We start from the raw sequence: 57,671 nt of genomic DNA, 5'->3' as shown, positions 1-57,671 counted from the left end.
CAATAAAATGTACAATATTTAATGACTGACACAGCTTGAGAAGGTTGCGATAATCCTCTTGATTTCCCGGTCGGCGCCCACGTTCTATATCACTCACGTTTGGGGCAGATGCTACAGATCCAAAAGAAATATGCCCGGGCGATAAACTTAAATTATGTGCTGGATTACGGGCGTGTAAAATCACATCCGAGGGTGCATGTGACATCGCCTCTTTAATCAAATCACGGTCGATACAGACCCTGTCGCTTCCGACCTCTGTCTTCGCACCTGCCTTGCGTAGGATTTCTTTTGCTTCTGTGTGTAGAATATCAATACCGACTTCTTCGAGAATACGATAAGCCGTATCACAAATGGCATCAATTTGCCCTTCACTTAGTATCTCAACAGGTTGATAAGGTGTCCGCACTTTGGACCAAGGTAATTGCTGAAACGCAGATGCAGCAACATGCGGCCTTTTATTCCTTTTACGCCCAGATCTTTGCATCATGACCGCGTCTCCCAATATAGTACAAAACACCTAATACAAAACAAAGGTAATCGCTCTTAAATTTCGTACCCCATGCCAAAGGTACGTCTCACAATATTCAATCGTGTTTCTATCACGTCATAATCCCGCTCTTTTAATGGAGAAAAACCGATGAGAAGTAAGGCTTCTCGTGTTTCTTCATCAAGGGAAATCATGGCATCAACCACTGCCATATGAAGCCGATCAATCTCTTTTCGAGAACGTCGAGCTGTAATAAAGGGAAGCGTTGGTGTCGGTTCGCTTGTTGCTATAACTCTGAGTTTTTGTGCAGCGGGCTCATGACGTAAAGCCAACTCCCAACTAAGGGCATCAATAGCCGCAAAATCGGCCTGCCCCATAGCAACAGCTTGAATAGATGCGCGATGGCTACCGCTCTCGAAAGAGGAGTTAAAGGATTTTACGAGACTTTTTTCATCATTATCAAGTGCGCTGAGAGTGTACAGAAGTGCCGCATAACCAGATTGAGATCCTTTATCGTTATAAGCAAAGGTCAATCCCTGTAAGTCATCCAATGTATCAATCGATGCATCTTGATGAACAACGATAACACTGTAATAGGAACCTGCCCCACAGTTGATGCCATAAGAGGGTGTCCCCACTAAAGACACCTTATCTTTCAATAGTGTTTTAAAGGGCAGGCCACAGGTTTGAGACAAAAGTAAATTACTGTCCAACCATTGCTCAACAGGCGCAGTTGTCCTATCCAAATCCGGGGGAGCTATAAAGCCCTGATCGGCAAGGCTTGTACGAAGTTCTTTATAAAATTGATCGTTATAAGTCTGAACTTCTGGCCAATCATACATGGGAAGAGAGACAATCACTTCACTCATCTCATCAACCTTAATTTACGTTATCTGTTATAGACACTGTTTTAGCCGCCGCCTTAGTAGCGGTATCGATACGTGATGGAGCTTTTTTAGCTTTAGGCCTTTTGGGTGTGAAAGGATACGGCACAGGTTCTTTTTGCGAAAAAGTGAAACGTTTGAATATTTCAGCGTAATTTTTAAAGCTGTAACCTCGGTTCATTTCTAAAAATCGCTGGCGATTTTTCTGGAAAATACCAGGTAACTTATACCAGGCCACGGTCGGATAGGCATGATGAACAACGTGTAAGTTATTATTTAAAAACAGAAGACTGAAAAAACCTTTATCTTCAACAATAACCGTTCTCGCGCGCATCGACTCATGGGCTTGATGTTCTAAAAATGTACGTACCATCAATAAAGAATAGGCAAAATAACTGCAGACCAGATAAGCCCAGACAGGCATATCACTTACGACATAAATAAAAGTAACAACTAATGCGCTCATCACAAAGTGTGTCAGCCAGATAAAAATAGCCTTCTGATCACCATTTTTAAGCTCATAAAAAGAAAAACCAACAACACTTAGGGTTGGGCCAATTAACATCCGGCCAAACAACGTATTATTAAAATCGAAAATAGTTCGTATCCACTCAGGGCGCGTTTTCCAGATCTCCAAATCCTGATAGCCACTTTCCGGGTCTTCGTAAGGATCACTGATGCTCGCATTTTGGTGGTGTTTGATATGCGTTTCCTTAAACCGAAGATAAGGAACCAATAACCCAACCGGAATTATAGCAATGGCATCGTTCAATTTTTCTGACACAAAGGGATGTCCATGAATACATTCATGCTGGAGTGATGAATGCAAAGTAATCAAAGGAATGATTATAAGTATCTGCATGATTAGGGGAATGCCAAAGGGATTGAGAATCATTAACCCCAAAAAGAAATAGCAAAATACAATTAGTAATACCGTCCGCCACTCAGCACTATCACGCAACCACACTTTTAAACCTCCGTTATTTAACTTAATAACGATGCGACAGAAAAAGACTATCGACAATAATACAATTCAACCATTATAATAATAATTAGATGCTAATCGTTCATTTTGTAACTAAAAGCGGATAATGATGTGAATTCACAACAATCTAATTTAAATAGTTCAGATAAACGGGATGTAGCCCATATTTTTCGTGAACGAATGGCACTGCTTATTTCGCAGAGCGGCAACAATCTAAGTCAGTTCTCCAAATCAATAGGTATAGACCGTTCCGCCTTGAGCCAGTTTCTGGCGCCGGATTCAACCAGGCTTCCAAGAGCAGAAACTTTATGTGCTATTTCAAGAGCCTGTGGAGTTTCTTTGGACTGGCTTATGGGCTTGATTGCAAATGATGGACACAGTGACGATATCGTCCCTTCCATCGAAATCATGCAAATGAACGAAGAAGAAGCAACACGTAAGCTGGAAGAATGGCACAGGGAAGCCATTGGCTACAAAATCAGGTACGTGCCCAATACACTACCAGATACCATGAGGATCGACGAAGTCAGCGAATTCGAATTTAAATATAACCACCTCTTTATTCGCAAGGCCCAGGATCAACAAGCAAAGCAACATCTGCTTAAAACTACGAAGCCAGACACTGATATGGAAGTCTGTATGCCATTACAAACGCTTGAACTATTCGCGAAAGGAGAAGGTGTTTGGAATGAACTGTCCGTGGATGTGCGTAGAAAACAGTTGGAACACATGTTGAAACTTGTTGGTGAATTTTACCCAACATTCCGCTTGTTTTTCTTTGATCAGCAAGCCGTTTATTCCGCCCCCTACACTCTATTCGGTCCTCTGCGTGCGGCAGTTTATCTGGGGAATATGTATCTGCTGGTAAACTCGGTGGATCACATTAAGGCCCTTACACAACACTTCGATAGATTAATCCGACTAGCAACAGTTGGCCCCGACAAAGCCGAAGAGCAAATTAAAAAATTTATTGATGAAATAAAATAACGTTATCTCTTTATTCAAATAGCGACACTTGATAGAGTCGCTATCAAGCAACAGAATGTCGCTCAAAGTCACGACATTGAGTGCCATACGGTTATGAAAAATAGTAGGGAGATAAATGCGTTCAAAAAAGATAATCTACAGCAGGACGAATAACGAGCAGAATAACAAGAAAGTTGCTCCATCCCTGCTTGGGCATAATTTAAACGTGCACATACATAATTTAAACGTGCACATAATAGCGGAATTCTACAAATCCGCACTATTGTTGTTTATGCACAAAAACACCGAGATTTATATATTTTTTGATCGCAACGGTTTGACAAAAAAAACGATACAATAAACACTTAAAAATATAATAACGAAAACAAACAGATAAAAAACACGCAACCGGGAGGCACTATAAATGAAATTCTTCAAACGTAATGGCAAGCCAATGCCATCTCACACAGTCAAAATGGCTGAAGAGGCAAAATCTGGCAATATGGATCGTCGTGAATTCCTTGCAGTTGCAAGTGTTTTCGGTGCCACAGCAGCCACGGCATACGGTATGCTTGGTATGGTCGCACCATCCGAAGCGATCGCTGCTGAAGGTAAAAAAGGTGGCATTCTGAAAGTATCAACCAGTGTACGTGAACTCAAAGATCCGCGTACATTTGACTGGTCTGAAATGGGTAACCTCGCGCGCCAATTCCTAGAACCGCTTGTCCGTTACAACCGCGACTTTACTTTCGAAGGGCGTCTTCTCGAAGGATGGGAAATCAACGATGACGCCACTGTTTACACTCTTAAAGTCCGCAAAGACGTTAAGTGGAATAATGGTGATGATTTCAATGCCGATGATGTAGTTTTTAATATGACACGCTGGTGTGACAAGGCTGTAGAAGGTAATTCTATGGCTGGTCGGATGGCCACACTTATCGACGAAAAAACAGGAAAAGCCATTGAAGGTGCTATTGAAAAAATCGATAGCCATACCGTACGGCTAAACTTGCCTAAATCCGACATTACCATCATCCCGGGCATGAGCGATTATCCAGCCCTTATTGTACATCGTGATTACGAAAAAATGGGCAGCGATCTGCCGTCTAACCCAATCGGTACAGGCCCGTTCGAGCTGGAATCATACGAAGTCGGCACTTCTGCATCCGTTAAACGCCGGACAAATGGAAAATGGTGGGATGGTGACGTTTATCTGGATGGAGTTGAATTCATTGACTACGGTACAGATCCTTCTGCAGAAGTTGCAGCCTTTGAATCTGGTGAGATCCATACAAACTATCAAACAACGGCTGACTTCATCGAAATTATGGATAGTCTTGGCCTAAACAGATCAGAAGTTGTTACATCAGCAACCGTTGTTCTAAGAACCAATGCAACCCATAAGCCATATGACGACCAGCGTGTTCGGAAAGCCTTGCAAATGGCCGTGGACAATGAAACTGTCCTTCAGCTTGGGTATGGCGGTGCTGGTACTGTTGCTGAAAACCATCATGTGGCCCCTCTTCACCCTGAATATTACGAACTTCCCATTCAAAAACGTGATATTGAGGGTGCCCAGAAGCTAATGGCAGAAGCAGGCCAAAGCGATTATGAGCACGAACTCATCTCTATTGATGATGATTATCGTAAAAATACTGCAGATGCAGTAGCGGCTCAAATTCGCGAAGCAGGCTTTAAGGTAAAACGTACAGTATTACCGGGATCAACGTTCTGGAATGATTGGACCAAGTATCCTTTCTCTATCACCAACTGGAATATGCGTCCTTTGGGTGTTCAAATCATGGCGCTTGCCTACAGATCTGGAGAAGCGTGGAATGAAACCGCGCACAGCAACCCGGAATTTGATGCAAAAATGGAACAAGCTCTTGCGATTGCAGATGCAGACAAACGTCGGGATATAATGAAAGATCTTGAACAGATCTTGCAAGATTCCGGACACATTATTCAGCCTTACTGGCGTTATCTGTTTAACCATTCAACGCATAATGTTCGTGATCATGGTATGCATCCGCTTTTCGAATTCCATTTCGAAAAGGTTTGGCTCGAAGACGCATAGTTGTTTTGTTGGAACAATCACAGGAGTTTCGGACCCGAAACTCCTGTGATTTACCCTAAAGCACTAAAAATTTAGCGTCAGACCAACGGGGCCGATATGTTCACATTTTTCTTAAAACGCTTGGGCGTCATGGCTTTGACCATGTTATGCCTGACGATTGTTGTCTTTTCACTGGTCAACCTGGATCCAAACCTTCGAAAGCTTTCTATTTCCCAGACAAATATGAGAGCAACAGACGTCGAGATTGAATCCTGGCTGGTTAACAACGGTTACAGAGATCCCTTTATTGAACGTTACGGATCTTGGCTAGGGGTATGGCCCAGACAACCTAATATCGATGAAAAGACAGGCGAAGCCGTTTCGCGTTTTAAGTATTGTGATGATCCCACAGTGCCAACCTTTTCCGGTGTTCTCCAAGGGGACTTTGGATGTTCCACCAAGTTTAAGAAAAAAGTTGCAGACAAACTCATTCCTGCCCTGCAATCAACAGGTTGGCTGATGTTTTGGGTTATGGCTGTCATGATCCCCTCTGCCCTGCTGATAGGTATTCTTGCCGGCATGCGCGAAGGGTCGCGAACAGACCGAAGCTTGTCCATTATCTCTATTACATCCACTGCAACGCCAGAATATGTATCAGGCATATTTTTCACCGTCATATTTGCTTCCTGGCTTGGATGGTTGAACGGTTCAGCGGCAACAGCAACGTCAAAGGGGATTACTTTTTACAACTTCGCCCTCCCCGTTATGACAATGGCTATTTACGGCATGGGTTATATCGCCCGGATGACACGGGCATCGATGGTAGAGGTTATGACAGCACAGTATATTCGTACTGCCCGACTTAAGGGCATGGGCTTTTACGCCGTCATAATCAAACACGCCCTTCGCAATGCACTTATAGCTCCCTTTACCGTGATAATGCTTCAATTTCCATGGCTTCTTACTGGCGTTGTGATTGTTGAAATCATGTTCAGGTATCAGGGCTTTGGTTTTACCCTTGTTCAGGCAGCGGGAAATAATGATATAGATCTCCTGTTGGCCTGCTCACTTGTTTCAGTGGTTGTTGTGCTGGTAACCCAGCTCATATCAGATGTAGGCTATGCCTATCTCAACCCTCGAATTCGTGTGAAATAAGGGGGCTACTATGGAATTTTTATCAACATTCGACATTATCACAACGACACTTGTCCAGTTATGGCCAACATGGCTTGCACTTGTCATATTGGTCGCTGCAAGCTTTGCCTTTCAAAATCAACTCGGTCTTTATGGCAGACTGTTTGATAGTGGTGTTGGCATCGTTGGCGTTCTCATCGTCGCATTCTGGATCTTTACGGCAATTTTTGCAGATATCATTGCCCCCTTTGATCCGCTTGATCAAATCGTTGTCATGAAGAACAAGCTCCCCGGTGCGATAGAACCGGGAAGTGGAGAAGCCTTTTTATTTGGTGGAGACAAGCTTGCACGAGACGTGTTTAGCCGTGTTGTTTACGGCAGCCAGATCGTTCTGATCATTGCCCCCGCCGCAACAATCTTTGCACTGATGGTTGGAATTTCCCTTGGATTACCAGCCGGCTATTACGGTGGAAAAACAGATACAATTCTTTCATTCCTTGCCAACCTCGTTCTGGCTTTCCCGGTTATTTTACTTTTCTATCTTTTGGTTACACCGGGAATTACAGAAACACCAATCCCCTATGCTATGGCGGGGCTCTTCTTTCTTTTCCCAATCGTCTTTTTTGTGACCCTGTTCTACTCCCGGTACAAAAAAAGAGCTGAAGTTCTGTGGATACAGCTGGCAATTACCCTAACCCTCGGGGGCTGGATTTATGCCGGACTTGTTTTTGATGCTGACCCACTTGGGATTATTTCTATTGATCCCAACGAGCTTAATATTTTTGTCGCCGTCGTTTTCGCAACCAGTCCGGCTGTGTTTCGAATTGTGCGTGGCCTGGTCATGGATATTAAAACCCGTGACTATATCGCAGCGGCTCAGACAAGGGGCGAGACACCTTGGTACATTATGCTTTGGGAAATCCTTCCCAATGCCCGAGGTCCTTTGATTGTTGATGCTTGCCTACGTATTGGTTACACGACCATTCTCCTCGGCACGCTTGGCTATTTCGGATTGGGTATGGCCCCTGAAAGTCCCGATTGGGGCACAGCGATCAAGGAAGGATCACGCCTGCTTCGCCTATACGTACACCCCGCACTCTTTCCTGCTGCGGCTCTGATGTCATTTGTTCTTGGCTTGAACTTATTGGCTGATTCACTTCGTGAAGAGTCCATGAAAGATTAGAGGAAGGATTAAGGGAGATGACTATGACTGAAGACACACCAATTCTTGAGATTAACAACCTTTCTATATCCTTCTTTGTCCGCACAGGTGAAATTCCGGCGGTTATGGACTTCTCTTGCAAGGTAATGCCTGGCGAAGCCATGGGACTTGTGGGTGAATCAGGTTGTGGGAAATCCACTGTCGCTCTGGGTATCATGCGGGATCTATCCAATATCGGGAAGATAACCGAGGGTACGATTAAATTCATGGGCAAGGACATGGGAGAGATGTCCGAGGCTGAATTACAGGACATTCGTGGATCAAAGATCTCGATGGTTTATCAGGAACCAATGGCCAGCTTGAACCCCGCCATGAAAATCGGAAAACAACTTATGGAAGTTCCGATTATTCATGAAAAGGTTACCAAGGATGCAGCCTATGCCCGATCCTTGGAAATGCTAGAGGCTGTTAAGCTGCCAGATCCGGAACGTATGATGCGATCTTACCCACATCAGTTATCTGGTGGGCAACAACAACGCATCGTCATTGCCATGGCTTTGCTTTCAAAACCGAAGTTACTTCTGCTTGATGAACCAACAACAGCTTTGGATGTTACGGTAGAGGCTGGCATCATTGATCTGGTTAAAGATCTGGGGAAACGTTTTGGGACGTCCATTCTCTTTATCTCTCACAATCTGGGACTGATTTTAGAGACCTGTGATCGCATCACAATTATGTATTCAGGTGAAGCCGTTGAAAGCGGCACCGTCAACGATGTCTTTGACCGCATGCAACACCCCTATACTCAGGGCCTGTTTAGATCCATTCCATTACCCGGTGCAGATAAAAACACTCATCCTCTTGTTGCTATTCCCGGGCAATTACCACTGCCCAACCAACGCCCCCGTGGCTGTAACTTTGGACCACGCTGTCACCACTATGTCGAAGAAGTTTGTAACGCAGGTCATATTAATATGATGCCCGTAGCAAATGAAGAAGGGCATACAAGCCGCTGTTTACGGTTTGAGGAAATCGATTGGAAGGCGCTACCCGAAAACCTACAACAGCATGAAGCTATTCAACCCGGCCGGGAAGTGCTCAAAGTTGAAAACCTGAAAAAACACTATCATGTCGCAGCAAATGCCATATTTGGTGGATCAGATACACGTACTGTCAAAGCCAACGAGACCCTGTCCTTTACGGCCAGAGAGTCTGAAACAACGGCCATTGTCGGGGAATCTGGTTGTGGTAAATCAACTCTCGCCAAAGTCCTGCTCGGTTTGGAAACAGCCACTGATGGTACAGTGACAATGGATGGCCTGAATATAGAAGCCGTTGAAGTTGATAATCGCACACCAGAAACCATTGCGTCCCTGCAGATGGTATTCCAAAATCCTTTCGATACCCTCAACCCAAGCCATTCTGTCGGGTCACAAATTATCCGAACTCTGGAAAAATTTAATATTGGGGCGAACCAGAAAGAACGTGAGAGCCGCATGCTCGAACTACTTGATCTGGTTAAACTTCCCAGGGCTTTTGCATCGCGTATGCCACGACAACTTTCTGGCGGTCAAAAACAGCGTATCGGCGTCGCACGCTGTTTTGCCGGACATCCAAAAATTGTAGTTGCGGATGAACCTGTTTCTGCACTTGATGTTTCGGTTCAAGCCGCTGTTACAGAGCTTCTAATGGATATCCAACGTGAAGCCAAAACAACAATGTTGTTTATTTCGCATGATCTCTCAGTGGTACGATACATCGCAGATCGTGTGATTGTTATGTATTTGGGTCATATTGTCGAACAAGGAACAACAGATCAGATCTTTGCACCACCTTATCACCCCTATACAGAGGCCTTGCTCTCGGCTATTCCCATTGCAGACACATCGGTTGAGAAAAAGCATATTGTGCTTGATGGAGATATTCCATCGGCTATGAGTCCCCCTTCTGGTTGCCCGTTTCACACCCGTTGCCCGCATGTTTCCGAAGTCCCCGGAGATCTCTGTGCCAAAGAAGTGCCGGAAATCAAAAGCCTGAGCGGCGGACATCAAATAAAATGTCACCTCGCCAATGATATTCTTGAGCGCATGGAGCCTGTCATTAGTTTTGACAAAAAGGAAAAAGACCATACGGCTGCCTGATGCCCTTAAGAAAAATGAAGGGCAGACTAACAATGGCAGGGAATTGCCTACCAAGGGGGTGTTTGTATTCCTTTTGCTTCCGAACTATTCCCTGCTTGCCCTTAGTTCGGCCGTAGAGGTTTTACGCGCAGCAAACAGGCTATCCAGATCAGAAATCTATTCATGGCAACTAGTTTCAGCTGATGGCGGCTCATATCCCTCATCAGGAGGGCTTGCCCTTTCAACAGAAACGCTGGATAGACCTATTACTGATATAACACACCTGGTTATTTGCGGTGGCGATGGATCGGATAGCCTTAGAGATACAAAAACCCTCTCTTTCGTTAGAGAACATGCAAGGCGCGCCAAGTTATCCGGTGCCATATCTGATGGATCTTACCTTGCTGCTCGAACAGGGATTTTTGACGGTTATAAATCAACAATCCACTGGCAGTGTTATGATGGTTATGTGGAACAAAATCCGGATCTGGAAATAACCCGTCAAATTTACGAAATAGATCGAGATCGTTTTTCCTGCGCAGGTGGAAATGCCGCCTTTGATTTATTTCTTCAACTGGTTGAACGGGACTATGGTCGTCATTTAAGTCTGGAAATTGCCGAAAACTTTGTTCATAGCGATATCAGACCACAGGTAAGCCCGCAGCGTCTTAATCCATCGTTCAAATTTGCAGCTTCAAGCCCACGACTAAGTGGTATAATTGAACATATGGAACAAAATCTTGAGACCCCTTTATCCTTGCCAGAACTTGCAAAACTTGTTGACATTACGGCCCGACAAATGGATCGTATTTTCCAACAATATGTTGGCGAGAGCCCCAGCAAGTTTTATATAGACCTTCGGGTCAGACGCGCAGCTCATCTCTTGCGACAAACCAATCTAGCAATCAGTGAAATCGCTGTTGCTTGTGGATTTGCATCATCATCTCACCTGGCAAAGCACTTCCAGAGAATATGGAGAATGTCTCCGCGGGAATATCGGATACTTTAGATTTTTTCCCAAGCTTGTATATGTTAATTTATACTCTTAAATGTCTCAAACGTTGTTTTCTGATTATCCATACCACCTAAACTGAGAGAGAATTTTATGTAAATATTCTCTCTAACAAAGGTCTGGGATCAATGGCTTTTCCAATAAAGGCAAAATACATCATTATCGGGGCTGGCATTCATGGCCTGTCGACGGCATGGCATCTGGCAGAAAAGCTAAAAGCTAAAGGACAAGGCTCCGGGCAAGATATCCTTGTCATCGATAAAGAAGGTATCGCATCCGGGGCTAGTGGTATTGCATGTGGTGTTGTCAGAAATAACTATTTCCAACCAGCCATGCGTGAATTAATGGCACATTCAGTTGATGTATGGGAAAGCGATCAGGAAGCTTTCAGCTATAACCCCGTTGGCTATTTACAAATAAGCCCAGATTCAATGCATGAGGATTGCGCGAATATCCATCGCCAGCAAACAGAGATCGGTTATTCATCTGACTTCATAGAAGGCAGCGACAAGTGTATGTCTTATATGAAAAATATTTTTAATGACTGGCAAGCAAAAGGGATCACAAATATCCTTCATGAAAAACGTGGGGGATATGCTAACAATACCAAAGCGATCTATGGACTGGCAAAAAAAGCAGAAGATAACGGCGTTCGTATTTTGTCTGGCGTTGAAGTCAAAGGCTTCAGCTTTGCAAATGGATCATCCGCTGTGACAGCCGTAGAAACCAACAAGGGTAACATTGAATGCGATCAAGTCATTGTTGGTGTTGGCCCCTGGGTAAAAACCATATGGGATATGCTCGATCTACCTAAATCAGTCGACATCAAAGGCCGAAACGGCCAAATCCACGAAGACATTCCCATGTGGAGGTACTGGGCACTGGAGGAAGGCGTTCTTGGAGTAGAACCTGGCTTTTTGATGGATAACAACGGCAATATGCCCCCTGTTATTCATGTCGATACCGACGAACCTCTCTATTCAGATGTTGATGGCTCGTTAATTACTGATGAAATGTGGGGGATTTACTATAAACCTGATTTTCATTTCAACGGCGTACAAGGCGGTGCCATGCCTTACAAGATCGATAAAGCCGCCGATGATGTGAACATTGATCCCTATGGACCAAAATCACCAGAGTTTATCGTCAATGACCACTTTGCCCACATGTGGACATCTGCCCTCGCTTTTTGCCAGAAACGTTTCGAAGGACAAATCGTTAAATATAGAAATGAACCTTCTGGCGGCCTTGGTTGTTTTACACCAGACAGTTTCCCTGTTTTTGACCATTTCAGAGAGAACGTAACAATTATAGCAGATTCAAACCACGGCTATAAAATGATCGGCGTTGGCGCCCTGATTGCTCAAGAAGTTCTGGGAGAGAAATCCGCACTTCTGGAACCTTTCCGCTTCAATCGTTACGCTGAGGGTAAATTGCACCCGGTTAGCAACAGCCCCTTCCCCTGGAGCTGATATTTTCTTATCCAACAATGTCATTATATGAACAATACGAAAGAGAGCCTTTATCCTTGGCTCTCTTTTCATTTATTTATATTTCGCATGGATAGCATCATAGGTTCCATCTGCGAGTATCTCTGCTAATCCTATATCAAACTTATCTCGTAGCATCTTGGAATTAGGCCATTTTTTACTAAAACAGAGATGAAAGAAAACCTGTTTCCCTGTATCAAAATATTGAAATTTATCAGCTATTCCTTGACCACGTGCAGTATATTCGACGAATTCACGTGAAGAATAAAAAAAATCGTAATTACGATTTAACAAAATGCGTAATGCTGTCATGTCATGAGTAACAGATTCATATTTTAAGTTTGCTTTTTTTAACTCATCTTCAGCAGCATAACCACTTATGACCAGAATTTTGGCCCCGCGTGCACCTTCCATTGAATACGGTGTTTTCCCACTGTATTCTGCGGCTGCAACATATGTTCTTGTCGCTTTACTAATCGGGTTAGAATAATAGATAAATTCTTTACGGCTGTCTGTCTTTTCGCAGGACAGCATAGCCAATGTCGTACCAGCACGAGCCATTGCAACAATACGTTTCCACGGTAAAAAATCGACTTCGACCTCTACATTAACGCGGTCAAAAGCCTCAATGACGACTTCAACATCAAATCCCCGTAAATTATCAAGGCCGGGATTCTGAATTTCATAAGGCGGAAAATCGACAGAATGAATGACGAGCTCAGGCTGTTCAGCCCGTAAAGACGTCGCCATTAAGATTAAAACCATCGTAGAAAATAAAAGAGAATTAACAATCAACCTCATAGACGACTTTGCCTCGTCATTATCTCATCTACTCTCAGTATAAAATGATTTTATTAAAATAGTCTGGAGATTTGTTTTTACAAAACAAAGTGATTTCTACTCACCTATAAACGACAAGAACGTATTTTTTAAAGGCTCATACGCTTCTATACATTATCATTTGCTTTGTTCGGGCATCCATTTTGTGAAACCCGGTGTTTTAATAGATCCAACAATTCGGTCATAGCATTAGGATCTTGTGTTAAGCCATCAACAGATTTTACAATTCCCTCTATTGTAGCTTTATGTAACGACCCTTGGCACAGACTATGAAATTTATGCAGAATGTGATCATCTGTTAACGGGTTTTCGGGATCTCCGTTCGGGCAAGTTGCAGGTGTTTTCAGAACCTCACCACTATTAAATGTTATCGTTACATCAGCCCAACGTTCCCCCGGAAATTTTGCATTATACTCGTCTCTTTCCCTCAAGGATATTTTCTGACTTAAGGCCAAGATCAGGGGGTCACGCAAGGAATCTGGTGATATCTCATTTGCCCCTAAGGTGCCGCGCACAATTAACGCAGCAACCGGAAATGCAATTGCATACTGTGCTTCTTCTGTTGTCGTCGGGGCATGCCCTCCAAGACAAACGCCTTCATGAAATGTTCGGATTTCTATTGCTTGAATTTCATGGTGGTGAAGTGATTTCTGCTCCATTAAATCAGACACCGCCTGTATGGCTGGTTGCGCCCATCGACAAACGGGATATGGCTTGAAATATTGTGCCAAAATTTCCCATCTTTCATAAAGATCGTCCCAATAGGGGATAACATCTCCATTCTCAAGGGTAATTGCTGGAGCACCGGTAAAACCTGATCTGGCAAGATATGCTGCGCTTACCCCCGCCATTGCCCCCCATCCGGATCCATCCTTGAGCATCGTCGGATGATCTATACATCGCATCATCTGGCTTCTGGGACCGTGATATTCCGCAATGCCCAATGCATGCCGGGTTTGTTCTTTATTCAACTTTAGAAGACGTGCCCCCATAGCGGCTGCCCCTATGGCATTCCATGCACCAGACGTGTGATAATCGCAAGCCGTGGCATGTAACGCTATACCTGCACGCAAACTGACTTCATACCCGATGACCAAGGTCGTAATAAACTCTTTGCCATCTATCATGCCTTGCGTCTCTGACTGGCTATAAACAAAAGCCAATAAGGCGGGTAAAATAGCTGCTCCGGCATGTCCTTTTGTTAAACGATGACCATCATGCGCGTCAAAAGCATCAATCGTCATTCCCATCGCAAGAGCACTTCCCGCAGGGCTTGCTATTTGCCCTGTAAAGGGAATAGTTACTGCTTCTTTACCTGCCCCGAAAAGAGAAATCGCATGTTCGGTAATGATTTGAGCAAGCTCCGTTTGCCTGCCAGCCACAGCTACACCCAGTAGATCAAGACAGCAACGTTCTGCCATCTTGACGACATCAGAGGATAAATCGTCAAACACTGTGTCATGGATAAACGATAAAATTGAGCCTTGAGAAGACATGAAACTTCGCCCTGTTGTTTTATTGTTTGCGGATGCGAGTAAATTCACGAACAAAGTGATGTGGATTAAGATCCCGTAATGTTGGTAAAAGGTATCGCGCGTTTTTCGCCTGCTCATAATCAGCCTCGGCAGAAATTAAACATTCTCCCTCTTCGGCTTGAGAAATAACAATACCCTGGGGAGAGACAATCGAGCTCCCACCCCAAAAATTCACACCATTTTGAGGTCCTATCCAGTTACTCATCAGGATATAACTGCCAAAGGTAAGTGCTGTGTTCCCAAGATTTTGTTTCCAGCCTTCTGGATTAGAAAAATTTCCGCCTACCGCCTCTGAAGCCGAGGCAATAGGTGCGATAAGAATATTCGAACCACGTAGAGCGGAAAGACTGAGAAGCAAAGGGTTCCAGTGATCAGCACAAATTAATGTACCAGCACACCAGGGATCTTTTTCATCGGCAGGGACAAAACTATTTACCTCTTCCCCTGCAGTAAAATGTTTTCCCTCTTCCAATAGTCCATAAGTTGCTAGATTAATCTTCCTGTGTACATTCAGGATTTTCCCGTCCCGAACCGTCATTGCCGAATTATAGAAAAGCGTACCATCCCCTTCTTCAACAAACCCGAAAGTGACCGTTATACCAGCGGCCTTATCAGCAATTTGAGAAACGAGATCATCGTTAATCCGAAGAGCAATTTCCGGAATTGGCTGAGTAAATGAATATCCTGTTAGTGAGAGTTCTGGAAAGACAAGGATATCCGTATCAAGTTCTCTTGCCTGATTGATAAACTTGATATGCCGCAACAGACCATCCTGAAGCGAAGTAGGTCCTGCAGTTAGCTGCGCCGCAGCAAGGATCAACCTGTTTGTCATCTACCGACCTTCTTACATCACAACCCTTACATTCTTATAGAACTTATAATGTGCAGATGCCTTAAAACGACCAAGATATGATCTCAAGCGGCCTCTTAAAATATATATGGAATAAAGTCAGTTTTTCTTTGCTGTCGCGTTTTATTACGTCACTATTACATTATTGAAGTATGATATTGTTGAATAATTATACAAGCAATCAGGATCAAAGAATTCATTCCATAGGCCACGAATGACAGAGTATCATAATCAAATTCGTTTTGAAGAAGATGAAGAGCAGGAAATGACAATTGCATTTCTGCTTGTTCCTGATTTTTCCATGATGTGTTTTTCCAGTCTGGTCGAACCCTTACGCGCCCTGAACAGACTTGTAGGGCATGAATACTTTAAATGGGTATTTCTCTCACAAGATGGCGGGCCGGTTTTGGCTAGTAATGGCGCGTCACTCAATGTCCATTACCCGATGGACCAACTAACAAGCTGCGATGCGATTTGTGTTTGCACCGGTATCGATGTCAGTCACCACGCCAATGATGCCATCCTTGGGTGGTTAAGGCAGGAAGCACGTAAAGGTCGGATAATGGGGGCCATATCAACAGGCACCTATTTTCTGGCAAAAGCCGGGTTGTTGGAAGGAATAAAGTGCACCCTGCACTGGGAAAATCAGGACAGTTTCCGCGAGCTTTTTCCCACGCTAGAAGTCACCAATCGCCTGTACGAAGTCAGTGAAAGACATTTTAGTTGCGCCGGCGGCACTGCTGCTTTTGATCTCGCTCTATCTTGGATCACAAGTAAATTTGGCAATAGCGCAAAGACAGCCGTAGCAGATCAGTTCCTGCATGGAACCGGCAGATCCCCAGAAGAACCACAGAGAAACGATTGGGTTGAACGCTATGGTATCCACAATCCAAAGCTTCTCGATGTTATACGCCTGATGGAGGACAACCTAGAGGAACCAATGTCCCGTCAGGAGCTTGCAGATACAGCGAATGTATCTGTACGCCAGCTGGAAAGACTCTTCGGAAAATATCTACAGAGCTCTCCGTCCTTGTTTTACCTGCAACTTCGATTGGAGCGTGCGAGCTATTTTCTACGGCAAACGGCAATGCCTGTTTCAGAAATAGCCGTCGCCTGTGGGTTTATTTCCTTTTCACATTTTTCACGCAGTTATCGAAAACAATTTGGGCGTTCTCCGAGCGAAGAAAGAATGCCGGAACATGAACGTATTGAAGTAAAAACAATCGATACTTTGTAAAAAAATTCTTTCACGAAACCTGACGCCACAAGACAAATACACGTCGCCTCAGGAATTTTTGCCCTTATCACTTCACCTAGGCTCAAGGTAAATCAGCGTCAATGTTGACCAACTGAGATGTGCAGGAGAGCAAAGTGGCAAGAAGACCCGGACGTCGAAACCGTGAAAGTCAGAGGACAGCAGAAAACAAACCATCCGTCGCACCAGCAGGAGCAATGGGAGGTCGATACAAACCACTTCTTGATCAAGAAGTTGACCGTATTTTGGAAGCAGCACTGGTCGTCCTGGAACGCACAGGTATTGAAGTTACCGAAAGTCCTTGTCGCGAAACCTTCCGCAAAGCAGGTTGTCGGATTGATAGCAGTATCAATCGCGTATTTATTCCGCCAGATCTTGTCGAAAAAGCCATGAGTACCATGGCCAACGAAGTTTTATTGGCGGGAAGAACACCAGAACACGACCTAAATCTCGGCAGTGCACGTGTATACATGGGAACCGGTGGTCAGGCCGTTAAGATGCTGGACCTCAATGGCAACGTTCGGGAAACCATTACCAGTGATAATTATCATATTGGTCGCCTCGTGGATAAACTTGATAACATCCATTTTTACATGCGCCCAGTGGTCTGTCGTGATCTTGAAAATGAAGACATTGATGTAAACCAGTTTTATGCCTGCCTAGCCGCCACAAATAAACATGTCATGGCAAATTCCTACCTTCCCGATCGGGTCAAAGATTTGCGAACAATGGCCAACATGATTTCTGGAGGCGCTGAGGCTTTTAATAAGCGACCGATCATTTCTTTTACCGCTTGCTGGACTGTTAGTCCTCTGCGCTATGCGATGGAAACAGTTGAAGTGCTTGATCAGGCAATTGAACATGATATCCCCGTCGTTATATCTTCTGCTCCACAGGCTGGCGCAACTTCCCCAGCGGCCCTTGCCGGAACATTGGTTCAGTTACTCGCCGAACAACTTTCCGGTATTGTCTATGTCAACTTGATCAAACCGGGCTTCCCCTTGATTATGGGCTGTGTTCCGGCGCAGGCAGATTTACGTACTGGCGCTTTTACAGGTGGATCAGGGGAATTTTCACTCTTGAATGCCGCCTGCGCCCAGATATCACAACACCTGCGTATTCCTATTTATAATTCATCCGGTATTTCTGATTCAAAAATTCCCGATGCACAAGCCGGTGCAGAAAAAAGCCTGACTGGCCTCGCCGCTGCACTGGCTGGCTCGAACTATATCCACCACTCAGCTGGTTTTCTCGAAAGCCTTTTGACGGTTGCTTACGAACAATACGTAATAGACAACGATATTAACGGCGCCATTATGCGTATGGTACGTGGTATAGAAGTAACTGATCAAACCCTTTCAGTGGATGTCATACATGATGTTTGTACCGAAGGCCCCAATCACTTCCTTGGGCATGCACAGACACTTGATCTGATGAACACAGAATACCTCTATCCCAAATTGATGGACAGAGCGACAAGAGACGATTGGGAAGCGTCTGGTGAGTTCGACTTACGACAAACAGCAATCGTTCAGGCCAAAGAATTCCTGGGTAATCATTGGCCCCAAACCTTCACCGATGAGTTAGACAACGATTTACGGAAGCAGTTCAATATTTTGCTGCCAAAATCTGAAATGCAACCAGATGGTTTCTGGGATCGCTTTCTATCCTGATTTACGAATAAAGATAACTTACCCCATAATAAAAGAGGGCAGAAACGCCCTCTTCTTATCATAAATTTTTCCACTGAAAGAAACGATCCGTTCAACCTCAATAAGCTAAGGCAGCTACCAGATGGACACGGTGATGTTCACCGCCATTTAACGCAGTATGATATCCACGGGTGTCCGTAAAATACACGGATCCATCAGCGGGTAGGTGCGTAACGTGATGATTAACGATAAAAAGTGCGCCCGGGTTCGTAACCAAGGGAATATGTAATCTTGGTTCCGGATCACGGTGCCACGAATTACAATTATACAAACCCTTGGAAAGAATACGCATTCGCCCTATGGGAAAACGGCGCGTTAGTTCCCTATGGACGGTTTCGAAATAGGTTCCTTTAAATTGGGGATTGAATTCAGAAAAAGCCCCCTCATCCACAAGATCTTCACGGGGTTCTTCTACATAACGATCATCCGCCCGAAGCCAATAGCGGCCAGATAAATCATTTGCAGTGGTCGTCGTTTCACCGGGGCGACGATTTAGAGGAATAGCAGCAAAACCCTGATCCTGCATATCCCCTTCAAAAGAGGTAATTTTCAACACCTCATCCAAAGCAACGCGCAATTTCTTGATATCAAAACTGAGGGATAGTTTTTCTATACCTGGCCCAGAAACAAAATGTGCAACAGAATCAGTAATCCGATCTTTAGCCATCCAGGCTTTCATTTGTAGAACATCAGGATCATTGGCCAACTTATCTCTAGGGTCCTGTAACTCAATAGTCATGATTAACATCCCGTGGGTTAAATTAGCTTATAAGCTCGCATAATATGCAAAAGAGAGCATAACGCCTTTTTTTCATTAGTTGATGCAAAAAACTGATCAATATACACTAGATATATTCTTGAGAGACAGAGTATCGATTAGCTTGGGGGATTAGTCTTAAAAATGCGCCGTACCATTCCGTCAACCATGGCACTTATATGTTTTGAATCAGCAGCCCGATACCAAAATTTCACTCAGGCGGCACAAGACATCAACCTGACCCAAAGCGCTGTAAGTCGACAAATCAACCTCTTGGAAGACTTACTGGGACAAAGGTTATTCGAGCGCGTACGACGACGTGTAAAGTTGACTGCTGCTGGCCAACACTATCTGCTGCAAATTCAACCCCTTTTAGAAAGTCTGGAAATTGCGACGATAAGAATGCCGGAATTCCAGACCATCAGTGGAGGCATAAATATTGGGACTTATCCAACCATGGGCTCGAGGTGGTTACTTAAGCATTTAATGAATTTTTCTACTGAATTTCCGGACATTAATACAAATACCATTACCTATCTCGACAACAAGCAGTTCGACCATAATATGATCGACATAGGTATTGTTCAGGGAGATCCGCCTTGGCCGGGATGTCAACACGATTACTTAATGCCCGAAGAATTAGCCGTTATTATCAGCCCCAAACTACTAGGTAATCAAAAAATAGAAGAAAATATTTTTTTATCCCATCGGTTACTTCAACATACAACGCGTCCTCAGAGCTGGGATATCTGGTGTCAAAGTGCTGATGTTAAAAAGCCCACCCCACAAAACACGTTATATTTTTCCCAGTTCGAAATGATCATTGAAGCAACGGTATCTGGTCATGGCATAGCAATCTTACCCCTTGTCCTTATTGAACATGAACTGGCAGACAAACAATTGATTCTAGCGCATCCACACATCGCAAAGCCTAAAAGTGCCTATTACCTCATTTCTCCAAGTACAAAAGCCAATACGAAGAAGGTTCAAGCCTTTCGTGATTGGTTATTATCACAGACGCAATCACTTTAACTATTCTCTTGGAACTATTCCCTTGGAACTGTCCTCGTAACTATGGCTGCGACTTCGCCTTAGCCACAGGCGGCGTTTTGTAGTGTTGTAGATAATTATCATTTGATACTTCTGGCGTTAAATCAAACAAGCGTCTTACTTCCGCTAATTCCATAATACCACCGGGGTTAAAGGCAACCTTTGCATCAGCTCTCATTTTCATAGCACCAAAATTAAAGTTGCCCTGGTGATTTTCCCGCACCAACTGGCGAATTTCATTTAAAACCATTTCACGCGCCCCCGGAAAATCTTGCCAGACTTCAAGCTGCTCAGCAGTTGGGCGGTTAATTAAACGCTGAACATTACGAGCATTATCATAACGTTGACGTGCCGTTCTGCCATGCATGGCAACAATACCGCCTGGGTCAAGGACAACAACACGCCAGCGATCTGTTCCCTTTAGTTTCTCAAAGGAATAATTATCAGGCTTCACATCCAGCCAAGCCAGACCACGGCGGTTCAACTCCCTCAACGCCTGATCCAAAGCAAGAGATTGTCCTTTTGTCATTTCGCCCCCCTGCTCTCTCATGATTTGTTCGGCTGTACCACGTTCCATTCGTTCATTGATTTCTACTGATTGGGTGTCTCTTACTTCAAAATATTCAGTACTCGTCTTCGTAACATCGAACCGGGCAAATCTTTGAACAATCCGGATAAACCGCGTATCAACAAGCTTTTCCAAAGCAAATCGGCCAAATTCATCAAGAACTCTTGCATCCCATTTTTCAGCAACAGTCACTCGAACGACACGAGCTTTATTTCCTGCGTGTTGGTATACATGACTGGTAGAGCCACTTCCCAGGTGTTTCCCGAGGGGCAGGAAGTGTTCGGCCCCACTCGGGTCCGTGAAATTAAACTCGGTTTGCGCCTTTGCCGTTAGGTCCGGGCGCGAAACATCGACCTTGATAACTTCACTACCCATTACCTCACTACCGGGGGCCTTTGGTACTTCTGCAGCAGGAGCTTCTACGGCAACCTTCTCAACCTTAACGGGCTTATTGGTTTGAGGCGCTGTGGCTTTATCTGGGTCAACATTATCATTGGCAAATTCCAGCTCCCCGCGCTCGCCTTTAGGATTGTTAGACGCAACTTCCCGCAACCCGGAAGTTTGGTTATAGAGGGCAGCCGTTAAAATATTCGCAGCTTGCTGAATATCTGACAAATAACGTTGCCCAGCCTCATTATAAATGGCTTCTTTTTCTGCGTCAGTCAGCTCCCGATTAAGCTCTTTTGCCCGCGCATCAATTGCTTCTTGTGCCAATATCTCTTTGACCTTATCGATATCAGCACGATTGTCATTCAACTCGACAGTTTCCCTGACAATCCTTCCCAATGACCCCAGCTTTAATCCGGCAATCTGTGCAGCATCCAACGCCCTGACAAAATACTTCGCGCCTTTCGAAGCCAGTTTGGACGGATCACCGGAATGCGTAATTTCATGGAGCATATGAGCAATTTGCTCAAAATAGGATTGACGTCCTTGTTCTGGCGTTAGTTTGATTTTTAATTCAGGCGCTGTATCAGCAAGCAAACTTTCTGCTGTAATAGATCGTTTGGCAGCTTGTATCGTAAAGACCACATGTTCAATGGCGGCTTGAGTATAGTATGCCTCTTGCGCAAAATAGAGTGCCTTTGATTGCGCATTCCGTAACTTCTGTCGCAAGCTTTCTTTCTCAGCACCCGACGCTTTTTCAAAAGCCGTTCTCAATTCCAGAATATCTTTGAGAGCACTTTCATATAATCTGTTTTCTGCAGTAATCTGCAAATCGACTTCCTGTATCGGATTTTCCTTATCATTTCGAAGTCGCTCTTTCTGAGCCTCAATAGCATCACGATATTCAGTATTATATTTCTCTGCCAACCTCAGAGCTTCGACAACTTCGGCCCTTTTACTTTCCGAAGTGTTTTCAAGTATCCATTTCTTATGCGTGTCCCAGGCTTCTTTTGGTAATGCTTTCCTTGCTGAGAGATGAGCAAAAGCATCCTGGAAAAGAACATCCCCCTTTCCGGCCTCAATCAGGCTCTGGATAGTTTCAGTATAAGCGTTGGTATCAAGTACCAAACCAGTTTCTCGTCCGCCGATTTCACTGGCAAGTTTCCAACGGTTGGCAAAACGGGCATTAAACAGAATAACCCCTAAAGCGGCTTTCGGACCAACAAAGCTGATATCATAATCGCTTGTCAGATTTTCAGAACCAAAGGCTTGAACTTCGCCGCCGATTTCCTGAACAATTTCATTGGCGAGATTATCAACAATCTGACGACGAAGGTTGACCAGCTTACGCATGTCATGGGCTGACAGATTACCATTCTGATAATCTTTACGGGCAGCGTCCCAATTCCCGTTATAGGTCTCCATCAGGATCTTTGTCGGTTTATCAACAAAGAGAAGCCAATCAACATATTCTATATGGCGTATCTGTGCTTCCCGAAGTTGACTAACTTTTGTTGTCGGTCCTGTCCCCGGCACAGGTGGTTTGCCAATTGTCTCTAACCAGCGATTAATTCTCGCTTCATTCAGTCGTTGTAACGGAGATTTATTTTTCCCTTCAAGAACTTTACCCGTTCCCTTTAACAAGACGATTGTCAAAAGATTCCCCAGGTAATCATCCTGACTAATCTGATTACCTTCTAACAAGCCGTTCAAAGCGGTTAGTACAGCAGCCTCACCGAAAATGGCCGTCTGTTTCAGTATGCCCGCCAGTTGCTTTCTGCCAATGTGTTGCGCGGCTTTGGCTACGCCTTCAGATCCCGCCCCAAATCCTTTTAAGGCACCTATAATCAAAAGGTTATGAGCATATTCTTTCAACAGAGTTTCACTGGACCAATATCCCTCTTTCATTAAAAGAGCTGGATCCAGAGCAACCTGTGCAGTTCGGTTCAAAAATGTAAAGGCCCCGGCCTCCAAGGCCAGTCCTGTGCCATAGGCAAGGGCTTTCCCGCCAAGAGAACGTACAGCACCTGCAGCCAGTACTTCAGCCGTTGCCCAACGTCCAAACTTTCCGGCCACACCACCGGGTATCGCAATTGTCGCAAAAAGTTCACCAGCTTGCTTGGCATTCAGGAAACGATCAATTGTAGCAGCTGTTCCCGTTGTTGTTGTTTTGACAAATTCACTACCAACTTTCGTCGGGTCCAATACTATTTGTTTAGGAATGGTATAAACCCCGTCTTTGAGGAAACCATGTGTCCTCAGGACTTCTTTATCTTTCTCACTTAGCTGACTTGGAAGGTTATGCCCTGCACGGATCAGTGCAATATTGAGTTTCTGGCTTTCTGCGATCACTTCTTCCAGCTCGGCCTGAGTATCACTCATCCCACCAAGAAGATTTGCTGCCCTTGCAGGTCCAGCTTCGTACCATTCAATATGCAGATAGCTCACAAAGCTATCGAGCTCTCCGGCCAAGGAAGCTTCCCGTAGAGGAATCATGGCACGGAATAGGCGTTGTGCATCCTCATCAATCAAAGCGGCCTGATACTCTTCAACCAGTAATCTTTGTTGATTTAAAACAATCCGGCCTTCCAGCTCATTTGCGGCCCCCTTCATCAAGCGGCCTGTTTGCCCCAGTTGCTCAAACATCTCCAGCAGTGGATTGGAAGTCCCGACCAAAGCCTTGAGGTATTTAGCTTCTGCAGTTATCAACTTCTCATAAAGCTGTCCGCGTTCTGACCTGCTCCGCTCCGGGTCTTCGTTAATCAGATCGGCACGACGTTGATCAAGATATTTAAGCTCGGCATCATCCATTGCCATCACAAGCCAATGATTAAGGTATTTCTTTTCATTCGCTTTATACTCCCGATCTCTCGGTGTGTTCTTATGGTTAGCGAGCGTCTTTTCCCGTAATCCACGCCCCACGGTAAAGTTGCCCAGGTTTTTACGTTCTTCCCATATTTTATCAGCTGATTTTCCATTGGCATACACACCGGCAAGAGTGCGCTGTATGGTGGTAATTTGCCATTCACGGTGATTTTCAGGCAGGAAAGAACCATAGTTCATGCCGTACATTCGATAGTCAGGCGGCGTGAAATTGCCGGCATTTTCAATATAATAATCCTGCATCCCATCCCGAAGAGATCGTAAACTATTTAGTTGGGTAATCTGTTCTTCCAGATTGATCTTGGTTGTTTCGTTGTCCCTGAGAACATTCCCCAAACCATCAAAGGCTTTTAAAATTTGAGCTTCTTTTTTATTGATATTATTTGTCGCGGCGGAAACCAGTTCCGTCATCTTTTTAACACGCTCCTCAGGTGGTACAGATAATAGATCTAGCCTGATTTTAAGTTGAGCGAGGGTACGAATTTCCAGGTTTATTTGACTTAGACTCCGAAGGTGCGATGCTTTCTTTTCTTTTACGCGGGCTTGCTTGGAAGCAGTTGCAATCCTTTCCTTAAAGTATTCGTCGAGTTTCGTATTAACCGCTTCGCCTGTTGCCTTAAGAAATTGTGCAAAAGTTTTACGTTGCTCTTCTGTTAACTCCGGATCTTGGGATCGCATGCGAACACCATCCAAAAGACGCGTTATTTGTCGAAACCCTTGCCCTATTTCTTGGGGACCATGTTCATTCAATAGTTTTGTGATTTGCTTTTTGAGTGCATCTTCGGCGATATCATATCTTCCTGAGCGAATAGCACTGCGGGCTATATTTCCCAATTCACTGGCATAGGTCGTGTTTTTATCAAGGCTTGCTTGCCAGGCAATGGCTTTATCAACTTCCTGTATCAAGCGATTACCAGAGGACATGAGAGCTTTTTTATACCTGTCCCCAAGCCCTTCGGTCGCCATAAGGCGTTTTTGAAACTCTTGTATTTTCTTTTTCAGATCATTGTCATCCTGACCACTGCCAAGTCCGCTGGCCAAAACTGAAATTTCTGCAAAATCCAATTGTACTAAAAGACGCTTTTTTGTTGCTTCGTCAAAATCCTCTGCCTGTCTGAGTACGGAAATAAGCGTTTTAGCCTTTGCATACTCACCCTGCTCTACATATCCGTTCAACATGATGCTGCCAACTTCAGCACCAATAGTTACCGGAATATTGCCAAGTACTGATTTAATATCCTCGCCTGTTACCTCGGCCCCTTTCTTTGCCAATGTAACTCTTGCCTGAAGCGCTAGAAGCGATGGATCCAAAGGCTTTTTTTCTAATGCTTTAGAGAGGACAGATGCTGCCTCGGTGAGATTACCTTCCCGGAGTAATCTGTCAGCCCAATGAAGTGATATACCGGCAATGATTTTCGGATCTTTGTTTTGCTCAACAAATTCCTGTAATGCTTTTTCCCGTAACTTGCGCAGATCCACCAAATTACCCAGCTTCTCTTTCTCACTTTCGTTGAGGAAGCCGTAACGCCGTTCTATCTGCGTCACCAAATCTATTAAAGCGAGTGCTTTACTCTGATTGATTTTGGCATCTTCACTTTCAAGGTTTTTGAGCACATCCAAGGCTTCAGAAAGTTTACCTGAATTCACCAGATTACGAATTTGCTCTAGTCTTGACGCAGCATATTCCTTGCGAATTTGTGCCTGAGATTTTGATTGTTCAGAAGAGAACTGCTGCCCATAAACAGTGGCACGTAAATCATTTATACTAATAAGCTGTTTGGTGAGCGCCGTGGTTAAATTTGATTGTTCTCGTCCCTTTGGCACTGTTGTTCTGATAGTATGTAACAACTTTCTGCTATTGGTGTTTAGCTCAGCAAGAATAGAATTAAGTTTTTCTTTTTCTATTCCTTTCACGCTTTTGCTTAATCGGGTTAACTGACGTTCCAATTGTGCGATTAAAGGACGTAATTCTTTGGGATCTGCCCCCGGAAAACTGGCTAACTGAACCAGAGCTGACAAATCTTCTACCAATGACAAAGATGTTGCATTCGGCTTATTAAGCCCTTCATAACGAGATTTTATCAACCTCTCGCGCAACGTATCATACGACGCTTGTAAATAAGCTGTCTCATTCGTGTTAATGCCCTTTTTCCGGGTTGAAAGTATCTTGGACAGGAAATTAAGCCGCGGTAATTCATTAACAGAATTTTCTTTTGATTGAGAAACAAGCTCCCGATTGATGCGTTTAAACAATGCATCGATCAGAACGGCCCCATCTGGCTTGAGATTGTTATCGACCAATTCATCCAAAGCCTCGTCCAATATTTGTTCTGTGGCTTCTGCCCCAAATTTATGGGTTATCTCTGCAATAACAGATGGCAATATTCTCAAGGTAGGATCTTCTTTTGAGAAAGCTGGTAAAACATCTTTATTCAACCAGGAAACCAATGACTTAACGGCATCAAGCTCAGAGCGTTCCGGCGTGATATTTTCGCCTGTTGAATAACTCACGTTTGTTACCTTCAGTCGCTGTTTCTCTTTTTCCAATGCTGCTTTTTGTACTTCAAAAACCTGCGCCAGGTTTTCCTGCCCAACTTCCCTGTAATGCTTTGCCGCAGCATCAAAGGCTTTAATGTTTTCATCCAGACTTGTTTCCAAATTTTCAGGCTTCGCTTTTTTACGAGCAATCTCCCGTTGTTCTACAGGAGATTGCTTTTTGAGCTTCTCAGCTTGCTTCTTCAACCGTGCCTTTTCATCAGCCAATTGTTTTGACAGGGCATCCCGCCCAGCAAACATGGCTTCTCTTTGGTCCTCCAGCGATTTTAAAAGCCCCGGAACATTACTTCCCTCTGTCGCGCTCATCGTCTCTTCAATAGCTTCGATAGACTTATTCAGCGATTCCAGTGTTGTTGACAGTTCCTTGGTCTTCTCATTTTCCAGCGCAACAACAGGTATGGATGTTGGTCGAGGGTTTTCGTTAATCGGCAGGGGATCACTTCGCCCAAGAAGCCGGTCAATCGTATTAAGACCGCTTTGATTGTGCCTTATCTTTTCTTTATCAACGGCCTGTTGACGTTCCAAAGCCTTGGCGACTTGACTTCGGCTGGCTTCCAGCGCCTGCCTTTGTGATGTATATCCTTTGGAGAGACCTTGTTGATCGCTTTTATTGAGCGCCTTCTCTACTGTTTCAAGAGATGCAATATTAAGATCCAAACTGGTAAGTGCCTGTTTGAGTTCTTCCGTTTCTTTTGATCCTTTCTTGGTTCTGGTTTGAACCCGAAGTATTCCTTGTTTTAATTTTTCGTTCTCTCGATCCAGTTTAACTTCCAACACAGCACGGGTTGTAAAAAGTGCCTCACGTTGCGCGCTCAATCCCGTCTCTAACCCCGGAAGTTTATGCCCTCTTGCCGCAATCATACTCCCTTCGACAGCTTCAATATTGTCATCAAGTCCAGCTATCGCGTTTTCCAGCCTGATAACTTCCTTGCTCTTTTGTGGCCTTATGGGGTTTTCCAACCCTGCGACCAGATTATCAGCCTCGTTATTTAAGTTCACACGCGTAGAATCTTCACCCTCATTTTGTAATGCACCCGCGAGAACAGCACCTGTTACTCCCCCTATACTTCCAGCAATGGAGCTCAATAATTTTTGATCTCTCGATAGTAACTTTTCTACGGTACCTTGCCCCGATTTATCAGGGTTAGAGGGTAAACCAGCCAAACTCACCTTACGGTTTGTTGCTTCCGCAACCTTTCTTCTGTTTTCTTCAATCTCTTTAAAGGTTTTGACCACCTGATCCCGTGCTGTATTCCACGTTATAGCCCCACCACGCGTCATAGGTTCAGGGGTAAATTTACCATCCTGCATTTTACCCTGAACGCCTAATTCTCCGAGCTTGCCCACGACTTGTTTTTGTTGAGAAAGAATTTGATCCCGTTGATAGGCCAAAACTTCGGTATGTTGTGCCTGTTGAGCGGTTAAACCGGCCTTGGCATTAAAATCGGCAAGCTTGCGGTTAACACTATCCAGTTCACTCCCCAATTTAGCGAGTTTCATCTGTTGATCAGCAACCGCCGCAACATTGTTGCCAAAGGCTTTGCGATCTACTTTGCCATCTGGGCCTCTCGCCAATCCATTTGCAAGATCTGTATTATGTAATCCTACTTGTCGACTAAAGATATCGACTTCGACATCAGGTAACAGGCCACGCATTTCCTTGCGAACTTCATTGGCTTGATTACGCAACTCTGTTGATCGCATTCCCTCGCTGTAATTCTGCAAGTTTTCATTTGCTTCATGAAAAGCAGCTGTCGCTTTTAAAAGTTTTGCGCGATTGGCAGCAACCTTTTCTCTCAGTGCTTTTGGCCCTGTGAAGGTTTTATTCATCTGCTCGCGAAGTTCTTCTTCGGAACGCATACCGCTTACGTCAAAATCTATGTACTCCGTATCACCAGCTTCAACCAAAGCCTGTTGCGCTTTTTTAACCTCATCCAACGCATCACCAAGCACCTGATTTCTGCGGTGTTGTTCTTTTATTTCTTGCCTGTAACGGCTGTCCTTGTCCTTATTTTCTTGGTTGATATCATCTTGGATTTTATCGAGTTTATCAGCCAGTTGACCAAACTTTGCCAAGCTATCAGCTGAACCACCTTTGGGAATGTCACCCGATGCCAAGGCTTTATCTGCAGCCTCAAGTCTTTCTAATGCTGAATCAAACTGTTCACTGACTTTCTCCAGCTCTCCTACGTCCATCCCCTTGATTGATTTTGCTTCATAGAAAGAGTTCATAAACTCATTGGGGATATCACTATCAATATTTGGCCCTATTGGTGCACTTAAATGCCCGTTAGCCTTTTGATGCTTATCGAAAGCCTGTTGTGCTTTTGCCAACTCTTCCCCAAGCCCCAAAGCATTCGCTTCCAATGTAAAAGCAGCTTCTTTGGCCTCAGCTTGGGCGGCTTCATTTTTTTCAAGCAAACCTTCCAAGCCACGCATTTGTTTTCTTAGGTCATTGGCTTCATTCTCGGTAATCCCTTTAGTGTGTTTTTGCCATTCTGCCTTTTGCCTAAGATCAGACATTGCGCGACGAATTTTTTCTTCCTGTACAGCCAGATTCTTGATTTTTTTATCAGACTTGTGTTTTTCAAATTCGGCATCATTCATCCCGAACTTGCGATCTTTCATATCCTCAACGGTCTGTACTGCTTTCTGGTGTTCCTTCACGTCTTTTCTGAATTGCTTGGCTTCTTTTTGCAAAGCTGTGCCACTATTGCGATGTGTTGCCTTGTCAGCCTGATTTTCTGCACGCAATTTACGTATATTCTGACAGGCAGAAGAGCGACAGTTAGGATCACCATCCCGGCGCATTTCCTGCTCTATTTCACGAAGATTTTTGTCTTCACGGTCAAGGTCTTCTCCGTCCTTTTTATGTTTCTCTGCCTTTCGCTTCAGTTCTTTGTTCTTTTTTTCCAGCTCTTTCCGTTCTTCTTCCAGTTTCTTTTCAGCATCTCTGCGCGCTTTGTATTTTTTATCTTTTTTCTGACGCTCCAGCTCTTCTTTCAGCTTCCGTTGTTGTTCTTCCAACTTGGCTTTGAGTTTTTCTTTGCGCTCTTTCTCTTCCTGTATTTTCTTTTCTTTTTCTTTCTGCCTTTTGTCCTCTTCCGCAGCAGCATCTTCAATATCTTTGGGATCGACTTTTATCTCTAAAGTATTCTCTCCAATCATCGCCAAAGAGTTATTGGCTGCAGTGCGCACCATGTCACCGACTTGTGAAATAAGGCTATTGAGATTAGGGCCAGACCATTCGCGCACGGTATCAATACTTGTTATAGGCGCGACATCTTCACGAACCAGATTACGTTTAGCCCGCTCTTCCGACGCCTTACGCATGGCTGTAATTTGCTCCAGCGTCATCCCGGGCGGCTCTTTTTCTTCCTCATGATGAACAACATCACTCCCACCAGAAGATACCTCTTCTGATGTTTCAGAAGTAGCCGCAACTTCCTCCGTCACCTCTTCTGAAGTTTCTTCTGTTGCCTCTTCCTCTTTGGCCACAGCTTTCGCTGAACTGTCATCACCTGATGCTTCTGTTGACGTTTTCGCCCCGGTCGATGCCGTCGATGTATCAACCGATTCAACTTTGGCTGACACACTTGGTGCCTGCGGAGCTGTTTGAATAACGGCTGGACTTTCGAGAATAGGATTGTTTCGAATGAGTTTTGATGTACTGGGAGCAACATAAGGGACAGTTGTACCCTTGCTCACACTTTCAGTTCTGGTCGTAGTAGGGACCGGTGCCTGATAGACCGTCGTATTTGTAGAGGTTGTACTCGTGGTAACGCCACCGCTCGTCTTTGTTGTCGTCTCTGTTCTGGTCACAGTACCTGTAACACCCGAAGTCATCCCCGGGGTACCCGTTTGTATCGGCATGGCAAGCGGCGCACTGTAACTTTGTACATTATAGGACGGTATGGGGGTTTCTGTTACTGGCCCATACGGTAACACAGGGCGGTAAGGTTGAGTGGGGCTATAGGGAGAAACGTAGCCCTCGGCTTGCCTCGCCTGCGTCGCTTGGCCTGCTTGCGTAGCTTGTCGCGCATAACCACCGCCCGGAACAGTTACCTGACCGGGTGTAAAAACGGTATAACCCGGATTTTGATAGATTGGCGTTTCCGTACTTTGGGACAAAGCCGACGAAAGTGGCCAGGATAAGACGCAACTCGTTGTAATGACCACAGCACCATAACGTATAGTTCGCTGTAATTGTATAGAAATACCAACCATGTGGCTTCTCCCAAAACTACCCGGGAGGAGAAAATTCAATCGTTTTTACTGTTTCATTTTAATTATTTTAATCACGTATTGAATTTCAGTTCAGCTAAAACTTTTCCCCGGATAGAGCTTGCCTTTTACAAAGGCGATTATTCAGATCTACCTGACAATAACAATGATATCTCCACGCTGCGGGGTATCGATATCAAGAGGTACAAACCCACCAAAAGAAAGTTTCGCCGTAACATCCGTAACTGTAACTAAACCCAACTCTTTCTTACGGATCATCAATACTTCGCCTGTCTGCGGGTCCGTCAACTTTTTGATGACACGCTCAACCATAAACTTATCGTTTGCGCGGATACCGGAATTAGATCCCGCATTGATATAGACTTGCCCTTCGTCAAAATCGACAACGCGCCCTGTCCAAGCAACAGAATTACTTTTCGCGGCAATCATTTGCACTGCACGTGTAATTGCCTTACGCGTCGCTTCACCCAGAGGAGTTTTAAGGAACTGGTTCGTTCCCATACTCACTCCTTTATAACCAAGAGACAGATCCCAGGACGAGTTATCAATCGGTTCAGAAACACGATATACTTCTTCAACCTGTGATGTTGTTGCATTCACAAGACGAATATCCATCGCCACTTTGCCCGAAGCAGATTGGCGAGATAAAGCACCGCTAAAGAGATTACCGACATTCCCCCCCGAAAGCCCAACGCCAAAGCCACCACCTTCGTCCTGATCACCAAACTCGGTGACGGATCCATAAATCAGGAAATTCAACCCCGTTACCTGCCCAAGTTCCGGCCCTGTCGTGGGATTGGTAACATTTTGGCCTTTCATTTGCTGCTCAGCCAAAACCTGCTGCACATTGGCCCTCTCAACGACAATAAAGCGACCTGATTCAACAAGGGCTGATGTCATCATTGCTGATAACCCGCCGCCAATATCCCAATCACCATATTTTTGCTCAAACGACCCCACAGCATCAAACTTCCCGACACTGACAACACGCTTGGGACCCGCAATCTCCTGAACAGATTCCGTTAATATGACAACTTTCTCGGTATCATCGTTTGTTGTTGATTGCGCATGTACAAAAGACTGAGGTGAAATCAAAAGAATAAAAAAAGAGAGAAAAAACACATAAATTCTTGAATAGTTACAAAACCAGAGACCGGACATCTGCACGTTGCCTTTCCACACCTAATAGTCTTGACAGACTGATTAATTAGCTTAATCAGCTATCCAAGAACCGTTTGACTTATCGATTTTATAGCGTTCGACTAGTGACCCCTCGACGGTAACAACTTCGGCCGTGATAAATTTCTCATCTTCTTGGATCTTACCAACCTTCAAGCGCTCATTGCCGTTAATCATCAACTGATATTCAAGCAATAAACGGACAGCTTTTTCAGACGGTCCCGCCGGACCATAAATATTATTTGAAGAAGGACCAGCAACAGGAGAAAGAGCGCGTGGCAACGTAGATGGTGGCGCGCTTAAAGCATTGTTTGTCTGTTGTGTTTCGGAAAGCGACCTAACAATGTTTGATAAATTATTGATCTGTTGGGATAAGGCATAATAGTCAATCTGCCGATTACGAGGATCACGATATATATTCTCATAGCCCAGTTGAGATTGTACGCGTGCCTTTGAAGCCTCTCTTAATTGCTGAGCTTGGTAATGTTGACGTTCTTTTAAACTGACGTCGTCAGAGAATGTAACCGTGGAAAACCCAACGCACTGAACCAGATATAAAAAAACAGCGCCTGACAGAACTACTTTTTTATCAGTTACAAAACTCCTGAATTCAAGTGGAACATCCATTGATCTTCCAGACATAAAATTGCGGAGGTTTGGCTTTTATTTGCCCTTTATTATACACAAAGAGGTTCTATTTTCAAATGCGTGTTCGCGACCTCTCAAACTTGTGACCACACTGCAGTACACAAAACATCAGACGTAAATCATACTTGTCACTACGAACTCCCCATAAACTTGACAAAAAAAGAGAGAGCCAAAACTCTCTCTTGTAAGTTACGACAGGGTTAATTCTTACTTAAACTGTTCCCCCCAACGATCCTTCCAGAGTTGCAAGTTCCTGACCGCCGGCCATCATATCCTGTAATTCTTCTGGCGAAACGTCACCCCGACTTGCAGTTCCAAATGTTTTGCCTCTGTTAAGAACCGTAAAGCGATCACCGACCGCCATAGCGTGACGTACGTTATGAGTGATGAAAACAACGGCAACCCCAAGTTTTCGCACCATATTAATTGTCGCGAGAACATTTGATGTCTGACGAACCCCCAGAGCAGATGTTGGTTCATCCAAAATGAGAACCTTCGCCCCGAAATATACAGCACGGGCAATAGCAACCGTTTGGCGCTCGCCCCCCGACAAAGTCCCCACGGCTTGGTCCGGTCCGCGGAGGTTAATGCCCATCTTACTCATTTCAGCCATCGTAATTTCATTGGCACGCTTATGATCGAAGAACTTAAGAGGGCCAATATTACGGATTGGCTCGTTCCCCATAAAGAAATTTCGACTGACAGACATCAAAGGGATCATCGCCAAATCCTGATAAACCGTTGCAATACCGGCAGAGATCGCATCACGTGGTCGTTGGAAATTCATCGGCTTGCCCTCAAAAAGGATTTCTCCTTTTGTAGCCTTATGAACGCCTGACATGGTTTTAATAAAGGTGGATTTACCAGCCCCATTATCACCCAACAAGCAATGGCACTCTCCCTGATGCACATCGACAGATACACCAGCCAACGCAATCACAGGGCCAAAGTGTTTTTCGATATCTTTCATCTGAAGAATAGGTGATGACATATTATCTCTCCCCCGTAATCATACGGCGGATATAGGTATTAAGCACAACGGCCAGAAGCAGAATAATACCAAGGAAAACCCGAAACAAAGAGCTTTCGACACCAGCAAAGAACAGTCCTTGCTGCACCACGCCAAAGATCAAGGCACCAAGTGCAGCACCCAAGACAGAGCCATATCCTCCAGTTAGAAGTGCCCCCCCAATCACCACAGAGATAATCGCTTCAAACTCTTTCAAAACGCCTCTGTCAGCGCCAGCAGAACCAAATTCCATCACCTGGCAGGTTGCAAAAACGGTGGCACAGAAAGCAGTAAACATAAACATCAGGATTTTGACACGGCTAACAGGAACACCGACATAACGGGCAGCCTGTGCATCGCCACCTGCAGCAAAGATCCAGTTACCAAAACGGGTTTTTGTCAGCAGAACGTGACCAAATATGATCAAGCCAATAGCCCAAACCACCAACATAGGCACACCATCAACAATCGGCTGTCCAGCCTTCACACCACGCTCAAATGTAGCGATAAGTCCTGCATCACCTAGCCACTGGAATAAACCTGTCAGTACTTTTCCACCAAAAAGGCTTGCGAGCCAGTCACCTTCGGCAACATCACGAATGCCCCCGATAATGGTTTTACGCTCAATTGTTTGTGGGAGAAAAATAGTAAAGCCACGAAGAATGAACAATAGCGCCAGGGTCACAATAAAACTCGGTAATCCGGTTTTTATAACAATGTACCCGTTTAAGGCCCCAATTCCCATACAAAGAACAAAGGTAACAATGATTGCAAACCAGATCGGCCACCCTAACGTAACGCCAAAAATGGCAATCATCATGCCTGCAAACCCGATCATAGATCCCATTGAAAGATCAAATTCACCGGAAATCATCAAAAGACATGCACCAACAGCAATAATAGCAAATTGTGCCGAAACAAGTGTCCAGTTCAGGATACCTTGCGATGTAAACATCCCGGAATCGAAAGCCGTCAGCAGAAAGAATGTAAACACAAGAACGGTTCCACACATTCCCCCTAATTCGGGACGAACCAGTGCTTTCCGTAAAGAAGATCTCTCTTTTATTCTTTCATCAGCGACAGGCGCGGGAGAAGGGTTGCTCGTGACCATAAAGAGCCTCATCAATAAAAAATACGCAGAAACGACCACACAAAGGTGGCCGTTTCTGACTTAGCGTTTTAGCGATATTCGCCTGCGAATTTTTCAACAAGTTCCAGACCATCAGCTGTTACAAAGCCCGGACCAGAGTTGATGTTATTCCCCGGCAACACACCATAGCGGTCATAGTTTGTCAGAATAACAACAGGCAGATAAGCCTGTAGGAATGGTTGCTGATCAATACCCCACTTGATGATACCAGACTTAATGCCTTTGACAATTTCATCGCCCAGATCAAAGGTACCGAAGTAAATATCACCCGCCATACCATTTTCCTGCAACGCCAAAATTGTTGGATCAGCAGAGGTTGGGCCAAGCGTTAGAACTGCGTCTGTATCAGGATTGGCTGCAAGATAAGCCAAGACACGATTTTTGATTTCAGCCGGATCCTGACCACTATCAATCATGGAGCTACCAAGCGGAACACCTAGGCCATCAGCAAAACCACGGCAACGCTCAGCAACAACTGTGTTCGAAATCACGTGGTTAACACAGACAAAGGATTTTACACCATCAGACTTGGCACGAAGCCCCGCAGCATAGCCAGCATCATATTCTGGTTGCCCCACAAACATCAAAGCCCCAACTTCACGGGTTTGTTCTGCAGTACCTGAATTCATAATGATGACATTAATGCCTTGATCCACCGCCGCACGGATTGGACCACTTAGAACATCGTAATCGGCAAGAGTTGTAATAATACCGTTCGGGTTAGAGGCCGCAGCCTGTTCGATAATACGTGCCATATCGGCAAGATCACCGGTCGGTGGGTTACGATATTCTACAGAAACATCCATTTGCTCCCCGGCAAGGGCAATTCCATTTTTAATTGTGTTCCACCAGCTATCACTGTCTGGCGCATGGCTGACCAGAATGTACTTTTCCCCTTCAGCCGAAGCCGTTGTTGCCCCGAGTAACGGTGCAACAACAAATGCTGTGGCCAAGACCAAACTTTTAAATAGTGGTTTCATTGTTTACTCCCTTTTTGAATGTTTTTTGTATTTTTATCCGTGGATAGTTCGTGGACGGTTCATGCCGTTTCTTTTTTCTTTCTTATCTTATTCATAGTTTTTTAATTTTTGCAACCGGTTGCAAAAATTAAAAAACTTTCGTACTGTTATTTCAGACTTTTTACGTTACACATAGGGCGATTACAGACCACTGGAGAACGGATTTATATGGCTGCAACGTTAAAGGAAGTTGCCAAACACGCAGGTGTATCCACATCGGCCGTGTCCAGAACCTTTACGCCAGGAGCTTCCGTTTCTGATAAAATGCGTCGGCGGGTCGAAAAGGCCGCTCGAGAACTTGGGTACAGCCCTAATCTTCTCGCCAGAAGCTTAACAACACGGCGCACGAAATTAATCGGACTGGTCTCAAATAACTTCCACAACCCTATTTTCCTTCAAGTCTTTGACCTCTTTACGCGTGGCCTGCAAGCACGAGGCCTGAGACCTTTGCTCGTCAATCTTTCGGATGAAACTGATCCAGAAAGTTCCATCCGTATGTTGAGACAGTATTCTGTTGATGGTGTAATCGTCGCCTCATCTACATTGTTGCCAGGCTTTGCAAAGGCCTTCAGGGATGCAGGAGTTCCGGTTGTCCATTCTTTTGGTCGTTATTCAAGCTCCCCTGAAATTCACGTCGTTGGGATCGACAACGTGGAATGCGGTCGGATGGCTGCCCGGGAGTTGGTTAATCGTGGTTATAAAAAAGTCGGATTTCTAGGCGGTCCTGATACAGCAACGTCCACTCAAGATCGCTTTACTGGGTTTAAAGAAGAAATAAATCTTCATCCGGAAATCGATTTTAAATACAGCTTTTCTGCGGCCTATTCATTTGATGCCGGTCGGGATGAAATGACGCGCCTTTTAGAACGATCACCTCAGGAAGCTTATTTCTGTGGAGATGATATTTTGTCAATCGGTGCGTTGACCGCCTTGAAGCTGGCAAATCTTTCCGCACCCCAAGACATTGGAATTATCGGTCTTAATGATATGGAGATGGCCAGATGGGAGAACATAGATCTGACAACAATCCGTCAACCCGTTAACGAAATTATTAACTCTTCTATCGAGTTGATCACCGCAATGCTTGATGATCCGGAGCGATATCCTGAATCACGTCTGTTCCCCTGTCGTGTTATAGAACGAGGGACACTAAGGCCCCTCGTCTAATTCATACTTACCGAAGTATTTCTTAGCGGAACATTGGTGGCCGGGCATCAACCCACGCCCCCTCTTCTTTGCCTGATTTCGCAACGGCGGCAACCGCAGCCATGGAACGCAAACCGTCTTCGGATTTCGGATAAAGGTTTGCAGCTGGGTCCACAGACCGTCCTTCTTTCTGTGCGCCAATAACTTCGGCCAAATCTGTATAGATGTTTGCAAAAGCAAGGGGCATTCCCTCCGCATGACCAATGGTCACTCGTGTTGCACGATCAGCTTCTGGAGAAAGATTTTCTTCACCACGCTCAATCGTTTGTAAACGTCCGTTCAACGGCATGTAATAGAGTTGGTTGGGGTGTTCCTGCATCCACTTAAGGCCGCCTTTTTCGCCAAAGACCTGAATAGTCAGGCCATGTTGGCGACCAATGGCAATAGACGATGTCCACAGACGCCCAACCGTACCCCCATTCATGCGGAAGTTTACCATCGCGTCATCTTCCAGAACCCTGCTCTCAATTAGAGAGGCGCAATCTGCCGATAGCTTGGTTACTTCCTGGCCAGTGACAAAGCTCGCCATATGTAACGCGTGTATACCACAGTCCGCAAACTGTGCTGAAACACCCGCTTGCTTTGGGTCATAGCGCCACCTTACGCGAGGATTATCGGCGTCCGCCGCATCGGCATGGTGTCCATGCGCAAACTCTGTCACTACCAACCTGACTTTGCCCAGATCACCACGGGCAATCATTGCCTTCATGTGACGGACCAGCGAATACCCGGTATATCCGTAGTTCACAGCACAAATTTTTCCGGATTTCCGGGCGATACGAACGATATCTTCGCCCTCTTCAACAGTCATTGTCATCGGCTTTTCGCAAAGGACATGATATCCGGACTCAAGAAAGGCTTTCGTTATTTCGAAATGTGTTGAGTTTGGCGTCGCGACGGTGACGAGATCAACACGATCTTCGCGCGCATTTTCACCCTGAAGCATTTCCCGCCAGTCACCATAGGCACGATCTGAAGCAACGCCAAGCTTTTGGGCATAACAACGCCCCGCTTCTGGATTATGGTCCAATGCGCCGGCAACAAAAGAAAACAGTCCATCAAGACCTGCACTCAGACGGTGTGCGGGGCCAATCTGACTACCTTCGCCACCACCAATCATTCCCCAATTAAGTTTTGTCATATCTGTGTTCCTTAATTAAAGCCGATGGTTTGTAAGTATTTACGGTTCAATATTGCATCATCGATAGGACGCACTGGCAGTGTCGGATCACAATCCTGTTCCACCGTGCACCAGCCTTCAAAGCCTTCTTGTGTCAAAAGCTGATAAACAGCCGGGAAATCGACATCACCATCACCAAGATTACAGAAAATTCCCTGCCCGCAAGCCTTATAAAAATCGGTTCTGTTTTCTATAACGTCTGCTTTAACAGTCGGTGATATATCTTTGAAATGCATATAAGAAATACGTTTCATGTGGCGTTTCATAAAAGCAATCGGATCAAAACCGGCATAGGAGTGATGCCCCGTATCAAAACAGATCTTGAGAATACTCTCATCTATTTCAGATAGCAGGCGTTCAAGTTCAGGTTCAAAGTCCATAAAGCCAGCGGCATGAGCATGAATCCCTGTCGTTAAGCCGTACTCTTCAGTGCCAATTTTAGCAACTGTCTCAAAACGGTTCCTGTAGGCGTTCCATTCCTGATCATCCATTTTTTCGGCTTCATCGACACGACCAGCTGTCGGTGCACGACGCGGTGAAATAGAATCAATCAACACAAGGTTATTCGCCCCGTGCGCCACTAAGGCCTTACAGGTTCTATGCACCCCATCCAAAACGTCTTCCCATTGAGCGGGATCATGAAAAGGCCTAAAGACAACACCGCCGATAAGGTCTAGGTTATGCTCATCCAACGCTTCTGCCAGTTGGCTCGGGTCTTCTGGCATAAAACCCACAGGCCCCAATTCTATACCCGTATATCCAGCCTCGGCGCACTCTTTCAGTACTGTTTTCCAATCCGGGTTTCGCGGATCCTGAGCAAATTCCACCCCCCATGAACAAGGTGCATTACCAATTTTTATAGACATCACTGTCTGCCTTTCACATATAAGAATATTTTAAACGTCCAGCCACGTTTTTGATTCACTTGAATCGTGAGCAAGCTCAACAATACGGTTCACTTCCATTCCATCCCGAAAGGTAGGCCAAACCGCATTTTTAGTTTCAATAGCCTGCAGAAAGTCCCGCGCTTCAATAATAATTTGATCCTGATAACCAGTGCCATGTCCCGGCCCCTGACAGAAAGCCAAATAATCCGGATGGCTGGGACCCGTCAGAATTTTACGAAATCCCCGCAGGTGTTCCGGCCCTTCTGCTTTATAGAGCCATAGAGCGTTTTGATCTTCCTGATCAAATCTTATTGCCCCTTTGGTCCCTGTAATTTCAAAGGCGTAGCCCATTTTTCGCCCCGTCGCGATCCGACTAAAAAACAAATGCCCCATTGCCCCATTTTCAAACCGACACATAATCTGCCCCTGATCATCATTGGTGACATCTGATAGATCTTTGGTAGCCGAAGCAGAAGATGTTGTGGGGCGCTTCGAATGAACCGTTTCAACTTCGGCAATAAGTGTTGTAATTGGCCCAACAAGTGCCAAGGCACCATTAATCATGTGTGGCGCCAAATCGCCCATTGTTCCATTGCTCTTGCCACTCGTTCGCCAGCTAGCAGATAGTTCCGGATCTGCATAAAAGTCTTCGGTATGTTCGCCTCTGAACCAAGTAATATCCCCTATCTCCCCCTCTGCAATAAGAGATCGGGCAAACTGGGCAGCAGGTGTGCGTATATAGTTAAAGCCAATCATATTAACGACACCGCTTTTTTCCGCGGCGTCAACCATCGCTATACTATCTTTCAGAGAAGCACCAAGCGGCTTCTCGCAAAATACTGGCTTACCACAAAGAAAAGAGGCTTCCGCGATCTCACGGTGGGTTTCTTGTGGGGAAGCAATAACAATTGCCTCTACCTTGGGATCATTAACCAACTGCTTCCAATCAGACGTGCAGCGATTAAACCCAAAAGATTTTCTATATTTTTCTGCAGATTGATCTGTGGTGGCGCAAACCATTTCCAAACGAGGCCGTAATTTGGTGTCAAAGACAGCACCAACAGATTGCATTGCCACAGCATGGGCCTTGCCCATATAGCCCCCACCAACAATGCCAATACCAATTTCTTTCATTGGCAGAGCCTCCTCATGTAAAATACATTTGCAACCGGTTGCAAAATTAGTATCCTCAGAATCGACAAGACGTCAACTGGCAATCGAACAATGCTCGAAATTGACGCAATAACCATACGACTGCAGAGGCAGATATGAAGACTTCGGAACAAACAATTCGCCTGACCACAGCGCAGGCTATCGTGCGTTACCTCGCCAACCAGTTTATTGATATAAACGGACACGAAATGCGTTTGTGCGGTGGTGGCTTTGGTATATTTGGTCATGGAAATGTCACCTGTCTGGGCGAAGCATTAAATAATTACAAGACAGAATTACCTCTTTACCGTGGTCAAAATGAACAAAGTATGGGCTTTGCAGCGGCAGCCTATGCAAAACAGCATTTCCGTCGTCGATTTATGTTTTGTACTGCATCAGCAGGACCAGGAACGACGAACCTGTTAACATCAGCAGCACTCGCCCATGCAAACAGGCTCCCCATGTTGATGCTCTGTGGCGATACCTTTTTAACACGTTTGCCTGATCCGGTCTTGCAACAGTTGGAACATTTTGGAAACCCTACACTGGGCGTCAATGATGCCTTTAAGGCTGTTACTCGTTATTGGGACCGTATCACCCACCCTGCCCAAGTTATTCAGTCACTTCCCAACGCTTTGGCAACTCTTCTCGATCCCGCAGATTGTGGCCCGGCCTTTATTGGTTTACCGCAGGATGTTCAGGGATGGGTTTATGATTTCCCACTATCGTTCTTTACAAAAAAAGTTCACCGCATTCGCAGAATTTCACCTGATGAAATAGAAATTCAGGAAGCAGCGGAACTACTCAAGACAGCCAAGCGCCCTATGATCATTGCAGGTGGAGGCGTTCAATACTCTGGCGCGGTTGCGGAACTGACTTCCTTTGCTGAGCAGTTTGATATCCCTGTGGTAGAGACAATTGCTGGCAGAGCAAACATGTTAGCGACACATCCTCTGAATATAGGTCCCATAGGCGTTACAGGTTCCAATTCTGCCAATACAATCGCAGAACAAGCAGACGTTATCCTCGCTGTAGGCACACGTCTTCAGGATTTCACGACTGGTTCGTGGACGGCCTTTGCCCCATCGGCGCGATTCATTGCGATCAATGCCGCCCGCCATGATGCAGGTAAACACCAATCTTTACCTGTCGTCGGTGATGCCAAGGCCTCACTACCTCTGCTTCAAGGACAATGCAGTGATTACAAAGCGCCCAGGAACTGGACAAAGCTTGCACAGGAAGAACGCAAAAGCTGGGATGACTATATCAAATGGAATGTTGATCCGGATAGTGGCCCCAATTCCTATGCACAGGCTATTGGCACGATTAACGCGCTTTGTGATCCACGCGACAGAGTTGTCGCTGCCGCAGGTGGTTTGCCCGCCGAAGTCGCTGCAAACTGGCGTACATTAAGCACGGGAACAGTTGATATTGAATTCGGTTTCTCTTGTATGGGTTATGAAATTGCTGGCGGCTGGGGTGCCAGAATTGCACAGACAGAAAGTGAACCCGATGCAGATACAATCGTCTTTGTCGGAGATGGATCATACCTACTGATGAATTCAGACATATACTCATCAGTCCTTAGCCAGAAAAAGCTGATCATCATTACCCTTGATAACGGCGGTTTTGCGGTTATTAACAAGTTGCAAAACAACACAGGCAACAAGAGTTTTAATAACCTTCTTTCCGATTGCCCTACAATTCAAGAACCTTTCGCAGTTGATTTCCAAGCTCATGCTGCATCTATGGGCGCAACAGCAGAAACGGTTGAAAGCGTCAAAGAGCTTGGTGAGGCCTTTGCCCGCGCTAAAGCAAGCGATAAAACCTATGTCATTTGTATGAAGGTTGACGCTTACGAAGGCTGGACAAAAGAAGGTCATACCTGGTGGGAAGTTGGAACCCCTCATATCAGTGATGACCCAAATATCACCAAAGCACACAAAGAATGGGAAGCCAGCCGTGAAAAGCAAAGGAAAGGCGTATGATCCCCTTCCTTGAGAAAATTAAAGAGAATAACTTTGTCATACTGGGGCGTGCGGGTATGGATCTCTATCCTGATCCGCCCGGTACCAAAACAGAGGATGCAGCGCAATTCGTGGCCACTCTCGGCGGGTCATCAGCCAATATCGCCGTAGCTTTAGTTAAACACGGCTGCAAAGCATCACTGGTGACTTCTGTGTCAGACGATGCCGTTGGGCGATTTACCCTTAATCAACTTGATAAATACGGCATTGACCGACGTTACATACGACAAGTTGGTGGGGAATTCAGAAACTCTTTGGCACTGGCAGAAACCCGTATCGAAGATCATCAATCCGTTATTTATCGCAACGGCGCAGCAGATTTTCAAATGACGGTTGATTGTGTGGAAAAGATCGACTTTTCCCCTTTCGCCGCCCTTATTACCACGGGAACAGTCTTTGCCGCGGAACCATCACGTTCCTCTGCCTTTCATGCGATCACTCTCGCCAAACAGGCCGGATTACCCATTATATTTGATGTGGATTATCGTCCCTATTCCTGGCCTTCGCCTGACATAGCATCCGAAGTATATTCAAAAGTTGCCGCCCTCAGCGATATTATCATTGGGAATGATGAGGAATTTGACTTTATGGCCGGTGGTAAAAATCTCGGCCTCGAAAAAGCCCAAGCCCTTGCCGCAGAAGCAAACCGACTTATCGTATATAAAATGGGTGAAAAAGGGGCGATTACCTATACAGGTGTCGAGGAAATACATACTGGAATTTATCCAGTCAAAGCTCTCAAACCTACAGGTGCCGGGGATGCTTTTATGGGCGGCTTTATTGCAGCACTGGCCCAAGGCTTACCAATAAAGGAATGTATATTACGAGGGTCAGCCTCTGCAGCAATCGTTGTCACAAGAGTAGGCTGTTCCCCGGCAATGCCAACACCGCAAGAGCTGGATGAATTTTTACAAGAACATCCCGGCCCTAAGAAACCAGAACAAATCAAAAAATAAAAGCCCTACAAAGGCCAATTAAAGGACAGACCATGCATATTGCCCCGTATGATAATCAAAACAAGCCAATCGTCGATGTTGAAGACAGCTGTGTTCCCCTCAACTATTTCAATATTATCAAGTTAAAAAAGGGTGAGGCTTTTTCCTATCAAGTTCCCGGGTATGAAACCTGTATTGTCCCCGCGACAGGAACAGTCGACATTGAGATCGAAGGCCTGAACTATATTAATCTGGGAAATCGCGGCGTAGATGTTTGGGATGGTGAGCCCGAAGGCGTCTATGTTCCGACAGGTGCCAAAGCAACAATGGTCTGTAAATCTGATACAACAGAAGTCTTCGTTGCCGGGGCAAAATACGACAAAGTCCTGGATCCTTTCGACGTAAGATCCGCACAAATAGATCTGGTTCAATATGGATCTGACGACACCAAGACACATCGAAAAATCAAACATATCCTAGGCCAGAAACAACACGGGCAAGTTGGTCGTCTGCTGGTCAGTGAGCTCTTTACCGTTGGTCAAGGTGGATGGTCCGGCTTCCCGTCACACAAACACGACACAGATCGTTTGCCGGATGAAACCCGGCACGATGAAACCTATAACTTCAGGTTCCGTCCTAATCATGGTTCCGGCGTTCAAATGCTGCAACGGGAAGACAATAAACCCGGCGATGCCTATCATATTGTTGATGGGTCGACGATCTGCCTGGATAAAGGTTACCACCCCTGTGCAGCCCTGCCCGGGTACGAAATGTACTACTTCACCATTCTAGGCGGATTGAGCCAGCGTTCATTGGTTCAATACTTCCAGCCAACACACGCCTATCAGATAGAGACAATTCCCGGCATCAAGGATATGATTGCGAAGTTCAAATGACCTTAGCTACCCTTTCTGATGTTCTGCAACCAGCCTATAAAGAGGGCTATGCCGTTGCCGGGCTTGTGGTGTTAGGGTGGGAAGATGCACGTGCCTTTGTGGCCGCAGCGGAACAGGAAAAAGCAGCTGTTATTTTGCAAGCTGGCCCCGGATGTCGGGCACACACCCCTCTCCCTATTTTAGGAACCATGTTCCGCACTCTGGCAGAGAAAGCAAGCATACCTGTTGTTGCCCACCTGGATCATGGCTATACGATAGATGAATGTCGGGAAGCCATTGATAACGGCTTTACCTCTGTTATGTTTGATGGTTCTCGGAATCCTTTGGCACAAAATATTACGGAAACAAAAGCTATTGCAGAACTCGCGCATAAAGCGGGGGTATCATGTGAAGGCGAGATCGGTTTCGTTGGCTATGATAATGGTGAAGCCTCGGCACATACTTCTGCTACAGATGCAAAACGCTTTGCCGAAGAAACCAATATTGATGCCATGGCAATTTCCGTCGGCAATGTGCACTTACAACAGGAAAAATCTGCTGGAATAGACCTTAACGCCGTAAGAGAGATCGATGCCTGCACAGACGTGCCTTTGGTCATCCATGGTGGATCGGGTGTGCCAACAGAAACGCGCCGTTTCCTTGCTCATAACACAGCTATTTGTAAGTTCAATATTGGCACTGAACTCCGTATGACTTTTGGCCAATCTCTTCGGTCCACTCTTGCAACAGATGAGAAACTCTTTGATCGCATTTCAATTTTGCAACAAACAGAAGAACCTCTTACCCAAACAGCCAGAAACATCATTCGTAATTTACTGTCAACTTATTGAATTTAACTAGTCATATGACCATCAGATGCTTTATGTTTTACATTATAAATCAGCCATAAAATATTACTTTAACTACTTTATTCATTAAAAATAATTTCTTGAATTTTCTGTGCTTGAGTTTTAGGTGCCAGCCCCCCGATTGGAGGATCAAGGTCAAGATTAGTGGGAAAAGAATATCCCTCTGCTGAGGCAGCGATAGCGCTTTTCAACATTTCATTAGACAAGGCTCCTGATTGCATGGCTGACTGTAATACAGGCAAAAGCACAGATAACATTCGAGTTCGATCCACAATCTCCATAGCTCGTCCAAAAGCTGACGAAACCTGTAACAAGTTTGCGAGGCGATAAATATCACTGGTTCTATTCTCACCTGCCGCATGCATAAGTGCTGGATTAAAAAAGACCGCGTCCCCTTTCTCCAAAGGAAGCTGCACATAATTTTCTTCGAAATAATCCTGAATTTCCTGGCGCCTAAACGCCAGATATCCTTCGAGAAATAATTGAGAATAGGGTAAAAACTTTGTCGGACCACTTTCAACCGGCATATCACAATGAGCCACAGCCCCTTGAAGGGTTAGTAGAGGTGACAGTTTGTGAATGTGAGATGGATAGTTAGTCATCTGTTCATTTGTCATGAACCCGAGATGATAATCACGATGGGCAGCCTGAGCACTTCCCCCCGGGTTCACTCTGTTAACCTGTGCTGTCATTTGATAACCAGCCCCAAGCCATGCCTCACTCACCATTGCAAGAGTGATATTCCCATAATAATCAGCAAAATTCACTGGATCAGCAATACAGTGCTTTTCCAAAGCGTTCCAGATACGATCATTGGACCCGGCCTTTGCAAAATGATCACCACCCGCAAGGTTAGTCTCTTTTTCAGTAGCTATGATACCTTCAAAAACTGTTGTCGCATGATCTACAGCTTTCAAATCAGCCATGGCGCCTTTGATAACAAGCACACCCGGACCTTTTGACAAAACAGTCGTCCATTCAGCCATCAATTCTCTTTTATCTTTTGGCTTCTGAGCCTGTTCACGTACTTTTGTCCCGTCATAGATCAGTACGTTGTGAAGTACCTCTTGAGCAAAGGGCCAATCTTCTGATTTCGTTGTTTGCGAAGTTTGCTCTTTAAAAGATTCTAAACAGCCACATTTGCTTGATATCCAGACCTCATGATCGCGCTGTGCTTTAATTGAAATATCATTCATCTTCCGGCCTTTCCATCCCATCACAAACCTCAGGATTTATATTTTGAGGTCACGTAACTGTTTTATTCTCGAAAATACAATAGCTGTGGTACTCTCGAACAAGGGACAAAAAACACCTCAAAAAGACCTCACGAATGAAACAAAAATTCCTTCTCAAAAGCATTGCCTATCAAGCTGGGCTTAGCCTCGCGACAGTTGATCGCGTGGTTCACAAACGTGGAAATGCAAAGCAAGAAACAGTATTACGGGTTCAAGAGGCAATCAGGGAACTGGAAAAACAACGCCAAACCGCTCAACAGGCCGGGAAAGCTTTCATACTTGATGTTATAATGGAAGCCCCGGGTAGGTTTTCGAAAGAAGTTCAAAAATCATTTGAAAAAGAAATGTCCGGTATGCGACCAGCAAGCTTTCGCTGTCGCTTTCATCTCAACGAAATAATGACTGTCTCGCAGATTTTAGCGCTTTTAAATAAAATTCGCCAACGCGGGAGCCATGGCCTGATCTTGAAGGTCCCCGATCTCCCTGAAATAAATCAGGCCGTCCAAAGGATCGTCGCGGCTGGTATTCCGGTAGTAAGTTTTGTGACTGACATACCCCAGTCCAATCGGTTGGCTTATATCGGAATGAACAATTATAAATCAGGCCAGACCGCGGGTTATCTGATGAAAAAATTTCTAGGCAATCGATCCGGTCAAATTCTGCTCACACTTTCTCGAGATGTTTTTCAAGGAGAAGAAGAACGGGAAAGTGGCTTTAAATCAGTTTTCTCTGACACTCCCAATCAGATAACGATACTTAGACTAAGTGAAGGTCGTGGGGATGACACAGCAACAAAAGAACTGGCGTTTGAGCTTTTAAGCCGTGAAAAAAATATCCTCGCTGTCTATTCGGCAGGCGGCGGAAACAAAGCGATTTTAGAAAGTTTAGGCAAGACAAAACAACCTTGTCAGTTTTTCATTGCACACGACCTGGACAGGGACAATGTGCGCCTTCTTCAACAGGGAAAAATATCACTCGTTATATATCACAACCTCAGACAAGATGCCCGCCGTGCCTGTCAACTTATCCTTCGGCACCACCGCCTGCTGCCAAGTGACTTTACCGTTTCCCCCTCTGAAATAGGTATAGCAACCCCGTATAACATCCCCAGGTTATAATAGGAGACAATTGATGGCTTTCAATAATCTGCGATGTAGAGAATTCTGACATTTACTTATTGGTTTTACGACACACATTCCCTATGTCTTTAACAATAGAAGCTCGCCCCACATGGAAGATTACGGGCGAATCCTGGTTGAATGATCAGTAAAGACAATCCCTATCCCATACGCAAAAGCAAAGGATTTACGCATGACGACGAAACCAGAAAGAGATATTGAAAAAACTTACCCGATAGACGATTTTATCGCGAAGTTACGCCGCCTTGCAGATTCACTGGAGCAAAACAAAAGCTTTGAAATCCAGATTGCGGGTGAGCGTATCTACGTCCCGGTTCGAGCAATTTATAATATAGAACATGAACGTGGCGACGGTGAAGAAGAAATTGAGTTTCAGATCAAATGGGATCTAGAAAAATAATAATTTAACAATACTTAAACCCAGCTAATTCAGGCATTTTGCTGCACCCCTTGATTGCATATAGTAAAAAAATACTTCTATTCAGAATGGTATCGTGTTATCTAGGCGACAACCAATAAGCACAAATAATGTGTAATATATCAACTGGGGTTAGAACAAAATGCACAACGCGAAAGCGGGTGGAACTCAAAACGAGTTTCTCCCCTTTAGTAAGCCATGCCTACTCAAAGAAGATATCGACGCCGTTACAGAGGTTCTTCAATCCGGGTGGATCACAACCGGTATAAAGTGCCAAGAGTTGGAAGAGATCTTCCGCACCACAGTCGGGTGTAAACATGCTATCGCACTGACCTCAGCAACAGCAGGTATGCACCTTGCCATGCTAGCTTTGGAAATCGGCGCAGGCGACGAAGTCATTACCCCCTCCATGACCTGGGTTTCGACGGCTAATATGATTGTCGCCGCTGGCGCAAAGCCTGTGTTTGTGGATGTAGAGCGTGATACTCTTGCCACAACAGCAGAGCAAATCGAACCTTTTATTACCGAGCGAACCAAGCTAATCATACCGGTTCACTTTGCGGGTGCACCAGTAGATCTTGATCCTATTCTGGAACTTGGAAAACGCCACAACGTTCCCGTTATAGAAGATGCAGCTCATGCTTTGGGTACCTACTACAAAAATCAACATGTTGGTACAAAGGGCACATCAATCTTTTCGCTACACCCCATCAAAAATGTCACAACCGGTGAAGGTGGAATTTTTTGCACCAATAATGATGATCTTGCAGAACGAATAAGGCGTCTTAAGTTTCACGGGTTGGCCGTTGATGCTTTTGACAGAAAAGCGCAAGGACGCTCTCCCCAAGCAGAAGTACAAGAACCAGGTTTCAAATACAACATGCCTGATCTCAATGCTGTTTTAGGCTTGGGACAAATGCACAGATTATCACAAACAAACGAACGACGTACCCGGATAGCAGAATTGTATCAGGAATTTCTTCGAGACGTTGATGGCATTATGCCATTGAAAATTCCAACTCACACAAGCTTGCACTCATGGCATTTATATATTGTTAGAATAATGCCCGAGATTACTGGACTGTGTCGTGATGAGTTCATGGAAACTCTCAAAGATTATGGCATCGGTACAGGTATCCACTTTAAGGCTATCCACAAACAGCGCTTCTATCGAGAAACATTTCCAGGCCTTAATCATCTCGGCAATACGGAATGGAATTCAGAACGAATATGTTCCCTGCCGCTGTTTCCCGATATGTCTCCTCAAGACGTAAGCCGTGTGGTTGACGCAATCAAAGCAACTCTCAAACAAAAGGGATCAATAACATGAAGTCCGTAGTATTCGCAGATGGAAAGTTAGGTTGTGTCGGCCTTTTAAGTTTATTGAAAAGCAAAGCTGAGGTTGCAGCTTTGTTTACCCTAACCGATGAAAATGAAAACAGTGGTGGAACAAGAAAACTCCACCAGATTGCCGCTGAGCATAATATTCCTGTTTATGCGCCTGATAACATAAACCACCCACTTTGGATTGCACAGATCGCCGATATAAACCCGGACTATCTCTTCACGCTTGATTTTCCAATTTTACCATCAAACAAACTTATCCAGATTGCGAGCAAAGGATTATTTAACCTACATGCCTCTTTATTGCCCAAATACAAAGGCTTAACACCTATTCATTGGGCTGTATTATCTGGGGAAAGTGACGTTGGTGTCTCTTTTCAAAAAGTCGAAGACAAACCATATTCCGGGCATATTCTTGGCCAATGTAAAGTCCAAAATCAACAAGAAGACGATTTAGAAACCATTACTGAAAAACTTGCCAATGAAGTTAAAGGATTTCTCGGCGACATACTTCCACAGCTTCTGGAGGGCAATATTAATCCCCTTCCCTCTGTCCCTAGTGGTGTAGAAGAAATTCGCCCTCATATACGATCAATACCCGCCGCTGTTCCCTGGCACCAAACGGCAAGATCTGTTTGTGATCACATACGTGCGCTCACATCACTTGGTAATCTTCCATATAGCTATTTTCGCCAGGTTGAAATACAGATCCTCAAGGCGCGGGAAAGTAAGGTGCATGCTCCGTTAGGCACAGCTCCGGGAACAGTTCTTGCCACCAGTCCCTTAACCATTGCTTGCAATAGTGGTGCAATAGAAGTTCTTTTTGCCAAAGAAAAAGATAAAATACCTGTCGGTGGGGAACAGTTATCTCGCCAGCTTAACTTGCGTACTGATAGCCAATTACAGACCGTAGCGGATATTCCCTCGAGCCAGCGTAGAAAAAAAAGAGTGCTCATACTCGGCATAAACGGGTTTATAGGTAATGCCTTGTCCGGGCGGTTGCTTGCAGATGGTAATTATGAAATTCACGGCATGGATATTAACTCTGATGCCATAGAACGCTTTCTGGATCATCCAGATTTCTATTATCACGAAGGTGACATCGCCATTAACTCTGAATGGATCGAATACCACGTCAAAAAATGTGATATTGTCCTGCCACTCGTCGCCATTGCAACACCGATTGAATATACCCGAAATCCGCTTAAAGTTTTTGAGCTGGATTTTGAGGAAAACCTGAAGATCGTTCGAGCCTGCGTAAAATACAAAAAACGGGTTATTTTTCCATCTACATCAGAAGTTTATGGAATGTGTGATGATAGCTCTTTCGATGAAGATAGCTCTAATCTTGTTCTAGGACCGATAAACAAACAACGCTGGATCTATTCCTGTAGCAAGCAGCTACTGGATCGGGTTATATGGGCATACGGTGTTAAGCATGACCTTGATTTCAGTTTGTTTCGACCTTTCAATTGGATGGGACCTCGGTTAGACACCCTTGACTCTGCACGGATCGGTAATTCACGTGCAATAACCCAACTTATCCTAAACCTGGTAGAAGGTACTCCAATTCTCTTGATCGATGGCGGTGAACAAAAACGCTGCTTTACAGATGTCAGAGACGGTGTCGAATGCCTGTTCAGAATAATAGAAAACAAAGAACAGGTGAGCAGCGGAGAGATTATCAATATTGGTAATCCAGACAATGAATACAGTATTAAAGAATTGGCTGAAATGCTTTATGAAAAATTTGAACAACATCCGCTACGTCATCACTTCCCTGCCTTTGCAGGTTACAAACTAATTGAAAGTCGAACATATTACGGCGATGGTTACGAAGATGTACAACGCAGACGCCCAAGTATCCAAAATGCACAACGTCTTTTGGAATGGTCCCCAACAGTATCAATGTCCGACACTATGAGTAGAACTCTGGATTATTTTTTGAGAGATCACCTCTCAACAGATCAAAGCTTCGAAAGTAAGCAAGGAGTTCTATAATGTGGTCTCGTCAAATGAAGTTTTGCTACAGCTTTGGTATTCTTGCCCTTCTTTGGGGCGGTTATGCCCTTATGTATCTACCCGCCGATAACGAGGTTAAAAGTCTTGGAATTTTCCTGTTTAAACTGGGACCTTTTGTTTGTGCTGCACTATCAGTCAGCTTACTCGATCCGGATTTAGTAAAGTGGTTACGCCTTAATATATTAGCGATATTTCTATGCTTTGGGGTGTTTTTCTTTCTTTACGTCCCTCGCATGTTCTTCGACGTGTTTTATAATCAAGGGGAAGAACTCTATTATCAAACCCTTGTAATCGTCCCTTTCCTTATCTTATCTTTTACTCTGGCATTTAGGTTGGGGGGCGGCTCAACCGGAGACTGCTTAAGGGTTGCGTTTGGCCTTCTTATATTGATGTTATCCGGTCTTGAAGACTTGGCATATCTTGTCATCAATCCCCATGAGATTGGTAAATGGTCACCAATACCAGAATATTGGGATTGGCCATCTCATATGATTGTCCGATTGGGGCACATCCCCTCTAAATATGAGGCTTATGGATTTATAGCGTTCCATTTAGCGCTCGCCCTGTTTGTTGCGGTCTATCCTTTTAAATTCTTGTCCAGATATGCTTCTTTCTTTGGCGTATCAGGCCAAAAGTAAGGGAAAATACCGATCGCGCTAAACAAGGTAATAACAACAAAAAAGACATTAAAAATATCAGCACCATTTGGGATACCTTGTGCCTCAAAAAGGACAAAAAACATAAAATGGCCCACTCCTAGTCCCCCAGGTGCAAGAGAGAGAATAGTAATAATCAAGCTAATAGCAAAAATAGCTGACACAGCAACAAATGGAACCGAAAGGTCTGTAACATACTGTGCAATCAGCATCAGGAAGAACACATTTATTGCCTGTATTATCAATGAGATTAGCAGACTATAAATCAAACCCGTTTTATTTTGACGTATGCTCTGCAACTGTTGAAATAAAACGTTTAAAATGTCTGTTTTCTGCCTCAGGTTAGTAATAATTTTTGCAATAAAGATAGGCACCGTGAGTGGCGTAATGAAGAGAGCCAAACCAACTAACGACAAAAGAACTGCAAGACCGATAAGACCATCAGCCAAAATACTGTAATCAGATTGATTCCAAAGGTTATAATTCCAAAGAATACAAACCGCCCCCCAGACTATCAAAGCAAACAGTCCCATCGCCCGGTCTAGAAAAACACTCAGATAGGCTGGCCCCTTTTTTTCTGATGAAAGCTTTCTGAGTTGGCCAAATCTGTATGCTTTCCAAACATCTCCGCCAATACTACCGGGCAACCAACTACTCAGGAAGACCCCTGCCATATGAGTATAGAGGGCAAATTTGATCGGTAAAGCCAGCCCCAATATATGTGCAATCATAACCCATCTAAGAGCAACCAATAGAATAAAACTAAAAAACCAAACAATAAATAAAGTAAACAAAGCAACGGGTGTCTCAAGTAATCCCAACTGTAATGTCAGATCAAATTGGTCTTCTTGCAATAGTAGATAGATTGGAACTGTAACAATGACAATCTTGAATAAGACGATCATATAAGTTCGGTATTTGGTGTAAAAACTACCCACGCTTTTCACTGAACATATTCACTCACAAGCACAAAACATCGTTCATTAAAACAAATCCAAATCCCGTTCAACGCCGTCAATCAAAAGAGTAATCTTTAGAAACTCCTGGACATCGGCTAAACGTTTTTTCAGTCCCTCTTCCGTCTCATCACTAACAATCACATAACCCAACTTATCTGCGCCATTGTTAAATTTTTTGACAGGTTCTTTCGGTTTATAGAAAACTTCGTATCGATCAATTAAGCGATCTTTTTCCAATTCACGAAGATTTTTAATCCCCATAAATAAACCCGCCTGTGAGCTGGCAAAAGTTAACAGCCCCGCATGGCGATTTTTATTTGCCTTCACAGGAATGGTTTCGCCAACAGCCAATGCAACGCCTGCCTTAACAAAAGTAACGCCATAAGCCTGTTCCATAAGAAGGCTTATGCCATTTCCACCTGCCCGTGCGCCCATTTCGATAAAATAGATATCTTCTTTTTGATCAACAACAACATCACAAGTAATGGGACCAGCTTTAATTTTAAGAGCCCTGCATATTGCAATGATGCAGTCCTTCATTCTGTTTTCTATGCTTTTGGATACCATTGCGGGCATCACGTAATGTAATGGCACCATTAAAGGCGCTTCTGTCAGGGTCTTTTGGGATACGGTCATAAACTCAGGTTCATAATCCCGCAAAAAGGTATCAATGGAATAATGCATTCCCATAATCAATTCCTCTGCCAGAACCGTATTTGTCGGGGAGTAGGAAATGGCATTGTCGACGGCAGTTTTTAATTCATCTCGGGAAGTAAGAATGACAACTCCCTTACTCCCAGAGCTATCATTTGGTTTGACCACAAAAGGCAATGACCAGTCACTTGTCCCAAGCTCTAGAGTAATCAAATCAGAACCAATTACCTGCCGTGGTGTCGGCAAACCGATCTCTCGCAAAATTTCAGCAAAATAAGCTTTATCAGAAGACGCGTTGACAGATTCAATAGAAACCGTTTTTTTACATCCATACCTTCGCGTTAGATGATATTCGCTTAAACGAGCGGTATCGCTTGCCTGACTGTAAAATCCATCAATCTTCCGCTTGCCCAAACTGGCTTCTATAGCCTCATGATCGCGGATTGACACCATATGAGTTTCGTCAGCCAAAGGCATCGCATAAGCAGCTGCATTTGCATCGATACCAATGGAATGTATCCCCATAGCACGCGCTTCTCGATAGGGAGATGCCTGGTCTGTTGATGCTCCTAAAAAAACAATATTTTTTCCCTTAAGAGAGCCAGAAACGTTTCCAGTTTCCTCCTTGATGGTTGACTTAATTGTCATAGAGACGATCCTCGGCTTGAATATTCAAGTTTGACTCCCGAACCAGAAAGGCACGATGAAACATTTGTTCTCGAACCAACCGACGGATATAGCCGGCCTGAATCCAGAAACCGGTCAACATCAATAAAAGAATTGCTGGTACAGTAAAACTACCCGGTAACCAAAACAGCAATGGAATAGAAATAATCAGAGAAAGAGCGAAAAAATTAAGTGGCACAGTAGAATGGCCGATAAAAAGCTTCATCGTTGCCCGTAAAGACTTCCAAAAAGTAAATTTTGATACACCAGCATGCCGGGGTGCATGTTTATAATCAATAAAGCTATGTCGAAGTCCCAATCTCATGCACTCTGCCAAGAAATAAGGGTACGCCGTTGGACGAGATATGACACGATGGGCGACATCTCTTCTGACAATACGAAATGTAGATGCACCCACGGGGAAATCTATACGAAAAGCTGTTCTGGCAAGGAAATGCTGTACCTTTGACCCTGCTTTTTTAAGGAAGCTATCTTGGCGATTCAATCGTTTCGCAAAAACAATATCATACCCTTCATTCGCCTTCGAAATCAGTTTGGGAATTTCTTCTGGAGGGGATTGCAGATCTGCGTCCATCTGGATGATCCAGTCACTGGCGCAATATTTAAATCCACTGGCAAAAGCTGCATCAAGCCCAAAGTTTCTCGTAAAGGACAAATAGAATACACGCTTATCTTTTTCAGCAAGTTCTTTTATCAGTTCCAGGCTCTTGTCTGAACTGCCGTCGTCCACAAAAAGGATACTGGCATCAGTCAACTGTGCCCTGATACGCTCAAAAAGCGGAATGATATTCTCTGCTTCATTAAAGCAGGGAACAACCACCGTGTAACTTTCAACCACCCCATACTCCTATCCCTTAAGCAGATTTATACTTCTTATTATTTAAGGGAAAACTTCATTATTTTTATCGAATTAGTTGTACGTACTATAGTAACACATCTCTAACACGTCGAGAGTTATTATACTCGGAAGCATCAATGAATTAACGGTCCAAGGTTTTACAACATATCCGTTTTCTTTGATCGGGCAGGATTTTCACTTCCCTCCCCACTCCATTGAATAACAAAAACCCCCACCGACACCGCCGGTGGGGGTTAAAAATCTTTTACGATCAAAGGTGACTGCTGTTAACTATTTACCCAATTCCCGTGCTTTATGCAGTTTTTTGTAGCTTTCAATTAACCTGAGGTGTTTATCTAATCCTTCAAGCTTCATGCTTGTCTTTGTTAAGCCACAAAATTTAACATCCCCGGTAACAGACCCAACAGCATTATTCATCACTTCAGAACCATACATTCGAGTGAGATTTGGCAGAAAATCATCAATACTCAGGTCATCATCGATTGTAATATCCAGAACGGCATCCAGTGCCCGATAGAATAAAACTCTCTCGACAGTGTTTTCATTAAAGTTCAAGAAATCACCAATACCATCTTTTGCCTCTTCATATTCTTTAAGAGCTAAATAAATCAGTATTTTCAGTTCACGAATATCCAGTTTGCCCCAAACTGTATTTTCGTCAAAATCTATACCAATTAAACCTGATATGACTGTATAGGGATCCAGCTCAGACTCATCTAACCGCTCAAGCAAGCTCTCTAATTCAGTATCAGACAAGGAGTGAATGCTTAGAATATCTTCCCTGAATATCAAGGCCTTATTGGTATTATCCCAAATCAAGTCCTCTGCTGGATACACTTCGGAATAACCTGGCACCAGTATCCTGCAGGCCGTTGCTTCAAAATCATCATAGGTCGCGATATAAACTTCTTTGCCCAGATCCTTGAGGATCTTCATCAGACATTGGTTCTCTTCTTCTGTCGTGCCACTAAAATCCCACTCGCAGAACTCATAGTCTTGTTTAGAGCTAAAGAACTTCCAAGATATGACACCTGTAGAATCAATGAAATGTTCAACAAAGTTCCCAGGTTCTTTCACGGCATGACTACTGAAAGTAGGCAAAGGTACATCATTCAGGCCCTCAAAACTGCGCCCTTGTAATAACTCCGTCAGGGAACGTTCCAATGCCACTTCAAAGCTTGGGTGTGCCCCAAAAGAGGCAAAAACGCCCCCTGTTTTCGGATTCATCAAGGTTACGCACATAACGGGAAATTTGCCTCCCAAAGAGGCATCTTTCACTAAAATAGGAAAGCCTTTAGCCTCCAGTTCTTCAATGCCGACCAAAATATGAGGATACTTCTCAAGAATTTCTTTCGGTACATCAGGAAGAACGATCTCTTCCTCTATGATTTCTCGCTTAACCGCACGTTCAAAAATTTCCGACAAACACTGTACTTGTGCTTCATACAAAGTATTGCCTGCACTCATACCATTACTGACAAACAAATTTTCTATCAGGTTTGACGGGAAATAAACTGTTTTTTGATCAGAACTACGCGTGAATGGCAGCGCACAAATACCACGATCAACAAGTCCTGAATTTGTATCAATTAAATGGGACGCTCTTAATTCTTGATCAGGATCATAGAGTTGCCAGCAGTATTCATCCATTAACCCTTCTGGTAAGGCATCATCAAGGCCGGCTTTAAACCACTTTTCATTGGGGTAATGTACAAATTCGCTATGAGCGATTTCTTCACCAAAATAGTAATCATTATAAAAGAAATTACAGCTAATTCGTTCAATATATTCACCTAAAGCCGAACAAAGAGCGCTTTCTTTTGTGGCTCCTTTCCCATTGGTATAGCACATGGGAGATGCAGCTTCGCGGATATGAAGTGACCAGACATTCGGGACAATGTTACGCCAGGACGCAGCCTCTATTTTTATGCCAATATTGGACAAAATAGCTGTCATATTGGCAATCGTCTGCTCCAAGGGAAGATCTTTACCCAGAATAGCCGTGTTTCCTTCGCTCTCATAGCTTTCTAACAGCGACGAATCATCCAGATTTTTCACTGGATCAATTTTAAACTCAGGGCCTTCCTGGATAACTTTTTTCACGGTGCAACGATCTGCTGACCTTAAGATCCCTGCTCGGTCTCGATCAGAAATACCGTCTGGCAATTCAACTTGAATTTGAAAAGTTTGATTATACCTGTTTTCAGGATCGATAATATTATTCTGCGAAACCCTGATATCATCTGTGGGAATATCACGTGACACGCAATAAAGTTTAACAAAATAAGCAGCACACAATGCAGAAGATGCTAAGAAATAATCAAACGGACTTGGCGCAGTCCCATCCCCTTTATATCGAATAGGCTGATCTGTGGTGACCGTAAAATCGTCAAACTTAGCCTCAAGGCGAAGATTATCTAAAAAGTTTACCGTAATTTCCATCAGCTTATATCTTTCTAAAAGGTATGCCGTTTAAGCTTACCATTATTTTCAGATTCACGTCGCTCATAAGTAAAAACCCCCTCTGGCTTATCGCCTAGAGGGGGTTTTATTGGTTGCGGGGGCAGGATTTGAACCTGCGACCTTCAGGTTATGAGCCTGACGAGCTACCGGGCTGCTCCACCCCGC

General features: G+C 44.5%; 41 protein-coding genes (1 of these 41 running past the window's edge). 20 read left to right on the top strand and 21 right to left on the bottom strand.

Annotation, left to right across the window (positions count from 1 at the left end; translation table 11 throughout):
• The 3 genes in view from BKB51_RS20120 to BKB51_RS20110 are tightly spaced (at most 56 nt apart) and all read right to left on the bottom strand, a layout consistent with a single transcriptional unit that may run on beyond the window.
• Positions 1–487: the beginning of a trimethylamine methyltransferase family protein gene (locus BKB51_RS20120; protein WP_085902917.1), read on the bottom strand. 1,055 nt of this gene lie to the left of the window's left edge; 487 of the gene's 1,542 nt are visible here — the first part of the coding sequence; the start codon lies at positions 485–487; the stop codon falls past the left edge of the window.
• Between the two features lie 56 nt (positions 488–543).
• Positions 544–1,356, bottom strand: coding sequence for a phosphate/phosphite/phosphonate ABC transporter substrate-binding protein (locus tag BKB51_RS20115; RefSeq protein ID WP_085902916.1), 813 nt, complete (start codon positions 1,354–1,356; stop codon positions 544–546).
• Between the two features lie 10 nt (positions 1,357–1,366).
• Positions 1,367–2,338 (bottom strand): fatty acid desaturase, encoded by a 972-nt coding sequence (locus BKB51_RS20110; RefSeq protein ID WP_125911892.1) that lies wholly within the window; start codon positions 2,336–2,338, stop codon positions 1,367–1,369.
• 129 nt (positions 2,339–2,467) lie between these two features.
• On the opposite strand from BKB51_RS20110, the gene BKB51_RS20105 reads away from it, so the two are divergent.
• The 7 genes from BKB51_RS20105 to BKB51_RS20070 all read left to right on the top strand — a co-directional run bounded on the left by BKB51_RS20105 (position 2,468) and on the right by BKB51_RS20070 (position 12,278).
• Positions 2,468–3,343 carry a helix-turn-helix domain-containing protein gene (locus tag BKB51_RS20105; protein ID WP_125911891.1) on the top strand — a complete coding sequence of 292 codons (876 nt, stop codon included), beginning with the start codon at positions 2,468–2,470 and terminating at the stop codon, positions 3,341–3,343.
• A 403-nt stretch (positions 3,344–3,746) separates the two neighbouring features.
• Positions 3,747–5,399, top strand: a complete 1,653-nt coding sequence (locus tag BKB51_RS20095; protein ID WP_085902912.1) for an ABC transporter substrate-binding protein — start codon at positions 3,747–3,749, stop codon at positions 5,397–5,399.
• Positions 5,400–5,495: 96 nt separating this feature from the next.
• Positions 5,496–6,533, top strand: a complete 1,038-nt coding sequence (locus BKB51_RS20090) for an ABC transporter permease (protein ID WP_085902911.1) — start codon at positions 5,496–5,498, stop codon at positions 6,531–6,533.
• Between the two features lie 10 nt (positions 6,534–6,543).
• On the top strand, positions 6,544–7,695 hold the full coding sequence (locus BKB51_RS20085; protein WP_085902910.1) for an ABC transporter permease: 1,152 nt from the start codon (positions 6,544–6,546) through the stop codon (positions 7,693–7,695).
• Between the two features lie 23 nt (positions 7,696–7,718).
• The gene (locus tag BKB51_RS20080; RefSeq protein WP_198946822.1) at positions 7,719–9,815 is read left to right on the top strand and encodes a dipeptide ABC transporter ATP-binding protein; all 2,097 of its coding nucleotides are present in this window, start codon (positions 7,719–7,721) and stop codon (positions 9,813–9,815) included.
• A complete protein-coding gene (locus BKB51_RS20075; RefSeq protein ID WP_158090295.1) occupies positions 9,781–10,803 on the top strand; it encodes a GlxA family transcriptional regulator in 1,023 nt (340 codons plus the stop codon). The genes BKB51_RS20080 and BKB51_RS20075 overlap by 35 nt, the downstream gene beginning before the upstream one ends.
• Positions 10,804–10,934: 131 nt before the next feature.
• The gene (locus tag BKB51_RS20070) at positions 10,935–12,278 is read left to right on the top strand and encodes an NAD(P)/FAD-dependent oxidoreductase (RefSeq protein ID WP_085902907.1); all 1,344 of its coding nucleotides are present in this window, start codon (positions 10,935–10,937) and stop codon (positions 12,276–12,278) included.
• A gap of 72 nt (positions 12,279–12,350) precedes the next feature.
• Here BKB51_RS20070 and BKB51_RS20065 read toward each other — a convergent pair whose 3' ends face one another.
• The 3 genes from BKB51_RS20065 to BKB51_RS20055 form a co-directional block, all read right to left on the bottom strand.
• Entirely contained in the window at positions 12,351–13,046 is a 696-nt protein-coding gene (locus tag BKB51_RS20065; RefSeq protein WP_218044104.1) for a substrate-binding periplasmic protein, read from the bottom strand.
• Positions 13,047–13,243: 197 nt separating this feature from the next.
• Positions 13,244–14,632: an MmgE/PrpD family protein gene (locus tag BKB51_RS20060; protein ID WP_085902905.1), complete on the bottom strand. Its 1,389-nt coding sequence runs from the start codon at positions 14,630–14,632 to the stop codon at positions 13,244–13,246.
• Positions 14,633–14,651: 19 nt separating this feature from the next.
• Positions 14,652–15,503 (bottom strand): nitrilase-related carbon-nitrogen hydrolase, encoded by an 852-nt coding sequence (locus BKB51_RS20055; protein ID WP_085902904.1) that lies wholly within the window; start codon positions 15,501–15,503, stop codon positions 14,652–14,654.
• A gap of 232 nt (positions 15,504–15,735) precedes the next feature.
• Here BKB51_RS20055 and BKB51_RS20050 point away from each other — a divergent pair, with 232 nt between their 5' ends.
• Positions 15,736–16,758: a GlxA family transcriptional regulator gene (locus tag BKB51_RS20050; protein WP_085902903.1), complete on the top strand. Its 1,023-nt coding sequence runs from the start codon at positions 15,736–15,738 to the stop codon at positions 16,756–16,758.
• Positions 16,759–16,892: 134 nt separating this feature from the next.
• On the top strand, positions 16,893–18,449 hold the full coding sequence (locus BKB51_RS20045) for a trimethylamine methyltransferase family protein (protein WP_158090294.1): 1,557 nt from the start codon (positions 16,893–16,895) through the stop codon (positions 18,447–18,449).
• 97 nt (positions 18,450–18,546) lie between these two features.
• Here BKB51_RS20045 and BKB51_RS20040 read toward each other — a convergent pair whose 3' ends face one another.
• Positions 18,547–19,227: a cupin domain-containing protein gene (locus BKB51_RS20040; RefSeq protein ID WP_088245196.1), complete on the bottom strand. Its 681-nt coding sequence runs from the start codon at positions 19,225–19,227 to the stop codon at positions 18,547–18,549.
• A 162-nt stretch (positions 19,228–19,389) separates the two neighbouring features.
• Between BKB51_RS20040 and BKB51_RS20035 the strand changes: the two genes are divergently transcribed.
• A complete protein-coding gene (locus BKB51_RS20035; protein ID WP_085902901.1) occupies positions 19,390–20,277 on the top strand; it encodes a LysR substrate-binding domain-containing protein in 888 nt (295 codons plus the stop codon).
• Between the two features lie 40 nt (positions 20,278–20,317).
• On the opposite strand, the gene BKB51_RS20030 is transcribed toward BKB51_RS20035, so the two are convergent.
• The 6 genes from BKB51_RS20030 to BKB51_RS20000 form a co-directional block, all read right to left on the bottom strand.
• Positions 20,318–30,916 carry a hypothetical protein gene (locus BKB51_RS20030; RefSeq protein WP_125911890.1) on the bottom strand — a complete coding sequence of 3,533 codons (10,599 nt, stop codon included), beginning with the start codon at positions 30,914–30,916 and terminating at the stop codon, positions 20,318–20,320.
• A gap of 147 nt (positions 30,917–31,063) precedes the next feature.
• A complete protein-coding gene (locus BKB51_RS20020) occupies positions 31,064–32,095 on the bottom strand; it encodes a CsgG/HfaB family protein (RefSeq protein WP_085902899.1) in 1,032 nt (343 codons plus the stop codon).
• Between the two features lie 51 nt (positions 32,096–32,146).
• A complete protein-coding gene (locus tag BKB51_RS20015; protein WP_085902898.1) occupies positions 32,147–32,740 on the bottom strand; it encodes a hypothetical protein in 594 nt (197 codons plus the stop codon).
• A gap of 232 nt (positions 32,741–32,972) precedes the next feature.
• The gene (locus BKB51_RS20010) at positions 32,973–33,752 is read right to left on the bottom strand and encodes an ATP-binding cassette domain-containing protein (protein ID WP_085902897.1); all 780 of its coding nucleotides are present in this window, start codon (positions 33,750–33,752) and stop codon (positions 32,973–32,975) included.
• A gap of 1 nt (position 33,753) precedes the next feature.
• Positions 33,754–34,881 carry an ABC transporter permease gene (locus tag BKB51_RS20005; RefSeq protein WP_085902896.1) on the bottom strand — a complete coding sequence of 376 codons (1,128 nt, stop codon included), beginning with the start codon at positions 34,879–34,881 and terminating at the stop codon, positions 33,754–33,756.
• A gap of 68 nt (positions 34,882–34,949) precedes the next feature.
• Positions 34,950–35,900, bottom strand: coding sequence for a sugar ABC transporter substrate-binding protein (locus BKB51_RS20000; protein WP_085902895.1), 951 nt, complete (start codon positions 35,898–35,900; stop codon positions 34,950–34,952).
• Between the two features lie 207 nt (positions 35,901–36,107).
• Between BKB51_RS20000 and BKB51_RS19995 the strand changes: the two genes are divergently transcribed.
• Complete coding sequence (locus BKB51_RS19995; protein WP_085902894.1) at positions 36,108–37,106, top strand: LacI family DNA-binding transcriptional regulator; 999 nt, start codon at positions 36,108–36,110, stop codon at positions 37,104–37,106.
• A gap of 22 nt (positions 37,107–37,128) precedes the next feature.
• Here the strand turns inward: BKB51_RS19995 and BKB51_RS19990 are convergent, their stop codons facing one another.
• Genes BKB51_RS19990 through BKB51_RS19980 form a run of 3 tightly spaced genes read right to left on the bottom strand, consistent with a single transcriptional unit; the run spans position 37,129 to position 40,346 of the window.
• Positions 37,129–38,286, bottom strand: a complete 1,158-nt coding sequence (locus BKB51_RS19990) for a Gfo/Idh/MocA family protein (protein WP_085902893.1) — start codon at positions 38,284–38,286, stop codon at positions 37,129–37,131.
• 11 nt (positions 38,287–38,297) lie between these two features.
• A complete protein-coding gene (locus tag BKB51_RS19985; RefSeq protein WP_085902892.1) occupies positions 38,298–39,191 on the bottom strand; it encodes a TIM barrel protein in 894 nt (297 codons plus the stop codon).
• A gap of 30 nt (positions 39,192–39,221) precedes the next feature.
• Positions 39,222–40,346 (bottom strand): Gfo/Idh/MocA family protein, encoded by a 1,125-nt coding sequence (locus tag BKB51_RS19980; protein WP_085902891.1) that lies wholly within the window; start codon positions 40,344–40,346, stop codon positions 39,222–39,224.
• A 134-nt stretch (positions 40,347–40,480) separates the two neighbouring features.
• On the opposite strand from BKB51_RS19980, the gene iolD reads away from it, so the two are divergent.
• The 4 genes from iolD to BKB51_RS19960 are packed head-to-tail and all read left to right on the top strand — an operon-like array spanning position 40,481 to position 45,052.
• A complete protein-coding gene (gene iolD, locus BKB51_RS19975) occupies positions 40,481–42,352 on the top strand; it encodes a 3D-(3,5/4)-trihydroxycyclohexane-1,2-dione acylhydrolase (decyclizing) (RefSeq protein ID WP_085902890.1) in 1,872 nt (623 codons plus the stop codon).
• Positions 42,349–43,347 carry a 5-dehydro-2-deoxygluconokinase gene (gene iolC / locus BKB51_RS19970; protein WP_085902889.1) on the top strand — a complete coding sequence of 333 codons (999 nt, stop codon included), beginning with the start codon at positions 42,349–42,351 and terminating at the stop codon, positions 43,345–43,347. Before iolD ends, iolC begins: the two co-directional genes overlap by 4 nt.
• 32 nt (positions 43,348–43,379) lie before the next feature.
• Positions 43,380–44,222: a 5-deoxy-glucuronate isomerase gene (locus BKB51_RS19965; RefSeq protein WP_085902888.1), complete on the top strand. Its 843-nt coding sequence runs from the start codon at positions 43,380–43,382 to the stop codon at positions 44,220–44,222.
• Positions 44,219–45,052, top strand: a complete 834-nt coding sequence (locus BKB51_RS19960) for a class II fructose-bisphosphate aldolase (protein WP_085902887.1) — start codon at positions 44,219–44,221, stop codon at positions 45,050–45,052. Before BKB51_RS19965 ends, BKB51_RS19960 begins: the two co-directional genes overlap by 4 nt.
• A 77-nt stretch (positions 45,053–45,129) precedes the next feature.
• Here the strand turns inward: BKB51_RS19960 and BKB51_RS19955 are convergent, their stop codons facing one another.
• The gene (locus BKB51_RS19955; RefSeq protein WP_085902933.1) at positions 45,130–46,266 is read right to left on the bottom strand and encodes a phytanoyl-CoA dioxygenase family protein; all 1,137 of its coding nucleotides are present in this window, start codon (positions 46,264–46,266) and stop codon (positions 45,130–45,132) included.
• A gap of 134 nt (positions 46,267–46,400) precedes the next feature.
• Here BKB51_RS19955 and BKB51_RS19950 point away from each other — a divergent pair, with 134 nt between their 5' ends.
• The 5 genes from BKB51_RS19950 (at position 46,401) to BKB51_RS19930 (ending at position 51,866) form a co-directional block, all read left to right on the top strand.
• Positions 46,401–47,423: a LacI family DNA-binding transcriptional regulator gene (locus BKB51_RS19950; protein WP_085902886.1), complete on the top strand. Its 1,023-nt coding sequence runs from the start codon at positions 46,401–46,403 to the stop codon at positions 47,421–47,423.
• 193 nt (positions 47,424–47,616) lie between these two features.
• Positions 47,617–47,844: an amphi-Trp domain-containing protein gene (locus tag BKB51_RS19945; RefSeq protein WP_085902885.1), complete on the top strand. Its 228-nt coding sequence runs from the start codon at positions 47,617–47,619 to the stop codon at positions 47,842–47,844.
• 160 nt (positions 47,845–48,004) lie between these two features.
• Complete coding sequence (locus BKB51_RS19940) at positions 48,005–49,192, top strand: aminotransferase class I/II-fold pyridoxal phosphate-dependent enzyme (protein WP_085902884.1); 1,188 nt, start codon at positions 48,005–48,007, stop codon at positions 49,190–49,192.
• The gene (arnA, locus tag BKB51_RS19935) at positions 49,189–51,207 is read left to right on the top strand and encodes a bifunctional UDP-4-amino-4-deoxy-L-arabinose formyltransferase/UDP-glucuronic acid oxidase ArnA (protein ID WP_085902883.1); all 2,019 of its coding nucleotides are present in this window, start codon (positions 49,189–49,191) and stop codon (positions 51,205–51,207) included. The genes BKB51_RS19940 and arnA overlap by 4 nt, the downstream gene beginning before the upstream one ends.
• Complete coding sequence (locus tag BKB51_RS19930; RefSeq protein WP_085902882.1) at positions 51,207–51,866, top strand: hypothetical protein; 660 nt, start codon at positions 51,207–51,209, stop codon at positions 51,864–51,866. The genes arnA and BKB51_RS19930 overlap by 1 nt, the downstream gene beginning before the upstream one ends.
• Here BKB51_RS19930 and BKB51_RS19925 read toward each other — a convergent pair.
• From BKB51_RS19925 to BKB51_RS19910, 4 genes are all read right to left on the bottom strand, one after another.
• Positions 51,806–52,831: a lysylphosphatidylglycerol synthase transmembrane domain-containing protein gene (locus tag BKB51_RS19925; protein ID WP_125911889.1), complete on the bottom strand. Its 1,026-nt coding sequence runs from the start codon at positions 52,829–52,831 to the stop codon at positions 51,806–51,808. The two genes, BKB51_RS19930 and BKB51_RS19925, sit on opposite strands and share 61 nt — an antisense overlap.
• Before the next feature lie 36 nt (positions 52,832–52,867).
• A complete protein-coding gene (locus BKB51_RS19920) occupies positions 52,868–54,145 on the bottom strand; it encodes an ATP-grasp domain-containing protein (protein ID WP_085902880.1) in 1,278 nt (425 codons plus the stop codon).
• The gene (locus BKB51_RS19915; protein WP_085902879.1) at positions 54,135–55,022 is read right to left on the bottom strand and encodes a glycosyltransferase family 2 protein; all 888 of its coding nucleotides are present in this window, start codon (positions 55,020–55,022) and stop codon (positions 54,135–54,137) included. The genes BKB51_RS19920 and BKB51_RS19915 overlap by 11 nt, the downstream gene beginning before the upstream one ends.
• Before the next feature lie 291 nt (positions 55,023–55,313).
• Positions 55,314–57,485: an OsmC domain/YcaO domain-containing protein gene (locus BKB51_RS19910; protein WP_085902878.1), complete on the bottom strand. Its 2,172-nt coding sequence runs from the start codon at positions 57,483–57,485 to the stop codon at positions 55,314–55,316.
• Positions 57,486–57,671 lie beyond the last annotated feature (186 nt).

This window comes from Kiloniella majae (assembly GCF_002118315.1).
GTDB lineage: Bacteria > Pseudomonadota > Alphaproteobacteria > Kiloniellales > Kiloniellaceae > Kiloniella > Kiloniella majae.
This window is presented reverse-complemented; position numbering and strand designations above follow the sequence as displayed.

Coding starts and splice junctions, on each gene's coding strand:
- BKB51_RS20115 (WP_085902916.1), bottom strand. CDS start 1,356: ATGAGTGAAGTGATTGTCTCTCTTCCCATGTATGATTGGCCAGAAGTT.
- BKB51_RS20095 (WP_085902912.1), top strand. CDS start 3,747: ATGAAATTCTTCAAACGTAATGGCAAGCCAATGCCATCTCACACAGTC.
- BKB51_RS20090 (WP_085902911.1), top strand. CDS start 5,496: ATGTTCACATTTTTCTTAAAACGCTTGGGCGTCATGGCTTTGACCATG.
- BKB51_RS20085 (WP_085902910.1), top strand. CDS start 6,544: ATGGAATTTTTATCAACATTCGACATTATCACAACGACACTTGTCCAG.
- BKB51_RS20080 (WP_198946822.1), top strand. CDS start 7,719: ATGACTGAAGACACACCAATTCTTGAGATTAACAACCTTTCTATATCC.
- BKB51_RS20070 (WP_085902907.1), top strand. CDS start 10,935: ATGGCTTTTCCAATAAAGGCAAAATACATCATTATCGGGGCTGGCATT.
- BKB51_RS20065 (WP_218044104.1), bottom strand. CDS start 13,046: ATGGCGACGTCTTTACGGGCTGAACAGCCTGAGCTCGTCATTCATTCT.
- BKB51_RS20060 (WP_085902905.1), bottom strand. CDS start 14,632: ATGTCTTCTCAAGGCTCAATTTTATCGTTTATCCATGACACAGTGTTT.
- BKB51_RS20055 (WP_085902904.1), bottom strand. CDS start 15,503: ATGACAAACAGGTTGATCCTTGCTGCGGCGCAGCTAACTGCAGGACCT.
- BKB51_RS20050 (WP_085902903.1), top strand. CDS start 15,736: ATGACAGAGTATCATAATCAAATTCGTTTTGAAGAAGATGAAGAGCAG.
- BKB51_RS20040 (WP_088245196.1), bottom strand. CDS start 19,227: ATGACTATTGAGTTACAGGACCCTAGAGATAAGTTGGCCAATGATCCT.
- BKB51_RS20035 (WP_085902901.1), top strand. CDS start 19,390: ATGCGCCGTACCATTCCGTCAACCATGGCACTTATATGTTTTGAATCA.
- BKB51_RS20030 (WP_125911890.1), bottom strand. CDS start 30,916: ATGGTTGGTATTTCTATACAATTACAGCGAACTATACGTTATGGTGCT.
- BKB51_RS20020 (WP_085902899.1), bottom strand. CDS start 32,095: ATGTCCGGTCTCTGGTTTTGTAACTATTCAAGAATTTATGTGTTTTTT.
- BKB51_RS20015 (WP_085902898.1), bottom strand. CDS start 32,740: ATGGATGTTCCACTTGAATTCAGGAGTTTTGTAACTGATAAAAAAGTA.
- BKB51_RS20010 (WP_085902897.1), bottom strand. CDS start 33,752: ATGTCATCACCTATTCTTCAGATGAAAGATATCGAAAAACACTTTGGC.
- BKB51_RS20005 (WP_085902896.1), bottom strand. CDS start 34,881: ATGGTCACGAGCAACCCTTCTCCCGCGCCTGTCGCTGATGAAAGAATA.
- BKB51_RS20000 (WP_085902895.1), bottom strand. CDS start 35,900: ATGAAACCACTATTTAAAAGTTTGGTCTTGGCCACAGCATTTGTTGTT.
- BKB51_RS19995 (WP_085902894.1), top strand. CDS start 36,108: ATGGCTGCAACGTTAAAGGAAGTTGCCAAACACGCAGGTGTATCCACA.
- BKB51_RS19990 (WP_085902893.1), bottom strand. CDS start 38,286: ATGACAAAACTTAATTGGGGAATGATTGGTGGTGGCGAAGGTAGTCAG.
- BKB51_RS19985 (WP_085902892.1), bottom strand. CDS start 39,191: ATGTCTATAAAAATTGGTAATGCACCTTGTTCATGGGGGGTGGAATTT.
- BKB51_RS19980 (WP_085902891.1), bottom strand. CDS start 40,346: ATGAAAGAAATTGGTATTGGCATTGTTGGTGGGGGCTATATGGGCAAG.
- iolD (WP_085902890.1), top strand. CDS start 40,481: ATGAAGACTTCGGAACAAACAATTCGCCTGACCACAGCGCAGGCTATC.
- iolC (WP_085902889.1), top strand. CDS start 42,349: ATGATCCCCTTCCTTGAGAAAATTAAAGAGAATAACTTTGTCATACTG.
- BKB51_RS19965 (WP_085902888.1), top strand. CDS start 43,380: ATGCATATTGCCCCGTATGATAATCAAAACAAGCCAATCGTCGATGTT.
- BKB51_RS19960 (WP_085902887.1), top strand. CDS start 44,219: ATGACCTTAGCTACCCTTTCTGATGTTCTGCAACCAGCCTATAAAGAG.
- BKB51_RS19955 (WP_085902933.1), bottom strand. CDS start 46,266: ATGAATGATATTTCAATTAAAGCACAGCGCGATCATGAGGTCTGGATA.
- BKB51_RS19950 (WP_085902886.1), top strand. CDS start 46,401: ATGAAACAAAAATTCCTTCTCAAAAGCATTGCCTATCAAGCTGGGCTT.
- BKB51_RS19945 (WP_085902885.1), top strand. CDS start 47,617: ATGACGACGAAACCAGAAAGAGATATTGAAAAAACTTACCCGATAGAC.
- BKB51_RS19940 (WP_085902884.1), top strand. CDS start 48,005: ATGCACAACGCGAAAGCGGGTGGAACTCAAAACGAGTTTCTCCCCTTT.
- arnA (WP_085902883.1), top strand. CDS start 49,189: ATGAAGTCCGTAGTATTCGCAGATGGAAAGTTAGGTTGTGTCGGCCTT.
- BKB51_RS19930 (WP_085902882.1), top strand. CDS start 51,207: ATGTGGTCTCGTCAAATGAAGTTTTGCTACAGCTTTGGTATTCTTGCC.
- BKB51_RS19920 (WP_085902880.1), bottom strand. CDS start 54,145: ATGACAATTAAGTCAACCATCAAGGAGGAAACTGGAAACGTTTCTGGC.
- BKB51_RS19910 (WP_085902878.1), bottom strand. CDS start 57,485: ATGGAAATTACGGTAAACTTTTTAGATAATCTTCGCCTTGAGGCTAAG.